General features: G+C 72.7%; 41 protein-coding genes, 1 tRNA gene, 1 other RNA gene and 1 pseudogene (1 of these 44 running past the window's edge). 12 read left to right on the top strand and 32 right to left on the bottom strand.

Annotation, left to right across the window (positions count from 1 at the left end; genetic code table 11):
- Nucleotides 1–204 precede the first annotated feature (204 nt).
- A tRNA-Cys gene (locus tag ACFZBD_RS31645) sits at nucleotides 205–276 on the top strand.
- 78 nt (nucleotides 277–354) lie between these two features.
- On the opposite strand, the gene ACFZBD_RS31650 is transcribed toward ACFZBD_RS31645, so the two are convergent.
- The 9 genes from ACFZBD_RS31650 to ACFZBD_RS31690 all read right to left on the bottom strand — a co-directional run bounded on the left by ACFZBD_RS31650 (nucleotide 355) and on the right by ACFZBD_RS31690 (nucleotide 11,245).
- On the bottom strand, nucleotides 355–2,667 hold the full coding sequence (locus ACFZBD_RS31650) for a molybdopterin cofactor-binding domain-containing protein (RefSeq protein ID WP_391146368.1): 2,313 nt from the start codon (nucleotides 2,665–2,667) through the stop codon (nucleotides 355–357).
- The gene (locus tag ACFZBD_RS31655; RefSeq protein ID WP_391146371.1) at nucleotides 2,664–4,025 is read right to left on the bottom strand and encodes a 2Fe-2S iron-sulfur cluster-binding protein; all 1,362 of its coding nucleotides are present in this window, start codon (nucleotides 4,023–4,025) and stop codon (nucleotides 2,664–2,666) included. Before ACFZBD_RS31655 ends, ACFZBD_RS31650 begins: the two co-directional genes overlap by 4 nt.
- The gene (locus tag ACFZBD_RS31660; protein ID WP_391146374.1) at nucleotides 4,022–4,897 is read right to left on the bottom strand and encodes an FAD binding domain-containing protein; all 876 of its coding nucleotides are present in this window, start codon (nucleotides 4,895–4,897) and stop codon (nucleotides 4,022–4,024) included. The genes ACFZBD_RS31655 and ACFZBD_RS31660 overlap by 4 nt, the downstream gene beginning before the upstream one ends.
- Before the next feature lie 225 nt (nucleotides 4,898–5,122).
- Nucleotides 5,123–6,829, bottom strand: coding sequence for a family 20 glycosylhydrolase (locus ACFZBD_RS31665; protein ID WP_391146377.1), 1,707 nt, complete (start codon nucleotides 6,827–6,829; stop codon nucleotides 5,123–5,125).
- A gap of 70 nt (nucleotides 6,830–6,899) precedes the next feature.
- Nucleotides 6,900–7,739, bottom strand: coding sequence for an ABC transporter permease subunit (locus ACFZBD_RS31670; RefSeq protein WP_391146380.1), 840 nt, complete (start codon nucleotides 7,737–7,739; stop codon nucleotides 6,900–6,902).
- Nucleotides 7,736–8,731 carry an ABC transporter permease subunit gene (locus tag ACFZBD_RS31675; RefSeq protein WP_391146382.1) on the bottom strand — a complete coding sequence of 332 codons (996 nt, stop codon included), beginning with the start codon at nucleotides 8,729–8,731 and terminating at the stop codon, nucleotides 7,736–7,738. The genes ACFZBD_RS31670 and ACFZBD_RS31675 overlap by 4 nt, the downstream gene beginning before the upstream one ends.
- 107 nt (nucleotides 8,732–8,838) lie before the next feature.
- Entirely contained in the window at nucleotides 8,839–10,146 is a 1,308-nt protein-coding gene (locus tag ACFZBD_RS31680) for an extracellular solute-binding protein (protein WP_391146384.1), read from the bottom strand.
- 209 nt (nucleotides 10,147–10,355) lie between these two features.
- Complete coding sequence (locus ACFZBD_RS31685) at nucleotides 10,356–10,655, bottom strand: DUF3039 domain-containing protein (protein WP_391146387.1); 300 nt, start codon at nucleotides 10,653–10,655, stop codon at nucleotides 10,356–10,358.
- A 29-nt stretch (nucleotides 10,656–10,684) separates the two neighbouring features.
- The gene (locus ACFZBD_RS31690; protein ID WP_391146389.1) at nucleotides 10,685–11,245 is read right to left on the bottom strand and encodes a YqgE/AlgH family protein; all 561 of its coding nucleotides are present in this window, start codon (nucleotides 11,243–11,245) and stop codon (nucleotides 10,685–10,687) included.
- A 253-nt stretch (nucleotides 11,246–11,498) separates the two neighbouring features.
- On the opposite strand from ACFZBD_RS31690, the gene murA reads away from it, so the two are divergent.
- A complete protein-coding gene (gene murA / locus ACFZBD_RS31695; RefSeq protein ID WP_391146391.1) occupies nucleotides 11,499–12,839 on the top strand; it encodes a UDP-N-acetylglucosamine 1-carboxyvinyltransferase in 1,341 nt (446 codons plus the stop codon).
- A gap of 124 nt (nucleotides 12,840–12,963) precedes the next feature.
- Here the strand turns inward: murA and ACFZBD_RS31700 are convergent, their stop codons facing one another.
- The 9 genes from ACFZBD_RS31700 to ACFZBD_RS31740 form a co-directional block, all read right to left on the bottom strand.
- Nucleotides 12,964–13,245, bottom strand: coding sequence for an HU family DNA-binding protein (locus tag ACFZBD_RS31700; RefSeq protein WP_017237029.1), 282 nt, complete (start codon nucleotides 13,243–13,245; stop codon nucleotides 12,964–12,966).
- A 484-nt stretch (nucleotides 13,246–13,729) separates the two neighbouring features.
- Entirely contained in the window at nucleotides 13,730–15,157 is a 1,428-nt protein-coding gene (locus ACFZBD_RS31705; protein WP_391146395.1) for a malic enzyme-like NAD(P)-binding protein, read from the bottom strand.
- A gap of 423 nt (nucleotides 15,158–15,580) precedes the next feature.
- Entirely contained in the window at nucleotides 15,581–17,950 is a 2,370-nt protein-coding gene (locus ACFZBD_RS31710) for a UvrD-helicase domain-containing protein (RefSeq protein ID WP_391146397.1), read from the bottom strand.
- Between the two features lie 74 nt (nucleotides 17,951–18,024).
- Nucleotides 18,025–18,948 carry an anti-sigma factor family protein gene (locus ACFZBD_RS31715; protein WP_391146400.1) on the bottom strand — a complete coding sequence of 308 codons (924 nt, stop codon included), beginning with the start codon at nucleotides 18,946–18,948 and terminating at the stop codon, nucleotides 18,025–18,027.
- Nucleotides 18,945–19,532: a sigma-70 family RNA polymerase sigma factor gene (locus ACFZBD_RS31720; protein ID WP_391146402.1), complete on the bottom strand. Its 588-nt coding sequence runs from the start codon at nucleotides 19,530–19,532 to the stop codon at nucleotides 18,945–18,947. Before ACFZBD_RS31720 ends, ACFZBD_RS31715 begins: the two co-directional genes overlap by 4 nt.
- A gap of 162 nt (nucleotides 19,533–19,694) precedes the next feature.
- Complete coding sequence (locus ACFZBD_RS31725) at nucleotides 19,695–20,255, bottom strand: ABATE domain-containing protein (RefSeq protein ID WP_391146405.1); 561 nt, start codon at nucleotides 20,253–20,255, stop codon at nucleotides 19,695–19,697.
- A gap of 219 nt (nucleotides 20,256–20,474) precedes the next feature.
- A complete protein-coding gene (locus ACFZBD_RS31730; protein WP_391146407.1) occupies nucleotides 20,475–21,635 on the bottom strand; it encodes a uroporphyrinogen-III synthase in 1,161 nt (386 codons plus the stop codon).
- A 75-nt stretch (nucleotides 21,636–21,710) separates the two neighbouring features.
- The gene (locus tag ACFZBD_RS31735; RefSeq protein WP_391146411.1) at nucleotides 21,711–23,066 is read right to left on the bottom strand and encodes an MFS transporter; all 1,356 of its coding nucleotides are present in this window, start codon (nucleotides 23,064–23,066) and stop codon (nucleotides 21,711–21,713) included.
- A gap of 119 nt (nucleotides 23,067–23,185) precedes the next feature.
- Nucleotides 23,186–24,190: a LysR family transcriptional regulator gene (locus ACFZBD_RS31740; RefSeq protein WP_391146414.1), complete on the bottom strand. Its 1,005-nt coding sequence runs from the start codon at nucleotides 24,188–24,190 to the stop codon at nucleotides 23,186–23,188.
- A 217-nt stretch (nucleotides 24,191–24,407) separates the two neighbouring features.
- Between ACFZBD_RS31740 and ACFZBD_RS31745 the strand changes: the two genes are divergently transcribed.
- On the top strand, nucleotides 24,408–25,724 hold the full coding sequence (locus ACFZBD_RS31745) for an MFS transporter (RefSeq protein ID WP_391146417.1): 1,317 nt from the start codon (nucleotides 24,408–24,410) through the stop codon (nucleotides 25,722–25,724).
- Nucleotides 25,725–25,808: 84 nt separating this feature from the next.
- Here ACFZBD_RS31745 and ssrA read toward each other — a convergent pair.
- From ssrA to ftsE, 5 genes are all read right to left on the bottom strand, one after another.
- Nucleotides 25,809–26,202, bottom strand: a transfer-messenger RNA (tmRNA) gene (gene ssrA / locus ACFZBD_RS31750).
- 100 nt (nucleotides 26,203–26,302) lie between these two features.
- Nucleotides 26,303–26,842, bottom strand: coding sequence for an SsrA-binding protein SmpB (smpB, locus tag ACFZBD_RS31755; RefSeq protein ID WP_391146420.1), 540 nt, complete (start codon nucleotides 26,840–26,842; stop codon nucleotides 26,303–26,305).
- A gap of 18 nt (nucleotides 26,843–26,860) precedes the next feature.
- Nucleotides 26,861–28,039, bottom strand: a complete 1,179-nt coding sequence (locus tag ACFZBD_RS31760; RefSeq protein ID WP_391146423.1) for a S41 family peptidase — start codon at nucleotides 28,037–28,039, stop codon at nucleotides 26,861–26,863.
- 78 nt (nucleotides 28,040–28,117) lie between these two features.
- Entirely contained in the window at nucleotides 28,118–29,035 is a 918-nt protein-coding gene (ftsX, locus tag ACFZBD_RS31765) for a permease-like cell division protein FtsX (RefSeq protein ID WP_391146426.1), read from the bottom strand.
- Nucleotides 29,036–29,056: 21 nt separating this feature from the next.
- On the bottom strand, nucleotides 29,057–29,746 hold the full coding sequence (ftsE, locus tag ACFZBD_RS31770; protein WP_260229593.1) for a cell division ATP-binding protein FtsE: 690 nt from the start codon (nucleotides 29,744–29,746) through the stop codon (nucleotides 29,057–29,059).
- A gap of 246 nt (nucleotides 29,747–29,992) precedes the next feature.
- Between ftsE and ACFZBD_RS31775 the strand changes: the two genes are divergently transcribed.
- On the top strand, nucleotides 29,993–30,178 hold the full coding sequence (locus ACFZBD_RS31775) for a hypothetical protein (protein WP_391146430.1): 186 nt from the start codon (nucleotides 29,993–29,995) through the stop codon (nucleotides 30,176–30,178).
- Nucleotides 30,179–30,328: 150 nt separating this feature from the next.
- Here ACFZBD_RS31775 and ACFZBD_RS31780 read toward each other — a convergent pair whose 3' ends face one another.
- From ACFZBD_RS31780 to ACFZBD_RS31795, 4 genes are all read right to left on the bottom strand, one after another.
- Nucleotides 30,329–31,264, bottom strand: a complete 936-nt coding sequence (locus ACFZBD_RS31780) for a hypothetical protein (protein ID WP_391146433.1) — start codon at nucleotides 31,262–31,264, stop codon at nucleotides 30,329–30,331.
- Nucleotides 31,265–31,652: 388 nt separating this feature from the next.
- The gene (prfB, locus tag ACFZBD_RS31785; RefSeq protein WP_391146436.1) at nucleotides 31,653–32,759 is read right to left on the bottom strand and encodes a peptide chain release factor 2; all 1,107 of its coding nucleotides are present in this window, start codon (nucleotides 32,757–32,759) and stop codon (nucleotides 31,653–31,655) included.
- 85 nt (nucleotides 32,760–32,844) lie between these two features.
- Nucleotides 32,845–34,092, bottom strand: a complete 1,248-nt coding sequence (locus ACFZBD_RS31790; RefSeq protein ID WP_391146439.1) for a protein kinase — start codon at nucleotides 34,090–34,092, stop codon at nucleotides 32,845–32,847.
- A 107-nt stretch (nucleotides 34,093–34,199) separates the two neighbouring features.
- Nucleotides 34,200–35,888 carry a protein kinase gene (locus tag ACFZBD_RS31795; RefSeq protein ID WP_391146442.1) on the bottom strand — a complete coding sequence of 563 codons (1,689 nt, stop codon included), beginning with the start codon at nucleotides 35,886–35,888 and terminating at the stop codon, nucleotides 34,200–34,202.
- A 430-nt stretch (nucleotides 35,889–36,318) separates the two neighbouring features.
- On the opposite strand from ACFZBD_RS31795, the gene ACFZBD_RS31800 reads away from it, so the two are divergent.
- From ACFZBD_RS31800 to ACFZBD_RS31825, 6 genes are all read left to right on the top strand, one after another.
- Nucleotides 36,319–40,104 (top strand): FHA domain-containing protein, encoded by a 3,786-nt coding sequence (locus tag ACFZBD_RS31800; protein WP_391146445.1) that lies wholly within the window; start codon nucleotides 36,319–36,321, stop codon nucleotides 40,102–40,104.
- Between the two features lie 191 nt (nucleotides 40,105–40,295).
- Nucleotides 40,296–41,672: an extracellular solute-binding protein gene (locus ACFZBD_RS31805; RefSeq protein ID WP_391146447.1), complete on the top strand. Its 1,377-nt coding sequence runs from the start codon at nucleotides 40,296–40,298 to the stop codon at nucleotides 41,670–41,672.
- Between the two features lie 9 nt (nucleotides 41,673–41,681).
- The gene (locus tag ACFZBD_RS31810) at nucleotides 41,682–43,028 is read left to right on the top strand and encodes an ABC transporter permease subunit (RefSeq protein WP_391146449.1); all 1,347 of its coding nucleotides are present in this window, start codon (nucleotides 41,682–41,684) and stop codon (nucleotides 43,026–43,028) included.
- Nucleotides 43,029–43,093: 65 nt separating this feature from the next.
- Nucleotides 43,094–43,897 (top strand): ABC transporter permease subunit, encoded by an 804-nt coding sequence (locus ACFZBD_RS31815; RefSeq protein WP_391146498.1) that lies wholly within the window; start codon nucleotides 43,094–43,096, stop codon nucleotides 43,895–43,897.
- 54 nt (nucleotides 43,898–43,951) lie between these two features.
- On the top strand, nucleotides 43,952–44,686 hold the full coding sequence (locus ACFZBD_RS31820) for an ATP-binding cassette domain-containing protein (RefSeq protein ID WP_391146451.1): 735 nt from the start codon (nucleotides 43,952–43,954) through the stop codon (nucleotides 44,684–44,686).
- Nucleotides 44,687–45,034: 348 nt separating this feature from the next.
- Nucleotides 45,035–46,177, top strand: a complete 1,143-nt coding sequence (locus ACFZBD_RS31825; RefSeq protein ID WP_391146501.1) for a glycosyltransferase 87 family protein — start codon at nucleotides 45,035–45,037, stop codon at nucleotides 46,175–46,177.
- A gap of 97 nt (nucleotides 46,178–46,274) precedes the next feature.
- On the opposite strand, the gene ACFZBD_RS31830 is transcribed toward ACFZBD_RS31825, so the two are convergent.
- On the bottom strand, nucleotides 46,275–51,239 hold the full coding sequence (locus ACFZBD_RS31830) for an NAD-glutamate dehydrogenase domain-containing protein (protein WP_391146454.1): 4,965 nt from the start codon (nucleotides 51,237–51,239) through the stop codon (nucleotides 46,275–46,277).
- A gap of 424 nt (nucleotides 51,240–51,663) precedes the next feature.
- On the opposite strand from ACFZBD_RS31830, the gene ACFZBD_RS31835 reads away from it, so the two are divergent.
- Nucleotides 51,664–52,236, top strand: coding sequence for a DJ-1/PfpI/YhbO family deglycase/protease (locus ACFZBD_RS31835; RefSeq protein ID WP_391146457.1), 573 nt, complete (start codon nucleotides 51,664–51,666; stop codon nucleotides 52,234–52,236).
- Nucleotides 52,237–52,334: 98 nt separating this feature from the next.
- Here ACFZBD_RS31835 and ACFZBD_RS31840 read toward each other — a convergent pair whose 3' ends face one another.
- The 3 genes from ACFZBD_RS31840 to ACFZBD_RS31850 all read right to left on the bottom strand — a co-directional run bounded on the left by ACFZBD_RS31840 (nucleotide 52,335) and on the right by ACFZBD_RS31850 (nucleotide 54,267).
- Nucleotides 52,335–52,472, bottom strand: coding sequence for a hypothetical protein (locus ACFZBD_RS31840; RefSeq protein ID WP_391146460.1), 138 nt, complete (start codon nucleotides 52,470–52,472; stop codon nucleotides 52,335–52,337).
- A 500-nt stretch (nucleotides 52,473–52,972) separates the two neighbouring features.
- Nucleotides 52,973–53,647 carry an HAD family hydrolase gene (locus ACFZBD_RS31845; RefSeq protein ID WP_391146463.1) on the bottom strand — a complete coding sequence of 225 codons (675 nt, stop codon included), beginning with the start codon at nucleotides 53,645–53,647 and terminating at the stop codon, nucleotides 52,973–52,975.
- A gap of 113 nt (nucleotides 53,648–53,760) precedes the next feature.
- Entirely contained in the window at nucleotides 53,761–54,267 is a 507-nt protein-coding gene (locus ACFZBD_RS31850) for a DUF6912 family protein (protein ID WP_391146464.1), read from the bottom strand.
- 386 nt (nucleotides 54,268–54,653) lie between these two features.
- Here ACFZBD_RS31850 and ACFZBD_RS31855 point away from each other — a divergent pair.
- Nucleotides 54,654–55,121, top strand: a pseudogene (locus tag ACFZBD_RS31855) (Rv3235 family protein); the annotation flags it as partial.
- Between the two features lie 223 nt (nucleotides 55,122–55,344).
- On the opposite strand, the gene secA reads toward ACFZBD_RS31855, so the two are convergent.
- A protein-coding gene (secA, locus tag ACFZBD_RS31860) for a preprotein translocase subunit SecA (protein WP_391146466.1) crosses the window boundary here: on the bottom strand, nucleotides 55,345–57,671 show its 3' portion. Its footprint extends 490 nt past the window's final position; the window shows 2,327 of its 2,817 coding nt (coding positions 491–2,817); the start codon falls outside the window, past its right edge; the stop codon is at nucleotides 55,345–55,347.

The raw sequence follows: 57,671 nt of genomic DNA on the forward strand, positions 1-57,671 counted from the left end.
TCGCAAGGCGGAGGGAGGAGAGCGCAGCGGGCTGCGCCGACGACCGACAACGCAGCGAGCGTGCGTGCCAGGCGTCCCCGGCCAGACGGGACTTTTGACACACGCCCCGGGACCGTGAACGGCGTATGGCAGTCGTGTTGCACGATGCCCGGTTCACTTGAGCGGCCCCGGCCCGCTCCGTACCGTCGTACTCGTGCTCAACCGGACCGTGTGCCCGAGTGGTTGAGGGACTCGCCTGCAAAGCGAGGTACGTGGGTTCAATTCCCGCCACGGTCTCCGATACGACGCCGGCGCCGCCCCCACGAGGAGGGCGGCGCCGGCGTCCGTCGTTGCGGCAGGGGCGCCGCCCCCGCGTCAGGAGTTGGGCACCGCGACCGCCGCCTGGGGGCGGATCGGGAGGCGGTTGACGGGGCGGCCGGTCGCCGCGCGGACCGCGGAGGCGACGGCCGCCGGGGAGGTGACCACGGGTACCGCGCTCGCCGCCTTCGCGCCGAAGGGGGCCACGACGTCGCGTTCCTCGACGAGCTTGACGATGCGGACGTCCGGGGCGTCCAGGGACGTCGGCAGGGCGTAGCCCGTGAGGTCGGGGTGGCGGACCAGGCCGCGGGCCGTGCGGAGGTTCTCCGTGAGGGCCGCGCCGACGCCCTGGGTGACGCCGGCCTCGATGCGGGTGGCGAGCTGGGCCGGGTTGAGGACGCGGCCGACGTCCTGGGCCACGGCCATCTCCACCACCCGGATCGAGCCGAGTTCGATGTCGACGTCCACCACCGCGCGGATCGCGCAGAAGGCGAGGCCCACGAAGGCGTCGCCCTGGCCCGACTCGTCCAGCGGCTCGGTCGGGTGGGGGCGGCACTGGGCCGTCGCCCAGAGTTCCTTGCCGTCCATCGCCTCGGTCACCGTCGTCGACAGCACGCCGTCGTACGAGGTGATCTTGCCGTCGGTGATCTGGAGCAGCTCCGTGGACATGCCGAACTTGTGGGCCAGCGGCTGCAGCAGCTGCGTCCTCACCATCTTCGCCGCCCGCTCGACCGCGCCGCCGGAGACCCAGGTGTGCCGGCCGTGCGTGGCCGGGCCCGCCGGGGGCTGATCCGTGTCGACGCCGGCGACGTGGACCTCGTCGATGCCCAGCGTCTCCTGCACGATCTGGCGGGCCAGGGTGGTGAAGCCGGAACCGGTGTCCACGGCCGAGCAGATCACCGTCGCGATGCCGTCGTGCACCTTCACGGTGGCCGTCGACACCTCGTCCGCGCCTTCCGCGCCGAGCATGTGCACCATGCCGACGGCGTAGCCGACGCCCCGCCGGACGGCGCCCGGCTCGCCCGCGCCCTCCGGGCCGCCGGGGAGCAGCCAGTCGTCCTCGGGGGTGTCAAGGGGCAGCGCGGGCAGCGGGAACTCGCGTACGGCGGCGAGGAGTTCGGCCACCGGGGCGGGGCAGGTCACGGTCTGGCCGGTCGGCAGGATGTCCCCCGTCGCGAGGACGTTCCGCAGGCGTACGTCGACCGGGTCGAGGCCCAGCTTCGCCGCCAGCTTGTCCATCTGCGCCTCGTACGCCGCGCAGACCTGCAGCGCGCCCTCGCCCCGCACATGGCCGGACGGCGGGTTGTTCGTACGGACCGCCCAGCCCTCGATGAAGGCGTGCGGCACGACGTACGGGCCGCAGGCGAAGGAGACCGCGGCGGCCAGGGACTCGGACGAGGCATCGGCGTAGGCGCCGGCGTCGAGGAGGATCTGCGCCTCCACCTTCACCAGCCGGCCCTCGGCGTCGGCGTGGTGGCGGTAGCGGAGCAGCGTCGGGTGGCGGTGGGCGTGGCCGAGGAAGGACTCCTCGCGGGTGGCGGTCAGTTTGACCGGGCAGCCGGTGCGCAGCGCCAACAGGCCGAGGGGGATCTGGAAGCCGGGGTCCTCGCGGTCGCCGGTGGCGCCCGGGACGCCGGTGACGACGACCTTCACCTGGTCGGGGGCGAGGCCGAAGCAGGCGGCCGCCAGGTCCCGGTCGGTGTGCGGGTCGGTGGAGGCGGTGTAGATCTCGACGCCGCCGTCGGGGCGGGGCACGGCGAGTCCCGCCTCGGCGCCGATGGGCGCGGGGTCTTGGCGGCCGATGCGGTAGAGCCCCTCGACCACCACCTCGCCGGCCGCCTCGGGGTCGCCGAAGCGCAGCGGGATGTGCCGGATCAGGTTGCCGTCGGGGTGCAGGGCGGGGGCGGCGAAGGCCTTCTCCGGGTCGGTGACCGGGTCGAGGATCTCGTACTCGACGGTGATGGCCGCCGCCGCGAGGCGGGCGGTGTCGGGGTGGTCGGCGGCCACGGCGGCGATCGCCTCGCCGTGGTGGCGGACCAGGTCGGAGGCGAAGACCGGGCGGTCGGCGACGGTCCGGCCGTACGTCGCCTCCCCCGGCACGTCGGCGTGGGTGACCACGGCCCGGACGCCGGGCATCTCGGCGGCGGCCGTCGTGTCGATGGAGACGATCCGGGCGTGCGGGTGCGGGGAGCGCAGCAGCGCGGCCCACAGCAGCCCCTCGGCCCACAGGTCGGAGGCGTACGGGAAGGTGCCCTCGGTCTTGGCCCGCGCGTCGGCGGGCGGGAGCGAGGCGCCCAGGCCGTGCGGCGGCAGCTCCTGCCGGGCGTCGTCGAGCGCGGTGCTGGTGGCGGTGGTCGCGTCGCTGCTCACGCCATGCCTCCGTCGTGCGGGTGGGGGATCTGGTGCGGGATGCGCGCCTCGTCGGCGTGGTCGGCGGCCGTGGCGGCCTCGCGCTCGGCGACGACCTCCTGGACGGCGTCGAGGACGCCGCGGTAGCCGGAGCAGCGGCAGAGGTTGCCGCAGAGCGCCTGGCGGGTCTCCAGCTCGGTGGGGGCGTGGTTGCCCTCGAGGAGGTCGTGGACGGTCATCGCCATGCCGGGGACGCAGAAGCCGCACTGGACGGCTCCGCACCGGGCCAGGGCCCGCTGCACGTCGGACGGTTCGCCGTCGGTGGCCAGGCCCTCGACCGTACGCACCTCACTGCCGGCGGCCGTCGCGGCGGGCACCAGGCAGGAGGCGACGAGCCGGCCGTCGACCTGGACGTTGCAGGCGCCGCACTCGCCCTGTGAGCAGCCGTCCTTGGCGCCGGCCAGTCCCAGGCGCTCGCGCAGGACGTAGAGCAGGGACTCGCCGATCCAGGAGTCGGTGACGGGGCGGTCGGCGCCGTTCACCCGCAGGACGTACGAGGTGTGCGGGTGCTCGTCGCTGTCGGCGCTGCTGCCGGTGGACACGGCGGGCGCGGCCGCCTCCACCGCCCCGAACGGCGCGTAGGCGCCCCCGGGTACCTCGTCGGACGCGGGTGCCTCGCCGGGGTCCTCGCTCTGCGCGGGGGCCTCGTCGGGCGCCGCGCCCTCCCCCGGCGCGAGGTGCTCGGGCGCCTCGGCAGCCTCACCCGGTGCGTGGTGCTCGGGTTCCCCGACGGCCTCACCCGTCGCGAAGCCCTCGAACGTCTCCTCCGGTGCGTATCCGGCGTCGGCGGCCTGCTCCGGCGACGCCGGGGCGTCCGGTGCGCCCGCCGTCTCCGGTACGAAGCCGGGCGCCGGTTCCTGGACGAAGCCGGCCTCCGCCCACGGCGCCGGCGCGCCGCCTGGCAGGGTCGCCGGGGCGCTGCTCGTGTACTGCGCCAGCATCGAGGCCGTGTACTCGCCAGACTCGTCCGGGCCGTCGGGCACCACCGGGATGCGCCACTGGCCGGTCGACGCCGACTGCGCCTCTGGCGAGGGTCCGGCGGCCTCGGGGAAGGTCCACTGGCCCGTCGCGTGCGGGTCGGGCGCCTGCGGGGGCTGCTGCACGGCCCACGAGCCGGTGGCCGCCGGGTCGGTCGCCGCCAGCGGGGTCAGCGGCGTGATCATCGGCGGTACGTAGCCGTGGCCGGGCGCCTCCAGCGGGACGCCGTCCAGCATGAACTCGGGCGGCAGTTGGACGAAGGCGGTGGCGTCGCCGTCGTACCCCTCGCTCTGCGGGATCGGCTCCCAGCCACCCGTCCGGTCATCGTGCTCGTCGCTCACGACAGCGCCCTCCCCAGTGCTCGTCGGGCCAGCGCGGCGACGGTGCGCCGCAGGTGCAGTACGGCCGGGGGCAGCTGCTCGTCGCCCTCCGGGTCCGGGATGCAGGCGGCGGCGACGTACTCGCCGAACGCCGCCAGCGCCTCCGGCGCGAGCCCCCGCGCCCCGTCCCAGTCCACCAGCGAGGCGATCCAGTGCTCGGCCTCCAGTGGCCGCAGCGGCATCGGCGCGATGGCGCCCACCGCGCAGCGCACCCCCCGGCGCGCCGGGTCGAGGACGACGGCGACGGAGGCGGTGGCGCGGGCCGGGCCGGTGCGGCCGGTGGCCTTGACGAAGACCTGGGGGGCGTGCAGCAGCGGTACGCGGACGAAGGCGACCAGCTCGCCGGGGGCCAGCAGGTCGCGGCCGGCCAGCAGGTGGGAGATCGGGATCTCGCGGGTGCCGAGCGGGCCCATGACGACCAGGTCGGCCTCTAGGGCGGCCAGCACGGGCAGGGAGTCGCCGGTGGGCGCGGCGGTGACGATGTTGCCGCCCAGGGTGCCCGCGTTGCGGATCTGGGGCGGGCCGGCGGCGCGGGCGGCCGCGGCGAGGGCGGGGATGAGCGCCGCGAAGTCGGGGCGGCCCATCCGGGCGTGGGTGAGGCCGGCGCCGAGGAGGGCGTGGCCGTCCTGGTACTGCCAGCCGCGGATTTCGTTGATCCGGCCGAGACCGACGAGTCCGGCGGGCCGCAGCCGGCCCTTGTTCACGGCGGCCATCAGGTCGGTGCCGCCCGCGACGGGCACGGCGGCCGGCATGGCGGTGAGCGCCGCCACGGCCTCGTCGAGCGAGGCGGGCAGCGTCACGGACTGCGCCGTCTGTGGTGCGTGCGTGGTCAACCCGCTGCCCCTTCCCGGTGTCCCCGGCGGTCCCCGACTCGTCCCCGGCTGTGACGCCTGTGTGGCCGTACCGTACGTGCTCACAGCCTGGACGTGGCAACTCTGGCACATCTTCCGGGCCGTCCGGCGCGAGGGTCCGCGAAGGCTGGTTCCGTCCAGGACGTCCCGCGAGCGGCGGTAACTTCCGTTTTGCCGCTCTTGGGTGACGTCGGGGAGCGAGGTGCCTCACACGATCGGGGGCGCTCCGTCGAGGGGGCGGCCCGCCACTCCCGGGCGCCGCTGCCAGGGCGCGGGGCCGGCGGGCGGCCGGTAGTCGACGCCGAGGGCGTCGAGGCGCCGGTAGTGGGCGGTCATCCGGCGTTCGAAATCGGCGAAGTCCCGTTCGGCGGGTGCGGGGAGCGTCGACCAGGCGACCTCGGCGAAGGCGGCGAGGCGCGGGAAGACCTGGTAGTCGACGCGGGACCGGTTCTCCATGACCTCGGTCCAGGCGTTCGCCTGGGCGCCGATGACCCGGGCGGCCGCCTCGGGCGAGAGGGCGGGGGGCACGGGATCGAAGCGGTAGACGTCCTCCAGGGTCCGTACGTAGCCGATGGGCATCGGTTCGTCCTCGCCCGGGGCCTGACGGTGGTCCAGGTACACCTGTTGCTCGGGGCACATGACGACGTCGTGGCCGGCCTCGGCGGCCGCGATCCCGCCGGCGTAGCCGCGCCAGGAGGAGACGGCGGCGCCGGGCGAGAGGCCCGGTCCTGGCCCTCCGGGCCCCGCCGCGCGGCCGAGGCTTCCGCCTTCCAGGATCTCGTCCCAGCCGATGAGGCGGCGGCCGCGGTCGGCGAGCCAGCGGTCGAAGTGGCGGACGAACCAGGCCTGCAGGGCGTCCTCGTCGGCCAGGCCCAACTCCTTGATCCGGGCCTGGGCGGTGGCCGACCGCCGCCACTGCTCCTTGGGGCACTCGTCGCCGCCCAGGTGGACGAAGGTGGACGGGAAGAGGTCGAGGACCTCCTCGAGGACGCCCTCGTAGAAGCGCAGGACGGTGTCGGTGGGGGCGAGGACGTTCGGGTTGACGCCCCAGGTGTCCCAGACGGTCAGGGCGGCGGTGTCGACGACGTCGGTGTTCCCCAGTTCGGGGTAGGCGGCGATGGCGGCCTGGGAGTGGCCGGGGACGTCGATCTCGGGGACGACGGTGATGTGCCGTTCGGCGGCGTAGGCGACGATCTCGCGGATGTCGTCGTGGGTGTAGTAGCCGCCGTGCGGGGTCTCGTTCCACAGCGGCGAGGCGCGGTGGCCCCACTTCGTCCGGGCCCGCCAGGCGCCGACCTCGGTGAGCCGGGGGTACCGCTCGATCTCCAGGCGCCATCCCTGGTCGTCGGTGAGGTGGAAGTGGAAGACGTTCAGCTTGTGCGCGGCGAGGAGGTCCAGCTGGCGCAGGACGTCGTCCTTGGGCATGAAGTGCCGTGCCACGTCGAGCATGAACCCGCGCCATCGCAGGCGCGGGGCGTCGGTGACGGTGAGCGGCGGGAGGTCCCAGCCGCGGTCGGTCGGGCGGACGGGCGCCTTGCGGTACGCGTCGGGGCCGAGCAGTTGACGGAGCGTCTGGGCCCCCCAGAACACGCCGGCGGGGCCGCCGCCCTCGATCAGGACGGTGACGTCCTCGACGGAGCCGTCGGTGGACAGCCGGTACGCCTCCGGGCCTTCGGCGCGCTCGATCTCGGCGCTGATCCGCAGCCGTACGGCGTGCGGCCCGTCGCCCGGGGCGAACGGCAGTCCGGTGGCCGCGCCGAGCGCGGACCGCAGCCACCGGGCGGCGCCCTCGGTCCCCGGCCCGGCGTCGAGCGTGGTGTCCGCGTCCAGCGCGAGGCGTCCGGGGGCGTCCCCCAGGGTCTCGACCGTCCTGGGCGCGGGGATGAGCGGCTCGTGGTGGTCGTCGTCACGCATGGCATCGGCCTTTCGGAACGGGGAGCGGGGGGGTGCTCGGGGTGCACGGCGAACGGGGGCGGGTGACTTGTCAGTCCTTCACCGCGCCGCCGAGACCCGAGACCAGGCGGCGCTGGACGAGTACGAAGAAGACGAGCACCGGGATCGTCATCACGGTCGAGCCGGCCATGATCCCGCCCCAGTCGTTCTCGTCGGGCTTGAAGAAGACCAGCAGCGCCATCGGCAGGGTGGACTGCGAGGTGTCGCTGATGAGGAACGACTTCGCGAACAGGAAGTCGTTCCAGGTGGAGATGAACGAGAAGACGCTCGTGGCCACAAGCCCCGGGAAGACCAGCGGGAAGAGGATCTGCCAGAGGAACCGGGTCCGGCTCGCGCCGTCGATCTGGGCCTGTTCCTCCAGCGCCTCCGGGACCGCCTTGACGAAGCCGCGCAGCATCCAGATCGCGAAGGGCAGCGAGAAGGCGATGTGCGGCAGGATCAGCGAGCCCAGGGTGTTGAGCTGGCCGAAGTCCCGCAGCAGGAAGAAGAGCGGGATCGTCAGCGCCTCGATCGGCACCATCTGGGCGATCAGGAACATGATCAGCAGGGTGGTCCGGAAGCGGAACCGGAAGCGGGTGACGGCGGTCGCCGCCAGGAAGGCGATGAGCGCGGAGACGAGGACGACGGTCCCGGCGACGATCAGCGAGTTGAGGAAGTAGCGGCCGAAATCCTGCTGTTCGAAGACCCGCCGGAAGGAGTCGAGGGACGGGGCCAGGGTCCACGGCCGCGGTTCGGCCGACTGGATCTCGCCGGCCGGCTTGAAGGCGGAGAGGACCATCCAGTACAGCGGGAAGGCGACCGCGGCCGCGACGAGGAGGGCGCACGCCTCGGCGGCGAGCCGCCCGGGGCGGCGGATACGGAACGCGCTCACAGCTCTTCTCCCTGACGGCGCAGCAGTCGGAGGTAGACCAGCGTCACGGCCAGCAGGATCAGCAGCATGACGACGCCGATCGCCGCGCCCAGGCTGTACTGGGACGAGGCGAACGCCTTCTGGTAGGCGTACACGTTGAGGACGAGGTTCTGCCCGGCGATGCCGCCGCCGCCCGTCATCACGTAGATCTGGGTGAAGACCTTGAAGTCCCAGATGATCGACTGGATCGTGACGACGACCAGGATGGGCCGGAGCATCGGCGCGGTGACCGAGCGCCAGATCCGCCACTGCGAGGCGCCGTCGAGGGCGGCGGCCTCCAGGACCTCGGACGGGATGGCCTTGATGCCCGCGTAGACCGTCACCATCACGAACGGGAACGAGCACCAGACGACCTCGAAGAGGACCAGCGCGAAGGCGCTGTATCGCCCGTACGTCCAGGAGAAGTCGCCGAGGCCGAGGACGCGGTTGACGGGTCCGAAGTCGGGGTCGAAGAGGAAGACCCAGACGGTGGAGCCGGTGACGGCGGGGGTGGCCCAGGCGCCGAGCGCGGCCAGCATGAGGGCGAGCCGGGGCACGGCCCGTACGCGGGTGAGGAGCACCGCGAGCGCGCAGCCGACGGCGAGCGTGGTGACGACGCAGGCGGCGGCGAACAGGACGGTGGCGAGGAGGACCTGCCGGAACTGGGGGTCGGAGAAGAGGGCGGTGTAGTTGCCGAACCCCTGGAAGGAGGTCGGCTCGCCGCCGCTGACCTGGGCCTGGGTGTACTCCAGGAAGGAGATCAGCCCCAGTTGGTAGATGGGGTAGAGCAGCAGCCCGCCGAGGACGACGAGCGCGGGCAGGAGGTAGAGCCAGGGCGTCCAGCCGGAGCCGTGCCGGCTTGGGGCGCCCCTCCCCCGCACCGCCGCCCGGGCCGCCGGGCCGTCGCCCTCGCGGGGGCCGGGGACGACGCCGGGGGCCGCGGCGGGGCCGCCCGCCGCGCCCGTCTTCGTCACACCCCCCTCGTCGACGCGGGCTCGCCTGCCGCCCGTCTCCGTACCGCCCCTCTCCGTATCGCCCGTCTCCGTGCCGCCCGTCTCCGTGCCTTTCGCGGACGCCATCGTCATCGGCCCGCTGCGGCGAAGGCGGCGTCCATCTTCTTCGCGGCGTCGTCGGAGGCGGTCTCCACGTCCTTGCGGCCGCTGACGACCTCCTGGAACATCGTCGGCAGCACCAGCGAGGCGTCGATCTGCCCCCAGCCCGCGGAGGCCGGGACGAACTTGGCGCCCGCGCCGAGGGTGTCGATGAAGGGCTTCACGAAGGGCTGCTTGCGCGCCGCCTCCGCCCGCACGTCGGTGTAGGTCGGCAGGAAGCCCATCGCGTCGAAGAGCCTGCCCTGGGTCTCCTTGCCGGCGAGGGACTTCATCAGGTCGACGGCGAGCGTGCGGTGCTCGCTGCTCTTCAGCACGCCGAGGTTGTTGCCGCCCGCGAACGCCGGGGCGATGGAGCCCGGGGTGACGCCCGGCAGGGGCACGACGGCGTACGCGCCCTTGACGGTCCCGGCCTCGACGGCGGCGTGGCTGAAGTCGCCGCCGATCGCCATGGCGGCCTTGCCGGAGGCGAAGGCGGTGACGGTGGCGTTGCCGCCCATCTGGGCGCACTTGGCGGCCGGGCAGTTGTCGTCGCCGAAGAGCGAGGTGTAGGCGGTGATGCCCTTGCGGGCGGCCTCGCCGTTGACGGCGGAGGTGTACGTCCCGCCGTTCTCCGTGGCGAGTTCGCCGCCGTGGGCCCACAGGAAGGGCATGGCGCCGTAGGTGTAGGCGCCGCCGACGGCGATGCCGTAGAGCCCGGGCTTCGCCTTGCGGATCTTCTTGGCGGTCGAGATCAGTTCGGCCTGGGACTTGGGGGCGGTGAGGCCGAGCTCCCGGAAGACGTCGGTGCGGTAGTAGAGGGCGCGGACGCCGACGAAGAGCGGGGCGCCGTAGACCTTGCCGTCCACCGTGACGGAGGCGGCGGCGGTGGGGTCGGTGTCCTTGGCCTCGGCCCAGGCGCCGAACTCGGCGCTGATGTCGGCCAGTCCGCCGTCCTTCACATAGCCGGCGGTGTCGGTGTTGCCGTACTCGATGAGGTCGGGGGCGGACTTCGGGTCGTTGAAGGCGGCCTTGATGCGCTGCGCCCGCGTGTCGACGGGGATGTACTCGACCTCCACGTCCGCGCCCTGGTGCCGCTTCTCGAAGGCCGCGACGGCCGCGTCGACGACCTGCTCCTTCGGCTTGTTGTTGACCTCCTGGAAGAGCCAGACGCGGAGGGTGCCGCTCTTCTCGTCCGTCGCGGCCTTGCCGTCGGAGGTCTGCGGGGCGCAGGCGGTGGCGGTGAGGCCGGCCAGGACGAGGGCGGTGACCGGGGCGGCGATACGGGCAGAAAGCTTCATACGGGGGCTCCCACCAATCGGCGTTGCAGCATGCGCAACGGGCGTTTCGTGCTGCACAACACGCGAGAGGTTAGGGGCGAGGAACGCGCGCCGACAAGTGGTCTCAACCACTCTGTGACCGGCGGAAGCACCCCGTGCAACGCGAAACGGCCCCCGGTCCGCGCACCGAAGTACGCGCACCGGGGGCCGTCCCCGCGGACGGGGGCGAGCTACTTGTCGCCGCCCTTGCCGCCCTTGCCACCCTTGTCCTTGTCCCCGCCGGGGCCCATGGACTCGTAGATCTCCTTGCACATCGGACAGACCGGGTACTTCTTGGGGTCGCGCCCCGGTACCCAGACCTTTCCGCACAGCGCCACCACGGGAGTGCCGTCGAGGGCGCTCGCCATGATCTTGTCCTTCTGGACGTAATGGGCGTAGCGCTCGTGGTCGCCGTCACCGTGGGACACCTGCGGCGTCGGCTCGACGAGGGTTCCCGTACCTGCCCCGCGCTCGGGCTCGAGAGTGCTCATGGCCACCAGGGTACTGAAAACCGCCGGGCTCAGTTCAGTGAGGGATCGTCCGGGTACGTCGCCACCATCGCCAGGTCGCCCCGCTGGCGGCGCAGGACCTCGCGCCACAGGCCCTCGGGGCGCGGGGAGGAGACGTCGCCCGGTTCGGATTCGACGACGTACCACGCGCCGTCGCCCAGTTCGACCTCCAGCTGACCCGGGCCCCAGCCGGCGTACCCGGCGAAGATCCGCAGCGCTCCCAGCGCGGGGCCCAGCAGCTCGGGCGGGGTCTCCAGGTCGACCAGGCCGATGGCGCCGTGCACCCGGCGCCAGCCGAGGGGGCCCTCGTCGCCGGGGATCACCGCGAGTCCGAGGGCCGCGTCGAGGGAGACGGGGCCGCCCTGGAAGACGACTCCGGGCTCGCCGGCCAGCTCGGCCCACGGCTGCAGGATGTCACCGACCGTGACGGGCGTGGGCCTGTTCAGGACAACGCCGAGGGAGCCCTCGTCGTCGTGGTCGAGGAGGAGCACCACCGCGCGGTCGAAATTCGGGTCGGCCAGGGCGGGGGTGGCGACGAGCAGCCGCCCTGTGAGCGAGGACACCTCGGTCATGCGACACATGATCCCGCATCTTCGCCGTTCGTGGGGGCACTCGGGACCGATGGACGGCGACGCAGTTCAGGACGGATGAGGGCGCGGTCCGGGAACACAACCGGACGGTGACACTCCGCAAGATCATATGAACAGAGGGTGTTGTGCCGAATTCATTACATCTGCCGGGCCCCTCCGGACTGCCGTCAAGGGGCCTCCGCCCCCTTACCCTTTTCCCTGGCCCCCTGCCCGACGACTCCGGAACGCGAGATTCATGACCGGCACAGACGATGTACTGCTTGTCCACGGCGGAACCCCGCTGGAGGGCGAGATCCGCGTCCGCGGCGCGAAGAACCTCGTGCCCAAGGCGATGGTCGCCGCTCTCCTCGGCAGCGGGCCGAGCCGGCTGCGCAACGTGCCCGACATCCGTGACGTCCGCGTGGTGCGCGGGCTGCTCCAGTTGCACGGTGTGACGGTCCGCCCCGGCGACGAGCCGGGCGAGCTCATCCTCGACCCGACGCACGTCGAATCCGCCAACGTGGCCGACATCGACGCCCACGCCGGTTCGTCGCGCATCCCGATCCTCTTCTGCGGCCCCCTGCTGCACCGCCTCGGCCACGCCTTCATCCCGGGCCTGGGCGGCTGCGACATCGGCGGCCGGCCGATCGACTTCCACTTCGACGTGCTGCGCCAGTTCGGCGCGACCATCGAGAAGCGGGCGGACGGTCAGTACCTGGAGGCCCCGCAGCGGCTGCGCGGCACCAAGATCCGGCTGCCGTACCCCTCGGTCGGCTCGACGGAGCAGGTGCTGCTCACGGCCGTGCTCGCGGAGGGCGTGACGGAGCTCTCCAACGCCGCCGTGGAGCCGGAGATCGAGGACCTGATCTGCGTCCTGCAGAAGATGGGCGCCATCATCTCGATGGACACCGACCGGACCATCCGGATCACCGGTGTCGACCGCCTCGACGGCTACACCCACCGGGCGCTCCCGGACCGCCTGGAGGCGGCCTCCTGGGCGTCGGCGGCGCTGGCGACCGAGGGCAACATCTACGTGCGCGGTGCCCAGCAGCGCTCGATGATGACGTTCCTGAACACCTACCGGAAGGTGGGTGGCGCGTTCGAGATCGACGACGAGGGCATCCGCTTCTGGCACCCGGGCGGCTCGCTGAACGCGATCGCCCTGGAGACGGACGTGCACCCCGGTTTCCAGACCGACTGGCAGCAGCCGCTGGTGGTGGCCCTGACGCAGGCCGCCGGCCTCTCCATCGTCCACGAGACGGTCTACGAGTCCCGGCTCGGCTTCACGTCGGCGCTGAACCAGATGGGCGCCCACATCCAGCTGTACCGCGAGTGCCTGGGCGGCTCGGACTGCCGCTTCGGCCAGCGCAACTTCCTCCATTCGGCGGTCGTGTCCGGCCCGACGAAGCTCCAGGGCGCGGACCTCGTCATCCCGGACCTGCGCGGCGGCTTCTCGTACCTGATCGCGGCCCTCGCGGCCCAGGGGACCTCCCGGGTCCACGGCATCGACCTGATCAACCGCGGCTACGAGAACTTCATGCAGAAGCTCGTGGAGCTGGGGGCCAAGGTCGAGCTGCCGGGCAGCGCGCTGGTGTAGCGCCCGCAGAGGGACGAACGGAAGGGCGGCCACCCCCTGACAGGGTGACCGCCCTTCCTGCTGCCCTGAGGCTGCTGGGGCCGTTCGTCCGCCACCCTGCGGCGGCGGACGAGGCCCTCGTGGCTTACTTGCCCTTGGCGGCTTCCTTGAGCTTCGAGCCCGCGGAGACCTTCACGCTGTAGCCGGCCGGAATGTTGATCGGGTCGCCGGTCTGCGGGTTGCGCGCGGTGCGAGCGGCACGGTGGGTGCGCTCGAAGGTCAGGAAGCCGGGGATGGTGACCTTCTCGTCGCCCTTGGCGACGACCTCGCCGACGGTCTCGGCAAGAGCGGCCAGCACGGCGTCGGCGTCCTTGCGGGTCACCTCGGCGCGGTCGGCCAGGGCGGCCACCAGCTCACTGCGGTTCATGTTGTTACTCCCGTGTTCTTCTTGCTGTTGAGGCGTGCCACGCGGCGGAGCCGCACATTGGGCACAGCGAAGCCGATGCTGCCAGGGCCCTCGGACAGTCCCCGGACCCGGGTCTGCTGACAGACCCTCGCGCCCGAATAGGCATCCTGCCCCCACCAGCGGCGGGAACGCCAATCCGGCACCCCCTGGGGTCACACGAAAAGCGCCACTGCCACCGGCATGGTGACGTTCCGTCGACTCTGCCGAGACTCTTTGGAGCCGAACAGCCACCCTAAAGGCGGGTTTACGACGCGGCGACTCGCGACGCGCCGTAACCCGGGCGGAGGTGTCCGCCGGGTCTCGGCGGGCGTACCGGCCGCCGTGGGGCCGTTGCCGGTCCCCGCCGCGGTCCGTGACGGCCGCCGTGGGGCCGCTGCGCGGGCCTGTCACGGCCTCGCGCGGCGGACCGGGCCCGCAGGGGAACCCCGGGGCCCGGCCGGCGTTCTCAGACGGCGCCGTCGCCGGGGCCGCCGGCCGCCTTGGCGGCGGTGCGGACGGCGCCCGCGACCGCGCCGGCGACCTTGTCGTTGAAGACCGAGGGGATGATGTAGTTCGCGTTCAGCTCGTCGTCGGTGACGACGTCGGCGAGGGCCGCGGCGGCGGCGAGCATCATGTCGGTGTTGACGGTGCGGGACTGCGCGTCCAGCAGCCCGCGGAACACGCCGGGGAAGACCAGCACGTTGTTGATCTGGTTGGGGAAGTCCGAACGGCCGGTGGCCACGACGGCCGCCGTCTGGCGGGCGATCGCCGGGTCGACCTCGGGGTCCGGGTTCGCGAGCGCGAACACGATGGAGTCCTTCGCCATGGCGGCGACGTCGTCCGCGCCGAGGACGTTCGGGGCCGAGACGCCGATGAAGACGTCCGCGCCGACGACGGCCTCCTTGAGGGTGCCGGTGACGCCCTCGGGGTTGGTGTTGTCGGCGATCCAGCGCAGCGGCGAGTCCGGGTGGGCCTCGACGAGGTCGGGCCGGCCGGCGTGCACGACGCCGTGGATGTCGGCGACGACGGCGTGCTTGACGCCCGCCGCGATGAGCAGCTTCAGGATGGCCGTACCGGCCGCGCCGGCGCCGGACATGACGACCCGTACGTCACCGATGCTCTTGCCCACCACGCGCAGGGCGTTGGTGAGGGAGGCGAGGACGACGATCGCGGTGCCGTGCTGGTCGTCGTGGAAGACGGGGATGTCGAGGGCCTCGCGCAGCCGTGCCTCGATCTCGAAGCAGCGGGGTGCGGAGATGTCCTCCAGGTTGATGCCGGCGAAGCCCGGTGCGATCGCCTTGACGATCTCGACGATGGCGTCGGTGTCCTGGGTGTCCAGGCAGAGCGGCCAGGCGTCGATGCCGGCGAAGCGCTTGAAGAGGGCCGCCTTGCCCTCCATGACGGGCAGCGCCGCCTTGGGGCCGATGTTGCCGAGGCCGAGGACGGCGGAGCCGTCCGTCACGACCGCGACGGAGTTGCGCTTGATGGTGAGGCGGCGGGCGTCCTCGGGGTTCTCGGCGATCGCCATGCAGACCCGGGCGACGCCGGGGGTGTAGATCATGGAGAGGTCGTCGCGGTTGCGGATGGGGTGCTTGGACGCCATCTCGATCTTGCCGCCGAGGTGCATCAGGAACGTACGGTCGGAGACCTTGCCGAGGGTGACGCCCTCGATGGTGCGCAGCTGGGCGACGATCTCGTCGGCGTGCGCGGTGGAGGTGGCGGCGATGGTGACGTCGATCCGGAGCTTCTCGTGGCCGGAGGCGGTCACGTCGAGGCCGGTGACCGAACCGCCGTGGGACTCCACGGCCGTGGTGAGCTGGGAGACCGCGGTTCCGCTCGCGGGAACCTCCAGCCGGACCGTCATCGAGTACGAGACGCTGGGCGCCGTTGCCATGGCCGAGTTCCTCTGCTTTCCCTGAGCTTCGTTGCTACGCCGCCCCGGCTGGTTGCCCGGCGGCGCCCTCCGATGGTCGCACCTACCTGCCGGTAGCAGGTAATGCGGTCATTTTGTTTTCGGAAAGTAGTTTCCACCATACGAGAAGCTTGGGGGAAACAGAAGAGGCCCCCGTCACCACAGGTGACAGGGGCCTCAACTTCGTACGTACGCACGAAGAGGTGTAAGTGGCACCGACCCGCCATGCTCGCCTCGCGGCAAGTGGTCCCTCTGAGGGACGAAGGTTGGGCCCGGGGGCTTGGATCGAGCCGGTGCCACGACCAAGGCTAACAAACCACCCTGGTAAGTGATTCCTCCCGCGCGGGTTGACTTGAAAACAACCCTTCGAGCACACGGTCGGTCACCGCCCGGGGAGGCCCGCGCTCACTCCCTGAGCAGGTCGGGGACGCCCGCCGCGTCCGGCACGTCCCGGTCTCCCGAGATCACCGTCAGCTGCTGGGTGGCCCGGGTCAGCGCCACGTAGAGCACCCGCAGCCCGGCCGGGGACTCGTCCGCGATCTCCGCGGGCGAGACGACCACCGTGGCGTCGTACTCCAGCCCCTTGGCCTCCAGGGAGCCCAGCGCCACCACCCGGTCGCCCAGGCCGGCCAGCCAGCGGGCGGCCTGCTCGCGCCGGTTCATGGCGACGACGACGCCGACCGTGCCGTCCACCCGGTCGAGCAGGCGCCGCGCCTCCTCCCGTACGGTCCCGGCCATCTCCGCCTTGTCCGCCACGGCCACGAAACGGGGCTCCACGCCGGTGGAGCGGACCGCGCGGGGCGACTCCTTGCCGGGCATGGCGAGGGCGAGGACCTTGGCGGCGAGATCGGCGATCTCGGCCGGGTTGCGGTAGTTCACGGTCAGCTCGAAGCGGCGGCGCGGACGGCTGCCGAGCGCCTCGTCCCGGGCCTCGGCGGCCTCGTCCGGCGTCGACCAGGACGACTGCGCCGGGTCGCCGACGACCGTCCAGGTGGCGTGCCGGCCGCGCCGGCCCACCATCCGCCACTGCATCGGGGTGAGGTCCTGCGCCTCGTCGACGATGACGTGCGCGTACTCGGTGCGCTCCGCCGCGAGCCGCTCGGCCCGCTCGCGCTGCGTCTCCTCGCGTACGGGCATCAGCTCCTCCAGGCCCGTCAGCTGGTCCAGCGGGTCGTACTCCCGCTTCCTGCGGGGCCGGGCCGGGGCGCCGAGGAGGGTGTGCAGCTCGTCGAGGAGGGCCACGTCGTGCACGGAGAGGCCGTCGCGGCGCAGGGACCGGGCGACGCGCCGGATCTCGCCCTGGTTGAGGACGCGGCGGGCCCAGCGGCTCAGGCGCTTCTCGTCGGCCATCGCCTCCAGGACCCGGCGGGGGGTCAGCTCGGGCCACCAGGCGTCGAGGAAGGCGAGGAAGGAGTCCTCGGTGGAGACGTCCTCGTCGAAGGAGGAGCGCAGCTCCGCCGCGAGTTCGGGGTCGCTGTGTCTACCGACGGCGCCGGACTTGGCGTACAGCGCGTCGAGCAGCAGGCGGCGGGCGCGGGGCCGCAGCAGGTTGACGGGCGCCGAGCCGCCGAGGACGTTGTGCCGGATCCGCTGGAGTTCGTCCGCCTCCAGTTCGAGGCGGCGGCCGAAGGCGACGACGCGCAGCCGGGTGGGGGTGGCGGCGGGGGCGGGGGCGGTGTCCTCCTCGTCCTCGCCGAACGAGAGCTGACCGGCCGGGTCCGCGGGCGCGGCCTTCGGCGCCGGGGACTCCAGGGCGCCGCGGGCGGCCTTGCGCAGGACGGCGAGCATGCGGGAGGAGCCCTTGACGCGGGCGACGGCCGGTTCGTCGTAGACGGTGGCCTCCACGCCGTCGACCAGCGAGCCGAGCGCGCGGATCGCGACCTGGCCCTCCTCGCCGAGGGAGGGCAGCACGCCTTCGGTGTACGAGACGAGCAGCGGGGTCGGGGAGACGATGAGGATGCCGCCCGCGTACCGCCGCCGGTCCTGGTAGAGCAGGTAGGCCGCCCGGTGCAGGGCGACCGCCGTCTTGCCGGTGCCCGGACCGCCCTCGACGTACGTCACGGAGGCGGCGGGCGCGCGGATGACCAGGTCCTGTTCGGCCTGGATCGAGGAGACGATGTCGCGCATGGTGTGGCTGCGGGCCTGGCCGAGCGCGGCCATCAGGGCACCGTCGCCGATCACGGGCAGCTCGCGCCCGTCGAGGGTCGCCGTCAGCTCGGGGCGCATCAGGTCGTCCTCGACGCCGAGGACCTTGCGGCCCTTGGAGCGGATGACCCGGCGGCGCACCACCCGGCCGGGGTCGACCGGGGTGGAGCGGTAGAACGGGGCGGCGGCGGGCGCGCGCCAGTCGATGACCAGCGGGGCGTAGTCGGAGTCGAGGACGCCGATCCGGCCGATGTGGAGCGTCTCGCCGATCTCGGCGGTGTTGTCCGGCCGCACGGCGTCCTCGGCCGGTTCGACCGAGGTGTACGCGCCGTCCGGGCCCTTCTTGCCGTCCTTGCCGTACAGCAGGTCGATCCGGCCGAAGAGGAAGTCCTCGAACTCGTTGTTGAGCCGGTTGAGGTGGATGCCGGCCCGGAAGACCTGGGCGTCCCGCTCGGCCAGTGCGCCGGGCGTGCCGACCTGGCCGCGCTGGGCGGCGTCCTTCATCAGGAACTCCGCCTCGTGGATCTTCTCCTCGAGGCGGCGGTAGACCTGGTCCAGATGTTGCTGCTCGACGCCGATCTCGCGGTCCCGGACCGTGTCGACCACACCGACGGCTTCCTGCGCGGCCACCGAGGCCCCCTTCTGACGTGCACTGCCCCCGCCGTGGGGCAGCCGTCGAGCTTATGCCACTCGGGGGCCGAATGTCAGGCGTCCACCTCCACCAGGCGCTCGCCGTCGAAGGTGCGGACCTCGAAGTGGTCGATGTCGTCGCGGTCCATGGCGGCTCCGCCGTGGACGTAGAGCGGGTTCCTGGCCGCTTCGGTCGGGGCGCCGGGGATGCCGTAACCCCAGGTGGGCACGGCCCAGGAGGTGACGACCTCCTCCTCGCCGCCGGTGGAGACGGCGATGAGGCGGCACTTCAGCGGGCCCTTGACGTTCTTGAGCTCCAGCACGGTGTGCGTGCCCCAGCCCTTCTTCTCCATGCCGACCGTGGCGCTGACCTTGCTGGTCGGGTCGGTGGCCCGGACCTTCTCCTCCATGTGGTTGAAGAAGGCGTCCTCGGCGGGGCTGGTGGGGTGCGGTTCGACCGCGCGGTTCTCGCGGCTTCCCTCGGAGGTGGCGACCACGGCGACGGCGGGCCCGCCGACGACGAGCACGGCGGCGGCCGCGACGAGGAAGAAGGTGCGGCGGCGGGAGCGGGCCCGCTTGGCGCCGACCTCGTCCATGAGCCGGTCCAGGAGCGCGGGGGCGGGGGCCGCGTCGAGGCCGACGGGGACGGCGCGCGGCCCGGGGGGCGCGGGCGGGCGCGGCGCGAAGGCGTCGAAGGCCTCGTCGGCGTACGGGTCGGAGCCGGCCGGTCCGGCGTAGGGGTCGCGGTCGCCGTACGGGTCGGCGCCCGTCGGTCCCGGGCGGGGTGCGCCGGGGCGAGCGCCGGTGGGGGCGGTGGGGGCGGTGGGCTGCGCGCCGGCGTCGGCCAGCATGGCCAGCATCGACTCCATCCCGGCGAACTCCTGCACGTGCGCGGCGCAGAGCCCGCACTCCGCCAGGTGAACCTCGAAGGCGGCGGTGTCGACGTCGTCCAGGATGCCGAGTACGTACGCACCCGCGGCGTCATGCGGCGGTGTCATGCCGATACCCCCCTCTCCTCCAGCGCGAGCTTCATCGAACGCAGTGCGTAGAACACCCGGGAGCGGACGGTTCCCGCGGGGATTCCGAGGGTTTCGGCCGCCTCGTTGACGGTACGCCCCTTGAAGTAGGTCTCGACCAATACTTCCCGGTGGGCAGGGGTCAAATCTTCGAGCGCGTCAGAGAGCGTCATCAGCCACAGCGCCTTGTCGATCTCGTCCTCCGCGGGCAGGACCTCGAGCGGTGCCGGGTCGACCTCCTGCGGCCGGGCCTGCCGGCTTCGGTGGCCGTCGATGACGATGCGCCGGGCGACCGTCACCAGCCAAGGTCGGACGGAGCCGGTCGCCCTGTTGAGCTGACCGGCGTTCTTCCAGGCACGGATGAGCGTCTCCTGTACGACGTCCTCGGCGCGCTGGCGGTCACCGGCGACGAGGCGCAGTACGTAGGCGAGCAAAGGTCCGGCATGTTCGCGGTAGAGAGCACGCATCAACTCCTCGTCAGGGACGGAGGATCGAAGACGTGACACCTCGCTGCGATGCCGGGCCCGATGCGGACGGTCATCGGCCACGGCCGCATCCTTGCGCACCTGAACCTCCCGGTCGAGACCTTGTTTGTCGTCCAGGGGTACGGAACCGGAGCGGGTTCTTCTCAACGCGCGGCGAAGTTTCTCTCCACGGCAGGTGAAAGCCCGTCCGGTGAGGCCGAGTTGCGGCCACGACCAGGCCGGGTCAGTGGGCGTCGCGCCGCGTCAGCGCGTGACGAGATTCTTCGCGCGGGCGCGGGCGGCCCGGTGCCGGGCGACCCGTTCGCGGTTGCCGCACAGCTCGCTGGAGCACCAGCGGCGGCGGTGTCCGCGGGAGGTGTCGAGGTAGCAGCGGCGGCAGTCGTCGCCCTCGCACTGGCGCAGCAGGGCGCGGGCGACGGGGTCGGTGAGCAGGTCGACGGCGTCCCGGGCGACGGCGGCGAGCAGCGCCCGGCACTCCGGCTCGTGGCTCAACACCCGGACGAGCAGCCCGGTCTCGGTGCGGACGGCGCGGGGCGCGGGCGGCGCGGAGGCGGCGGCGAGGCAGTTGAGCCGCTCCAGGGCGGGCCCGGGGCGCCGCCCTTCGAGCTGGGTGTGGACCAGGTCGTCCACGCAGTCGCGCAGTTCGCGGAACGGACCGAGCCAGTGCGGGTCCAGCGTGCTCAGCGGCGTGGCGGCCGGGACGAGCCCGGCGGCGTGCAGGAACCGGTCGAGCGTCTCGGGGCGGTCGAGCGGCTGGGCGGCGAGGTCCAGGCAGATCCGCCCGGAGTCGAACCGTACGGTCATGCCCCTGTCACCACCTTGCCGTCGAGAGCCGGTCCGGGCGCCCTCCCAGAGTGCCCACCCGCGCCGGGTCCCGCTAGAGGGTGTGGTGTCGGTCAGGCCGGAGACCGCCCCGGGCCCGGGCCCTACCCGTCCTACCCGTCCGCCTGAGTGCCGTCCGCCGCCGGATCCCGCCAGAGGGTGTGGTGTCGGTCAGGCCGGAGACCGCCCCGGACCCGGGCCCTACCCGTCCTGCCCGTCCGCCTGAGTGCCGTCCGCCGCCGGATCCGCCGCCGGGTCCAGCGCCAGCCGGTAGCCGCGCTTGACCACCGTCTGGATCAGCTTCGGTACGCCGAGGGCGGTCCGCAGCCGGGCCATCGCGGTCTCCACCGCGTGTTCGTCGCGGCCCGCGCCCGGCAGGGCGCGCAGCAGGTCGGCGCGGGAGACGACCCAGCCGGGGCGCCGCGCCAGGGTGTCCAGGAGCGCCATCCCCGCGGGCGGCACCGGCCGCAGGGCGCCGTCGACGAGGACCGCCTGGCCGCGGATCTCGACGCGGTGTCCGGCCACCGGCAGCGTGCGCGCCCGGGACGGCAGCTCCTGGCACAGCAGCTGCACCAGCGGCCCCAGCCGGAAGCGTTCGGGCTGGAGCGTCCCGACGCCGTGCCCCTGGAGCGGCAGGGCCGTCACCGGGCCCACGCAGACGGCGAGGACGTCCTGCCGCAGCGCGGCGAGGAGCTCCGGCAGCACCCCGCGGTCCTCCGCCCGGGTCAGCAGCGAGGCGGCGGCCGGCGCGCTGGTGAAGGTCACCGCGTCCAGGGCGCCGTTCAGCACGCCGTCCAGCAGCCGGTCCAGCGGCCCGATGTCCTCCGGCGGCATCCACCGGTAGACGGGGACGCCGACGACCTCCGCGCCGCCCGCCGTCAGGGCCTCCACGAACCCGGGCAGCGGCTCCCCGTGCAGCTGGAGCGCGATCCGCCGCCCGGCCACGCCCTCGTCCAGGAGCTGGTCGAGGACCTCGGCCATGGACTCGGACGACGGCGACCACGACTCGGTCAGGCCCGCGGCGCGCACCGCGCCCTTGACCTTGGGCCCGCGGGCCAGGACCTCGACGCCCCGCAGCCGGGCGAGGAGTTCGTCGCCGTACCCCCAGCCGTCCGCCGCCTCCACCCACCCCCGGAAGCCGATCGCCGTGGTGGCGACGACGACGTCGGGCGCGTGGTCGATGATCTCCTTGGTGGCCGCGAGGAGTTCGGTGTCGTCGGCGAGCGGCACGATCCTCAGTGCGGGGCCGTGGACGACGGCGGCGCCACGGCGGCGGAGGAGCGCGCTCAGCTCGTCCGCGCGCCGCGCCGCCGTGACCCCGACGGTGAACCCCGCGAGGGGACCCTGCTCATGCTCGTACATGACGACCGAGCCTGACGGTGATCCGTGACAGACTCGGTTCGCCCGTATTTCTTGGCCGTTACGGACCACTCCCGATCACACCTCGGCGTAACCGAGCCGCGGGTTCCTCTCCTCCGCCGCCTCCGCCGTGTCCGGTACGGCGGGGCGCCGGCGAAGGTATACCGCCCAGGTCACGGCGAGGGCCGCCGCGTAGAAGGCGAGGAAGGCCACGAAGGCCCAGGTGCCGGACCCCGTGGTCTGGAAGGACTGCCGGAAGGCGAGGTTGATCCCCAGCCCGCCGAGCGCGCCCACGGCCCCGATCAGACCCATCGCGGCCCCGGAGAGCCTGCGGCCGTACGCCTCGGCCTCCTCGCCCGCCAGGCCTTTGCGGTGCCCCTGGGCGAGGAAGATCGCGGGGATCATCTTGAAGGTGGAGCCGTTGCCGAGCCCGGAGAGGACGAAGAGGGCGATGAAGCCGACGAGGAAGACGGCGAGCGACTCGACGACGGAGGCGTAGATCACCACGACGGTGGCGGCCGCCATGGCGACGAAGTTCCACAGGGTGATGCGGGCGCCGCCGTGCTTGTCGGCGAGGGAGCCTCCGACGGGCCGGATCAGCGAGCCGAGCAGCGGGCCGATGAAGGTGAGCGAGGCCGCCTGCAGCGGCGTACGGCCGAACTGGGTCTGGAGGACCAGGCCGAAGGCGAAGCTGTAGCCGATGAAGGAGCCGAAGGTGCCGATGTAGAGGAAGGCCATGATCCAGGTGTGCCGGGCCGCGAGGGCTTCCTTGACCGCGCCGGTGTCGTTGCGCACCGGCGCCAGGTTGTCCATGAAGAGGGCGGAGCACACGGCCGCGATCACGATGAGCGGGAGGTAGACGCCGAGGACGATCCGGGGGTGCAGGGCGCCGGCGGTGCCGATGACGAGCAGCCCGACGAGCTGGACGACGGGGACGCCGATGTTGCCGCCGCCCGCGTTGAGCCCGAGCGCCCAGCCCTTCTTCCGCAGCGGGAAGAAGGCGTTGATGTTGGTCATGGAGGAAGCGAAGTTGCCGCCGCCGACGCCGGTGAGGGCCGCCACCAGGACGAAGGTGCCGTAGGAGGTGCCCGGCTCCATCACGGCGAAGGCGAAGCCGGTGGGCAGCAGGAGCATCAGCGCGCTGAAGACGGTCCAGTTCCGGCCGCCGAAGCGAGCGACGGCGAAGGTGTACGGGATCCGGATGAGCGCGCCGACGAAGGTGGCGGTCGCGATCAGGAAGAACTTCCCGGCCGGGTCGATGCCGTACGCGGGGCCCATGAAGAGGACCATGACCGACCACAGGCTCCATATGGAGAACCCGATGTGCTCGGAGAAGACGGAGTAGGCGAGATTGCGCCGGGCGATCCGCTCTCCCTGTTCGCGCCAGAAAGTCTCGTCCTCCGGCTCCCACCGTTCGATCCAGCGGCCGCCCATCACGTACCTCCACGGAGTCGGGTCCTGAGCGTCCAGATGCCCTGGACCTCTTTCCGGAGAGACTAGGGAGGCCTCGTTTCGGAGCGGTGGCGGGAGGTGACGGGGGCGGAACCTTGCTCTCACCCGCGGCGGGGCACGGATGTGAGCAGCTCGTCCTCCGGGAGCCAGGAGCCCGGCGGGCGGTCAAGCCAGCCCTCCCGCGCGCCGATCTCCGCCGCGGCCGCCCGCAGGGCGTCCAGACCCGGGTGCCGCAGCCCTGTGCGCCACACCAGGCTCACGGGCGACAGCGGCACCGGATCGACGAGGGGGCGCAGCACGCTCCCCGGGAAGGGCGGGAAATCGACCACCACGAGGGCGGGGATGCCGAGCTTGGCCAGGATCCGGCGGAACTCCTCCTTCCCCACGGCTCTCGGGACGCGCGGCGCCACCGCGATGCCCCGGCCCTCGAAGAGCCGCGCGGCCAGATCGGTCCACTCCCGGGTGAGGTCGTTGCCCGCCGCCGCGTAGACGCTCTCGCCCGCCAGGGCGGCCAGCGGGACGGCCGCCAGGGCCGCGAGCGGGTGGTCCTCGGGGAGCAGGACGGCCATCGCCTCGTACCGTACGAACTGCGAGGAGAGGCCGGCCCGTTCGGTGGGGCCGAGCCCGCCGTAGCGGCCGAAGGAGACGTCGAGGCTCCCGGCGAGGATCTGGGCCGCGGCTCCCGCGAGGCCGCCTTCGTAGCGGGCCATCAGCTCCTGCTCGGGGGCGAGTTCGCGGGCCCGTTCCAGGACGCGGCTGTGGGAGAGGGCGGTGGTGTTGAGGTCGACGAGCAGCGGCCGGTCCGCCGCCCGGAAGGCGTCGGCGAGCGCGTCGCAGGCCGCCAGCACCGCGCGCGCGTACGGCAGGAGCCGCTCCCCCTCCGCGGTGAGCGCGACCCTGCGGGTGGTACGGACGAACAGCTCGGCGCCGAGACCCCGTTCCAGCCGCCGGATGTCGCGGCTGAGCGCCTGCTGGGCGACGTAGAGGCGGGCGGCGGCGCGGGTGAAGTGGAGTTCGTCGGCGACGGCGACGAAGGCGCGCAGCAGCCGCGGCTCGACGTCGTGGCCGTAGCCGGACGGAGCGGGGAGGGGAACCGCGGAAGGCACCGGAGGAGCGACCGCGGACGGAGCCTGGGAGGCGACCGGGGACGGAGCCTGGGAAGCGACCGCGGGCGGAGCCTGGGAAGCGACCGGAGGAGCGACCGCGGACGGAGTCTGGGAAGGGACCGGGGAAGGAGCCACGCCGCATTCAACAACGCCGGCGCGTGAATGGCCACCGACCAGGTGTTGGACCGCCCGGGACCCGGGCCCCGAGGCTGGTCCCATGCCGCTCGACCTCATGCTCACCCCGTCCGGTCCCGCTCTCGCACCGCGCTACCGCGACCCCCACCCGCCCGCCGGTCCCCACCGGCCCCACCCGCCCGGCCGGCTCCGTCGCCCCCGTCCCGGCGGCGCGCCGAGCCCGTCCCGCCGCTCGGCCAACCCCTACGTCCGTCTCTTCGCGACCCCCGGCGCCCGCGCCTTCACCCTCGGCAATCTGATCGCCCGCCTGCCGATGGGGATGTTCGGCGTCAGCGCGGTGATCATGATCGCCGGGTCGTACGGCTCGTACGCGCTCGCCGGCGCGGTCACCGCCACGGGCCTGGCCGCCACCGCCCTCGTCGCGCCCTGGACGGCCCGGCTGGTGGACCGGTACGGCCAGGCCCGGGTCGCCGTCCCCGCGACGGCGCTGGCGACCCTCGGCTCGCTCGCGCTGCTGCTGTGCGTACGTCACCAGGCGCCGGCCTGGACCCTCTTCGCGGCGTACGCGGCGACCGCCACCACCCCCAACACGGGCGGCATGTCCCGGGCCCGCTGGGCCCACCTCCACCGGGACGACCCGGCGGCCCTGCACACCGCGAACGCCTTCGAGCAGGCCGTGGACGAGCTGTGCTTCGTACTGGGTCCGGTCCTGGCCGCGTTCCTGTGCGCCGGTCTCTTCCCGGAGGCGGGGACCCTGGCCGGCGCGGTCCTGCTCCTCACCGGCGTCCTGGTCTTCACGGCCCAGCGCGCCACGGAGCCACCCGCCACACCCCGCGCCCACGGCTCCGGCTCCCCGCTGCGCGCGCCCGGGATGGCCCCGCTGCTCGGCGTCTTCCTGGCGACGGGCGCGGTCTTCGGGGCGATGGAGGTGGTCACGCTGGCCCATGTGGACGGACCGCTCGCCGGGCCGGTGCTGGCGCTCCAGGCGGCCGGCTCGTGCGCGGCAGGCCTGGTCTACGGCCGCACGAGCCGCTCGGCCGGGCCGCGGACCTGTCTCGCCGCGATGGCCATGCTGATGACGCTGCCCTTCCTGGGCGCCGTGACGGGCTCCCTGACCGCCCTGGCGGGCGGGCTGCTGGTGGCGGGGATGGCGACCGCGCCGACCCTGCTGACGGGGATGACCCTGGTCCAGCGCCTGACCCCGGCGGGGCGCCTGAACGAGGGGATGACCCTGGCGGTGACCGCCCTCCTCGGCGGCATCGCGGCCGGCTCGGCCTCCGGCGGCTGGACCGTCGAGCACGCCCCGGCGACGGCGTACGGCTTCCTGGTGCCCACCGCGGCGGCCGCCCTGGCGCTGGCCCTGTCCGTCCTCCTGCGCGTGGGCACGCCCCGGACATGACGAAGGCCCGGTGACCATCGTGACGGTCACCGGGCCTTCGCCCACATGGGATGAGGTGTCCGGGCGGAGGACCGCTCGGACGCTCGGTGGAGATGGCGGGAATCGAACCCGCGTCCAACGGTGGCAAAACAGGGCTTCTCCGTGTGCAGTCCGCTAGGAGTTTCTCAGCCCCGGAGATCACGCGGACAAGTCTCCGACGGGCTCAGTCACTGTTTGATTTCCCTCAGGCCCCCGTGACCGGGGCTAGAGGTTTAGATCCCTAGATGACGCCAGGATCCGGGTCGGGACCATCCCCGGGCTGACGCTCCTCACAGAGGCTTCTGTTCGTTACCTAAAAATTAGGCAGCGAGGGCGAAGCGGGAGTTATCGCTCTTGGAGTTGGCGATTATTGGTTGCGACATATGGTTTACGAGATCATTGCCGCTTCCTCGACACGCTTCCCCTGATTCGGCATCCGCTGTCGAAACCGATCATCCCCATGTTGATTTTTCAAAGACGCACCCGCTGTGAGGTGCGAGGCCCATCGTACGGGAACAACGGGCGCCGTCGCCAGCGCATTACCGTGGACCCGGGGCGGGTCAGGCCTCGGCGGCCCGCTGGCGCCGCTTCGCCGCCGCGATCGCACGGCTGGTCTCCCGCGTGTCCTGCTTCTCGCGGAGCGTCTGCCGCTTGTCGAACTCCTTCTTGCCCTTGGCGAGCGCGATCTCGACCTTGACCCGGCCGTTGAGGAAGTACAGCGCGAGGGGCACGATCGTGTGACCCGTCTCCTGTGCCTTCGACTCCAGCTTGTCGATCTCCTCGCGGTGCAGCAGCAGCTTGCGCTTCCGCTTCGCCGCGTGGTTGGTCCAGCTGCCCTGGAAGTACTCGGGCACGTGGATGTTGTGCAGCCACGCCTCGTGGCCGTCGATCTGGACGAAGCCGTCGACGAGCGAGGCCCGGCCCATCCGCAGCGACTTCACCTCGGTGCCCATGAGCACCACACCGCACTCGTACGTGTCGATGATGTGGTAGTCGTGCCGCGCCTTCTTGTTCTGCGCGATGATCTTGCGCTCAGGACCCTTGTCGGCGTCCTTCTTCTTGGCAGGCTTGCCCTGCACGTTCACGAGTCCCTTTGCCATAGTGCGGCCATTTTCGCACTACGACCCCCCTCCGAGGCCACTCAATACCGTCCTCGCCCGCTCCTCGGCCCGCTCGCCGACCGCCAGGTCCGGGGTGATGCCCCGGCCGTCGACACCGTGACCGGCCGGGGTGCGGTAGTGGCCGACGGTCAGCTCGGCGACGGACCCGTCCGGCAGGGTGCTCGGCATCTGCACCGCGCCCTTGCCGAAGGTGCGCGAGCCGACGGTGACCGCCCGGCCGCGGTCCTTCAGCGCGCCGGTGAGCAGCTCGGCGGCGCTCATGGTGCCGCCGTCGATCAGCGCGACCACGGGCCGCGCGGTGTCCCCGCCGTTCTGCGCGTACACCGCGCGCTGCTCCCCGTCGACGTCGTACGTGGCGACCAGGCCGCCGTCGAGGAAGGCGGAGGCGGCGACGGCGGCCTCGGAGACCAGACCGCCGGCGTTCCCGCGCAGGTCGAGCAGGATCCCGGCGCCGGCCGGGGCGCGCCGCACCGCCTTCCGTACGCGCTCGCCCGTGCCCTTGGTGAAGGCGACCACCTTGATCAGCACGGTCCCGTCGTCGAGGCGGCGCACGGTGACGTCCTCGCCGGCGAGCCTGGCCCTGCGGAGGGTCTCGGTCCAGGCGGAGCGGCCGCGTTCGACGCCGAGGGCGACGGCGGATCCTGGGACGCCGGCGCCGCGCAGCAGCGAGACGACCTCGGAGACCGGAAGGCCGCCGACGGGGCGCCCGTCGAGGGTGACGAGACGGTCGCCCGGCCGCAACCCGGCCCGGGCGGCGGGCCCGCCGGGGTGGACGCGGCTGATCTCCACGCGTCCCTCCCCCGCCTTGCGGGCGGAGAGGCCGACACCGGTGTACGAGCCGTCGAGGGCCTGCTCGAACTCCTCGTACTCCGCCGGGCCGTACACCGCGCCCCAGCGGTCGCCGCTGCGGCTGACGAACTCCTCGGCGGCCTGCTTGCCGGACTTGCCGTCGGCCATCGCCTCGGCGGCCACCCGGTTGAGGGCGCCCCGGTCGACGGTCTCCCGCGCGGGGGCGACCCCGGCGGGCTTCGCGGCCTCCGGCGCCTGCCGGGGCAGCGCGCCGGTGACGGCGGCGGTGGCGAGCACTCCGGCGAAGACGAACGTCAAAGCGGCCCCACGGAGCGCTCCGCGGGGCCGGAGACAGTGGTCGGGACGGAGCCCGGGGCCGACCGGCATGTCGCCCACTCTAGGACAAGCGAAAGGCGCCGTACGGTGGTTGACCGTACGGCGCCCGGGGCACTCAGGCGGCTCTTCTCACACCTTGAGGTACTTGCGCAGCGCCACGAAGGCCGCAAGGGCCGGCATCAGCAGGCCGATCGCGATGACGAGCGGCAGCTTGGCGAGGACGGCGTCCCAGCCGATGAAGTTGACGAGCTGCATCTTGTCGGCGAGGGCGATGCCGTGGTCGATGAGGAAGTACCGGCCGACCAGCAGCATGATGCAGGCGACGGCGCCGCCCAGGAGGCCGGCGAACGCGGCCTCCATGATGAACGGCATCTGGATGTAGAAGCTTGAGGCGCCGACCAGCCGCATGATGCCGGTCTCCCTGCGGCGGCTGAAGGCGGAGACGCGCACCGTGTTGACGATGAGCATCAGCGCGATGACCAGCATCAGCCCCATGACACCGAGCGCGGCGATGTTCATGCCGTTCATCAGGTCGAAGAGGTTCTGCAGGATGTTGCGCTGGTCCTGGACGGACTCCACCCCGTCCCGCCCGGCGAAGGCGGTGGCGACGACCTTGTACTTCTCCGGGTCGTCCAGCTTGACCCGGAACGACTCCTGCATCTGGTCGGGCGTGATGACGGAGGCGATCGCCGTGTCGCTGTACTGCTCCTTGTAGTGCTTGAAGGCCTCGTCGGTCGACTCGTGGTGCACGGTCTCGACGATGTCCATCTTCTTCAGGTCGGCCTCGATCTGCTCCTTCTGCTGCGCGGTCACCGCACCCTTGGCGCACTTGGGGGAGGTGGCCGCGTCGTTCTTGTTGCAGAGGAAGATGGAGACGTTGACCTTGTCGTACCAGTAGTCCTTCATCGTGCTGACCTGCTCGCGCATGAGCAGCGCGCCGCCGAAGAGGGCGAGCGAGAGGGCCACGGAGACGATGACGGCGAAGGTCATCGTGAGATTGCGCCGGAGACCGACGCCGATCTCGGAGAGCACGAACTGAGCGCGCATGGTGATCTGTCCCCTACCTGCTCAGTGCTGGTATCCGTAGACGCCGCGCGCCTGGTCGCGGACGAGACGGCCCTTCTCGAGCTCGATGACGCGCTTGCGCATCTGGTCGACGATGTTCTGGTCGTGGGTCGCCATGACGACGGTGGTCCCTGTCCTGTTGATGCGGTCGAGCAGCTTCATGATGCCGACGGAGGTCTGCGGGTCGAGGTTGCCGGTGGGCTCGTCGGCGATCAGCAGCATGGGCCGGTTGACGAAGGCCCGGGCGATGGCGACGCGCTGCTGCTCACCGCCGGAGAGCTCGCCGGGCATCCGGTCCTCCTTGCCGCCGAGGCCCACCAGGTCGAGGACCTGGGGCACGGCCTTGCGGATCTCGCCGCGCGGCTTGCCGATGACCTCCTGGGCGAAGGCCACGTTCTCGGCCACGGTCTTGTTGGGCAGCAGCCGGAAGTCCTGGAAGACGGTTCCGAGCTGGCGCCGCATCTGGGGCACCTTCCAGTTGGACAGCCGGGCGAGGTCCTTGCCGAGGACGTGCACCTGGCCGTGGCTGCAGCGCTCCTCGCGCAGGATCAGCCGGAGGAAAGTCGACTTTCCGGAGCCGGAGGAACCGACGAGGAAGACGAACTCCCCCTTCTCGATCTCCAGGGATACATCCCGGAGCGCGGGGCGGTTCTGCTTCGGATAGGACTTGGAGACGTTGTCGAATCGGATCACGGATGCACCACGGTCGGCCGGGAGTAGGTGTGCGCGACCTTACGCGACCCGGGATGGCCCGCGCAGTCGCGGTCCCGGCTTGTGCGGTATATCCTTTTCGCCCTTCCGGGCGGAACGCAGGCGATCCGGGTGCAATCCGACGGGGCGCGCCGAAACGCCTCGGAGCTGGCACAGTGGTAGGGGGAACGCACGGGTGCCGCTCGGCGTTGACCGTGGTGAGGATCCCCGTGCGGGAGAGGAGAGCGCATGACCTACGACCGACTGGTGTGCGCCAACTGCGCGGCCCCCGTCACGGAGGGCCGCTGTCCCGTCTGCCGCGCGAACCGGGAGCGCCTGGACCCGTCGACGGGTCTGACCCCGGGGATGCTGCTGGCACTGGTGATCGCCCTGGTGGCGATGGCGGCGCTGCTCGCGGCGCTGCAGACCGCGTAGCACTCCGCATACGAGCCGGACACGGGAGAGGGCCGGGGGTTCGCCCCCCGGCCCTCTTTCGTCACGCGTGCGGCCTCACGGCCCCACCGTTCCGCCCGATCCGCTCACACCGGCCGGATTCCGGCCGGTGCGAGCCGGCGATCGATCCGTTCAGACGGCGGCACGCCCGCCGCCGACGAGGCGGGGGAGCATCCGGAAGCCGATGCCACCGGCGATCATCGTCGCGGCGCCGATGATCAGGAACGAGGTCTCGGCGGCGCCGGTCTCCGCCAGCTCCTCCTTGGCCTTGCCCTGCTCGACCGGCTGCGAGCCGGCGTTGTTGGTGCCCGGGTTGTTGTCGACGCACTCGGCACCGTCGAGGTCGACGGTGCAGGTGTTGCCGTCGCCACCGGTGGTGCCGCCGTCGGTGGAACCGCCCGTGGAGCCGCCCGTGGAGGACGACGAACCACCGTTGCCGCTGGTGCCACCGGTCGTCGGCTGCTCGCCGCCGCCCGTGGTCGGCGTGCCGCCGTTGCCGCCGGTGGTCGGCTGACCACCGTTGCCGCCCGTGGTCGGCTGCTCGCCACCACCGGTCGTCGGCTGACCGCCATTGCCGCCCGTGGTCGGCTGCTCGCCGCCACCGGTCGTCGGCTGACCGCCATTGCCACCGGTGGTCGGCTGCTCGCCGCCACCGGTCGTCGGCTGACCGCCATTGCCACCGGTGGTCGGCTGCTCGCCACCACCCGTGGTCGGCTGCTCGCCGCCGCCGGTCGTGGGCTGCTCGCCACCACCGGTCGTGGGCTGCTCACCGCCGCCCGTGGTCGGCTGCTCACCGCCACCGGTCGTGGGCTGCTCACCGCCGCCCGTGGTCGGCTGCTCGCCACCACCGGTCGTCGGCTCGCCGCCGCCACCGGTCGTCTCCTCGCAGACTCCGCCCACTTCCTCGCACGGGTCGTCGGAGTCGACCTGGACCGAGGCGCTGAGGCCGCCGATCTCGACTCCGACACCGACTGCCTGCGCGGCACCGGCCGCGGTCAGGGACGCACCGGCGACGACAACCGTCCCGGCGGCTATCCGCGCGAGGCGAACCCGCGTCTTCTTCGTCATATGCCTGCTACCCCCAGTAGCTCAATCTCGTCATGGGGCCGCGTTCGGGGCCACGGGCATCGGGAGCGGGATGATCACTCAACCGGTCCCCGTTCACACGCGCCCCAGAAATACGCATGCCGCGGGTCACCCTTGCGAGTTTCCGCATACGCGTCAAGGTCGTTGCGCGTGCGATGCCCGAAAGATCATCAGTTGACCGTCATGCGGGGATGCAACTGTGACGTAAACGCGGAACTTCCGCCTCTCCCAGGCCAGTTCTTATGTCGACAAAGCGGCTCGTCGGCATCGTTTCCGCTTGCGCCCGCGAATCGGCCGTACGCCGACGAAAGCACCGGGCCCCTCGCGGCGGTGTGCGCGAGGGGCCCGGTGCGGTGAAAGCCGAAGGGGGTTACTTCTCCTGCTGCTTGCGCCAGCGGATGCCCGCCTCGAGGAAGCCGTCGATCTCGCCGTCCAGGACGGACTGCGGGTTGCCGACCTCGAAGTCCGTCCGGAGGTCCTTGACCATCTGGTACGGGTGGAGGACGTACGAACGCATCTGGTTGCCCCAGGAGCTGCCGCCGTCGCCCTTCAGGGCGTCCATCTTGGCGCGCTCCTCCTGGCGCTGACGCTCCAGCAGCTTGGCCTGGAGGACGTTCATGGCGCTCGCCTTGTTCTGGATCTGGGAGCGCTCGTTCTGGCAGGAGACCACGATGCCGGTCGGGAGGTGCGTGATGCGCACCGCCGAGTCGGTCGTGTTGACGCCCTGGCCGCCGGGGCCCGACGCGCGGTAGACGTCGACGCGCAGCTCGGACTCGTCGATCTCCACGTGGTCGGACGACTCCACGACCGGGAGGATCTCGACGCCCGCGAACGAGGTCTGGCGGCGGCCCTGGTTGTCGAAGGGCGAGATGCGCACCAGGCGGTGCGTGCCCTGCTCGACGGAGAGGGTGCCGTAGGCGTACGGCGCCTTGACGACGAAGGTGGTCGACTTGATGCCGGCCTCTTCGGCGTACGAGGTTTCGTAGACCTCCGTGCCGTAGCCGTGGCGCTCGGCCCAGCGCAGGTACATCCGCTGGAGCTGCTCGGCGAAGTCGGCGGCGTCCACGCCGCCGGCCTCGGCGCGGATGTTGACGAGCGCCTCGCGCTCGTCGTACTCGCCGGACAGGAGCGTACGGACTTCCATCTCGTCCAGCGCCTTGCGGACGGAGACCAGCTCGGTCTCGGCCTCGGCGCGGGTGTCGGCGTCGTCCATCTCCTCGGCGAGCTCGAAGAGCACCGCGAGGTCGTCGATCCGGCCGCGCAGGGCCTCCGCCTTGCGGACCTCGGCCTGGAGGTGCGAAAGCTTGCTGGTGATCTTCTGCGCCGCCTCCGGGTCGTCCCACAGGGACGGGGCCGCGGCCTGCTCTTCGAGCACGGCGATGTCGGCCCTCATCTGTGCGAGGTCCAGGACGGCCTCGATCGACCCCATGGTCGAGGAGAGGGACTTCAGCTCTTCTGATACATCGACGACTGCCACGCGTCCAGCGTAACGGCTCCCCACCGCTCCCCGACCCGCCGCCCGCCTCGGAACACCGCGACCCCGGCAGGATCGGCAGGGGCCCCTACGGGCTCGTGGAGGTCTTGGAGTCCTGGGGCGGGGCGTCGGAGTCGCCGGTGGTCGCCAGGTAGCCGCCGGCGGCCAGGGCGCCGGTGACCAGGACCGCGGCGATGGAGAGGGTGAGCCGGCGCTTGCGGGCCGCGCCCGCCTTGTGGCGGGCCGAGCCGGGCCGGCGGGCTCCCGCGGGGCGGGGGGCGCGGGCGGTGCCCAGCGGGCCGCCGGAGAGTTCGTCGGGGGCTGGCACGCGCATGGAGGTGTGCGTGTCGCGGTTGGAGTCGGGGGTGGCGCCCGGGACGAGCGGGACGGCGGCGCGGCGGGGGGCGGGCCCGCCGGCCGCGGCGGATGTCCCGGAGCCCGTCGCGTACGGCTCCTCCTCCGGTTCGCCGGACGGCTCCGCGTCCGGCTCGTCCACGTCGAGCGGCGGGATGCCGGCGAGCAGCGGCAGGACGTCGCGCAGCCGGGCGCCCAGCTCCGAGGCGCGCAGCCGGGAGGCGGGGGCCTTCGCCAGGCACTGGACGATCAGCTGCCACAGCTCCTCGGGGATTCCGGGCAGCGGGACGACGGTCTCGGTGACGTGCCGTCGGAGCACGGCGCCGGGGTGGCCGCCGCCGAAGGGGGTGAACCCGGCGAGGAGTTCGTACAGCACGGTGGCGAGGGCGTAGATGTCGACGGCGGCGCGCGGCGGCAGGCCTTCGACGATCTCGGGGGCGAGGTAGTCGGGCGTGCCGATGATCCGGGTGGCCTTGGTGCGGCCGGGGGTGTCGATGAGCTTGGCGACGCCGAAGTCGGTGAGGAGCGCGGGATGGGCGCCGCCGGGGCCGAGCGGGCCCTCCATGTCGAGGAGGATGTTCTCCGGCTTGACGTCCCGGTGGACGACGCCGGCGGCGTGCGCGGCGGCGAGCCCGTCGGCGACGTCGGCGATGATCGAGACGGCCGCCTCGGGGGCGAGCCGCCGCTCGCGGTCGAGGCGGGTGCGGAGGTCGGTGCCGCGGACCAGGTCCATGACGAGCGCGAGGTCGTTGCCGTCGACGACGAGGTCGCGGACGGCGACCACGCGCGGGTGGTCGAGGCCGAGCAGGGCGGTGCGCTCCTGGACGAAGCGTCCGACGAGCTCCTGGTCGGAGGCCAGGTCCTCGCGCAGCAGCTTGATGGCGACGGGGCCCTCGGGGCCCTCGCCGAGCCACACCGTGCCGGCGCTGCCCCGCCCGAGGATCTGATGGGCTGTGTAGCGGCTGCCGATTTTCCGTGCCAAGACTGCTCCCTCAGCGGCTGGCGGTCGCGACAAAGTTACGCGTCCCCGGGCGCTGGTCGTCACTTCCGAGGGGAAATCACCCCTCGGAAGTCGATAAATCGGCAGTACTACTGTCCCGTACCGCCGGTAGTGGTCCCGCCGGTGGTCCCGGTGTCGGTGCCGCTGCCGAGGTCGGAGACCCAGGTGGAGACGGACGAGATCATGTCGCCGATCGCCTCCCAGTAGCCCTTGCCCTCGGCGACCCAGCTCTGGAGCGGGGTCAGCTCCCAGACGAGCCAGCCGGCGACGACGAACAGCACGATCGTGAACAGGCAGCCCTTGAGGCAGCCCAGGCCCGGGATCCGCATCGGGTTGGCGCTGCGCTGACGCGGCGGGCGGGGCTCGCGCGGAGCCGGCGCCTGCGGCGGGGGCTGCGGCGGCCGGTACTGCTGCTGCGGCCGCTGCTGCTGGGGCTGGGGCGCGTACTGCTGCTGCTGGGGCTGCGGGGCGTACTGCTGGGGCTGCTGCTGCCGCTGCGGCGGACGCTGCTGGTACTGCTGAGGCTGCTGCTGGTACTGCGGGGGCTGAGGCTGCTGCTGGGGCCGGCGCTGGGGGCGTCGGCGCAGCGGGTCCTCGCTCGGGTCCAGGTACTGCACCTGGGTCTGTTCGTTGCGGTCCCGCGCCGCGCGGAGCTGGCTCTGCCAGGGGTGCGGCTCGTCGCTCTGCGCTCCCTGCGGGGGCTGGGCGGGGACGGGCGGCAGGACCGTGGTCGGGTCGGCGCCGGCCCCCGGGCCGCCGGTCGGCATGACGCTGGTCGCGGCGGCGGGGTCGTACTGGTGGGCTCCGCCGCTGGGCAGCACCTGGGTCGGGTCGGCCGCGCCGGGCGTCTCCGGGACGTGCGCGGGCGCCGGGTCGGGGCCGAGCAGGGCGCCGACGCCCTCGGCCGCCTCGATCTGCGCGGGCGCGGCGTGCACGCCGATGCCGGACGCGACCGTGCGCAGCGCGCGGGCCAGGTTCTCGGCGCTGGGCCGGCGGTCCGGGTTCTTGCTCAGGCAGCGCTCTATCACCGTCCACAGCGGGCCGGGGACGGTCGCCGGGCGGTGCGGGTCCTCGCTGAGGTGCCGGTGCAGGACCTCCAGGGCCGTGCCGCCCGCGAACGGGGGCCGGCCGGTGACCAGCTCGTAGAGGAGGATGCCCGCGCCGTAGATGTCGACGGCGGAGGTCTGCGGGCGGCCCTCGGCGGACTCCGGCGCGACGTACGCGGGCGTGCCGACGAACTCGTGCGTCCGGGTCAGGCCCGGGGAGTCGGCGAGGCGGGCGATGCCGAAGTCGGTGAGCATCGGATGCATCCCGCCGTCCCGCTCGGCGAGCAGGACGTTGGCGGGCTTGAGGTCGCGGTGGACGACGCCGTCGGCGTGGCTGGCGGCGAGGGCGTCGGCGATCTGCGCGGTGAGCAGGGCCGCGGCGACCGGGGTGAGCGGGCCGTTCTCGCGGATGTACCGGTGCAGGTCCGGGCCCTCGACGAGGTCCATGACCAGGGCGAGGACATCGCCCTCGACGACGAGGTCGCGGGTCCGCACGATGTTGGGGTGGGTGAGCCGGAGCAGCACGGACCGCTCGCGCAGGAAGCGCATCACGATGTCCGCGTCGTTGGCCAGCTCCTCCTTGAGGACCTTGATCGCCACGGTCTCTCCGGGCTGGCCCGGCACGGCGGCCTCGGCGCCCGCCGTCTCCCGCTGGCGGGCTCGCCAGACGGTGCCCGTGGCGCCGCGGCCGAGCGGCTCCTCGAGCAGGTACTTGCTGCCGATTGGCCGCACGTCACGCGCTCCCTGCTGATCGTGGTCCTGGACCCCCCGGAGTCCCTGTCATCTGTTGTGACCCGTCCGGGGGTCCAACCCACTTTAGTGCCGCCGAACGGGTCAGCGGTCGATCGCGAGACGGCCGATTCCGGCACCGGACTTGTCCGAAAACAAGACGCATATGGCGCACCCGAGGTTGCGGGAAGTGCCGGGAGACGTGCCCAACCAGGCACTTTTACGTCCACAGCCGACCATTCAAGATCACTTCGAGGCGACCCGCGGGCGGGTTGTCAGTGGCAGGTGCGAGGATGCACACAGCACGTCGCATCGAGGGGTCGGGAGCCCCGCGCCGTGCCGACCTGTACCGGACGACGCGTCCGTGCGGGTGGGGGAGGTCACAGGGCGGCTCCCCTGCCGGCACCACGCGCAGAAGGGACCGCTGACGGCGATGCAGATCCGGCTGACCGTCCTCGCGCCGCACGCCGGCCACGGCGCCGGGCGCGCCTGCGACATGCTCGTCACCGCCCCCGCGGGGACGGCTCTGGCCGCCGTGGCCTCCCAGCTCGCCGCGGCCGTCTCCGGCCCGGACACCTCCACCTCCGGCACCACCGTGCTCTACGCCGGCCGGGAGCGGCTCGACACCCGGCGCTGCGCCCTCGGCGAGCCCCCGCTGGTCGACGGCGCGGTGCTCACCCTCCAGGTTCCCGGCGAGGACGACCGGGTCGCCGAGGGCGCCCCGGCCCGGCTCCACGTGGTCGCGGGGCCGGACGCCGGAGGGGTCCACCTCCTGCACGGCGGCCCGATCAGGGTCGGCCGCTCCCTGGACGCGGACGTGCCGCTCGACGACCCGGATGTCTCCCGGGTCCACTGCACGGTGACGGTCGGCGACGACGGCCGGATCACCGTCGCCGACCTCGGCTCCACCAACGGCACGACGCTGGACGGCTCCCCCGTCGGCCCCCGCCCGGTCCGTCTGGCCCCCGGTGCCCTCCTGCGCCTGGGCGAGTCGGCCCTGCGCCTCGCGGACCGCGGCGACTGCGGTACGGACTCCCTGCCGACGACCCCGGACGGCGAGGGCCATCTGCGGGTGGGAACGGCCGCCGGGGACGGCGGACCCTCCGAAATCGGCGGCCTCTCCGGGGGCGACCCGGCCGGGAGCGGCCCGGTCCACGGCCGGAGCGCGGGCTCCTCGGCCCTCGACGCGGGCCCCCAGGGGGCCTGCGGCGCCGCCGGCCCGTACCCGACCCCCGGCCTCCACGGCGCCGACGCCCGGGCCGCCGACGTCCCGGGCCCCCGGCCCTCGCCGGGCCCGGGCGGCGCCCCGGAGCACGACGGGCTCCGCCACCACCCCGCCCCCTTCCGCGCGGACGACGCCACGCACGCGGGCTCCCTCGGCCACGCGCGCGCCGAAGAGGACGGGGACGACGAGGGCGAGGCCCACAGCAGGACCCGCCGTCAGACCGCCCCGCCGGCACGGGGCAAGCGCGGCATAGGAGCGTGGGCGCGCCGGCTGACCGGGGGGAAGGGCGAGGCGGCGCCTTCGGAGACGGGCGTCGCCGCCGGCGCCTCCGGCCTGTTCGCGGCGGGCCCGTCCGCGGGCGGTCCTGCCCCGGCCGCCGACACCTGGCCGGATCCGGCCGCCGTGCTGCTGACCGCGCTCGGCCCGGGCCCCCGCCTCTGGGAGCGCGGCCCCGGCCACCCGGAATCGCTGGTCGTCCGGCTCGGCACGACCGACCGCGCCGAGCTCTCCGGCGTGCCCGTCACCGTCGGCCTGCGGGAGGCCGGCTCGCTCGGCCTCGCCGGGCCCGGGGACCGGCTCGCGGGCCTCGCCCGCTCGGTCGTCGCCCAGCTCGCCGCCCTGCACTCCCCCGCCGAGCTGGAGATCGTGCTGATCAGCGCGGACCGCGGCCGTTCCCTTGAGGAGCGGCGCCGGGCCTGGGGCTGGCTCGGCTGGCTCCCCCATCTGCGGCCCGCCCACGGCCAGGACTGCCGGCTGCTCCTCGCGTACGACCGCGAACAGGCCGAGGCGCGTACGGCCGAGCTGACCCGCAGGCTCGACGACGGTCCGCTCGGTCCCGGGTGGCCGAGCGCCGACCGCGCCGCCGTCGCCGAGGCCGCGGCCCGGCACGAGGGCCCGTCCACGGTCGTGATCGTGGACGGGGACCCGGGGTCGGCGGCCCTGCGCGAGACGACCGCGCGGCTCGCCGGAGCGGGCGCCGCCGCCGGGATCCATCTGATCTGTCTGGCCGAGGCGCCGGCCGCCTCCCCGGTCTCGCCGGTGGCAGCGACGTACGAAAGCGCGTGCGCGGCCTCCCTCGCCTTCCGCGAGTGCGGGGCGGTGGCCTTGCTGAGCGGTGACGTGGCGACGGCGCTGCGGCTGTTGCGTACGGCGGGGGGCCGGGCCGCCGGGCACGGCACGGTGGGCGTGGTGGACGCCGTCTCGGTCGCCTGGGCGGAGCGCTTCGGCCGCGCCCTGGCCCCGCTGCGCACGGAGGGAGCGGCCGCGCCGCGCGGCCGGGCGGCCGCGGCCCTGCCCCGGTCCGCGCGGCTGCTCGACGAGCTGGGCCTGGCCCGGGCCACCCCCGCGTCGCTGCTGGCCCGCTGGGCGTCGGCGGCGGACGGGACGGTCGTGCTGGGCGCGGGGCCGCGCGGGCCGGTCTCGGTCGATCTGACCGCGGAGGGCCCGCACCTGCTGATCGAGGGACCGGCGGGCAGCGGGCGCACGGAGCTGCTGCGGTCGATCGCCGCCTCCCTCGCGGCCGGCGGGCGGCCCGACCGCCTGGGCCTGCTCCTGGTGGACGGCGGGGGCGGCGAGCGGGGCGAGGGCCTGGCGGTCTGCGGCGAGCTGCCGCATGTCACGGAGCATCTGGTCGCCTCCGACCCGGTCCGGATGCGCGCGTTCGCGCAGGCGCTGGGTGCCGAGCTGAAGCGCCGCGCCGAGCTGCTGGGCGACGGGCACTTCGCCGACCGCCGGACGGCCGGGCGGCGCGCGTCCGCGGACCGTCCGGCCGGGCAGCGGACGCCGAGCCCGGCGGAGGCCGTGGCGCAGGCCGGTCGGGCGACCGCCCGTATCCCGGACCCCCGCGTCTCCTCCGGGCGGACCGACCGCCCGCACGCCGAGGCCCCGGCCGCCGACCGCCTGAGCGGCCGTACGGTCCGCACGGGTCCCGAGGGCCTGACGTACCACCCCAGCGTCCGCCCCCCGCGCACGGACGCACCCTCGACACCACCCGGCCGCCCGGCCCCCGCGGACCTCCCGGCCACCCCGAGCGGCCGGGTCACCTGCCGAACCCCAGACGAGCTCCCCGCCACCCCGAGCGGCCGAGCCTCCGACGGCCTCCCGGCCACGCCGAGCGGCCGCGTCACCCGCCAGACCCCCGACGGCTTCCTCACCGACCAGCCCAGCACCCGTCCCACCCGTCCCGCCCGCCGCGCCCCCGACGACCTCCCGGCCACGCCGAGCGGCCGCGTCGGCCGCCCGACCTCCGACGACCTTCCCGCCACCGCCGGTGGCCGGGGCGCTCCCCTGGCCGGTGGGGACGGCGCGCTCGGCGACCGGCCCAGTGGCCGGCTGCCGCTGCGGGGCGGGGCCGATCTCGCCGACCGGGCCGGTGGGCGGGTCCCGCGTCCGGCCCGGGAGGCCGAGGTGCTCGGTGAAGGGCCCGCCCCGGAAGCGTCCGGGTCCGGCGCCGAGTCCGGCGCGCTGCCCCGGCTCGTCGTCCTCGTGGACGACTTCGACGCACTCGTGGCGCCCGCGCTCGGCGCCCCGGGACGGCCCGCCGCCGGTTCCGTCGTACGCGCCCTGGAAGCCGTCGTCCGTGGCGGCGCCCGGCTCGGGGTGCACCTCATCGCGGCCTCGGCCCGCCCGGACCGGACGGCGGACACGGAGCTGGCCCACGGCGCCCGGCTGCGGATCGTGCTCGACGCTCCCCCGGCGGTCCCGGGCCCCGACGAGCCCGTGCCCGGCCGGGGGCGGCTCGGTCACCCGGACGGCCGGGTGACCCCGTTCCAGGCGGGCCGCGTCTCCGGCCGGATCCCGCGCACGGCGACGCTCCGGCCGACCGTGGTCCCCCTGGAGTGGGAGCGGATGGGCGACCCGCCCACCCGCAGACCCGTGCGCGAGCTGGGCAACGGCCCGACCGATCTGGCCCTCCTCGCGAGCGCCCTCGACCGCGCGGCCCGCTCCGTCGACGCCACCCCCGTGGCTCCCCTGGCCCCGGCCGTCCACCCCTGACCCGCGCCCCGCCCACCGGGCGCGAGCCCGTCCCGCGCGAGCCGCTCCCGTACGAGCGCGTCCGTCACGAGCCCATCACGATCCCCGCCCGGGCACGGGAGGCGGTATTGCGGGGGCCGATCACCGGGCGTAGACCTGTCGGCACTGGCACGAGCACGGGACGAGCACGCGCACAGGGAGACGGGGCAGTCATGCGTACACCTCTTCGTACACGCAAAGCCGCGACGACGATCACCGCCGTCACCGCGTTCACCGCACTCGCCCTCGCCGGCTGCGGCGGCGAGAGCGGCAAGGACTCCGGCCCGCCCGCCGGGCCCACCAGCACCGCGGACCCGGGCGGGGAGTCGGTCTCCCTGCCCTCCCTCAAGGGGGAGAAGATCCAGGTCGCCGCCGTCTGGACGGGCCCCGAGCAGGAGAACTTCACCAAGGTCCTGAAGGAGTTCGAGAAGCGCACCGGCGCCACCGTCACCTTCGTGCCCGCGCAGGACCCGATCGTGAACTTCCTCGGTACGAAGATCGCCGGCGGCGCCCCGCCGGACGTGGCGATGCTCCCCCAGGTCGGCGCGATCAAGCAGGCCGCCGCCCAGAAGTGGATCAAGCCGGTCGGCCCGGAGGCCAAGGCCCAGCTCGCCAAGAACTACTCCCAGGGCTGGCAGGACCTCGGCGCGGTCGACGGCACGCAGTACGGCGTCTACTTCAAGGCCGCGAACAAGTCCCTGATCTGGTACAACAACGCGGCCTTCGAGAACGCCGGCGCCTCCGAGCCCGCGACCTGGAAGGAGTTCCTCGCGACCGCGGAGACCATCTCGGCCTCCGGCGTCACCCCCGTCTCGGTGGGCGGCGCGGACGGCTGGACCCTCACGGACTGGTTCGAGAACATCTATCTCTCCCAGGCGGGCCCGGAGAAGTACGACCAACTGGCGCAGCACACGATCAAGTGGACGGACCCGTCCGTCACCCAGGCCCTGACGACCCTCGCCCAGCTGTTCGGCAAGCCGGGTCTGATCGCGGGCGGCGCGGACGGCGCCCTGCAGACGGAGTTCCCGGCCTCGGTCACCCAGACGTTCACGGGCGGCGACCAGCCGAAGGGCGCGATGGTGTTCGAGGGAGACTTCGCCGCCATCAACATCGCGCAGACGGACGCGGAGATCGGCACGGACGCGAAGGTGTTCCCGTTCCCGGCGGTGGGCGCGGAGTCCCCGGTCGTGACGGCCGGCGACGCGGCGGTGGCGCTGAAGGACACCAAGGGCGCCCAAGCGCTGCTGACCTTCCTCGCCTCTCCGGACGCGGCGCGGATCTGGGCGGGCGCCGGCGGCTTCCTCTCCCCCAACAAGGCCCTGGACCCGGCCGCGTATCCGAACGACGTCCAGCGGGAGATCGCCAAGGCGCTGATCGAGGCCGGTGACGACTTCCGCTTCGACATGTCGGACCAGATGCCCCAGTCGTTCGGCGGAACGCCCGGCAAGGGCGAGTGGAAGGCGCTCCAGGACTTCCTCAAGAACCCGAAGGACATCGCGGGGACCCAGGCACGACTGGAGGCCGACGCGGCCAAGGCGTACCGGAGCTGATCGGCCGTCATGGCTTCGGTGCCGCGCACGGCGGGGCACGGCACGCCCCGCACACCGCACAAGAGCGTCACCGGCACCCGTAAGGCAGTGGCGGCGGGGTTCCTCCTCCCCGCCCTGCTGCTGCTCGGTGCGCTCGTCGTCTACCCGATCGGGTACTCCGTCCAGCGGTCGTTCTTCGACAAGTCCGGGGAGTCCTTCGCCGGCCTCGGCAACTACGTCGAACTCTTCACCGACGACACGATCCTCACGGCGGTCAGGAACAACGCGATCTGGGTGGTCTTCGCCCCGGCCGTGGCGACCGCGCTCGGGCTGATCTTCGCGGTGCTGACCGAGCGGGTGCGCTGGGGCACGGCGTTCAAGCTGATCGTCTTCATGCCGATGGCGATCTCGATGCTCGCCGCCGGGATCATCTTCCGGCTCGTCTACGAACAGGATCCGGACCGCGGGGTCGCCAACGCCGTCTGGGTGGGCGTGCACGACACCTTCGCCGAGTCGTCCGTCTTCCCCCGGGCCCGTCCCCTGCCGGTTCATCCGCTGGAGGCGGCGGGCGGCGGGGCGTTCGTGACGAAGAGCCCCGTCCGCGCGGGCGAGGCGGTTCGGCTCCCGCTGATCGGTGTCCCGCCGGCGCAGATGCCGCCGGACGCGCGCCCGGCGCGCCCCGCCGAGCCCGCGCCGGCGGACGGCGGGATCAGCGGCACGGCGTGGCTGGACTTCACCCGGGGCGGGGGCGGGAAGCCGAACGTCGTCGATCCGCAGGAGCTCGGTCTCCAGGGGTTGCGGATCGAGGCGGTGAAGGACGGCCGGGTGGTCGCGAGCACCACGGCCGGCGCCGACGGGCGGTTCGCCCTCCCGGCCGCCGCCGACGGCGCCGTCCTGCGACTGCCGGCGGGCAACTTCCGGGAGCAGTACAACGGCGTCGAGTGGCTCGGCCCCTCGCTCGTCACCCCTGCCGTCATCGGCAGTTACGTGTGGATGTGGGCCGGGTTCGCGATGATGCTGATCGCCGCGGGGCTCGCGAGCGTCCCGCGTGAACTCCTCGAAGCGGCCCGCGTCGACGGGGCGAACGAATGGCAGGTCTTCCGCCGCATCACCGTGCCGCTCCTGGCGCCGGTCCTCGCCGTGGTCGTGGTCACCCTGATGATCAACGTTCTGAAGGTCTTCGACCTGGTGTTCATCATCGCCCCGGGTTCGGCGCAGGACGACGCGAACGTCCTCGCGCTCCAGCTGTACCGGTCGTCGTTCGGCACGGACGCGGATCTCGGGGTGGGCTCCGCCATCGCGGTCCTGTTGCTCCTGCTGGTGATCCCGGTGATGGCGTTCAACATCCGCCGCATGCGAAGGGAGACCCGCCGGTGACCGCGTCGGATCGAGACGGGGGCGTCCTGGGCGCACGGCTCGCCGCCCGGACCGCCGGGGGTGCGATGCGGGTCTTCCTGGTCCTCGTCGGGCTCTTCTGGCTCATGCCCACGGTCGGCCTGCTGCTGTCGTCGCTGCGCGGTCCGTCCGACATCAGCGAGAGCGGCTGGTGGAAGGTCTTCACCACCCCGGCGCAGCTCACGACGGAGAACTACGCCGACCTCCTGGCCAACGAGACGATCACGGGCTCGCTCGTCTCCACGGTCCTGATCACCGTCCCGGCGACGGTCCTCGTGGTCGTGATCGGCTCGCTCGCCGGGTACGCCTTCGCCTGGCTGGACTTCCCGGGCCGGGACTGGTGGTTCCTGGTGGTGGTCGGGCTCCTAGTGGTGCCGGTCCAGGTCGCGCTCGTGCCGGTCTCGAAGCTCTTCGGCACGATCGGGATCTTCGAGACGACGCTCGGGGTCGTCCTCTTCCACACGGCGTTCGGGCTGCCGTTCGCGATCTTCCTGCTGCGGAACTTCTTCGCGGAGATCCCCAAGGAGCTGCTGGAAGCGGCCCGTCTCGACGGGGCGGGTGAGCTGCGACTCTTCACCCGGGTGGTGCTGCCGCTGGGCGGGCCGGCGATCGCCTCCCTGGGGATCTTCCAGTTCCTGTGGGTGTGGAACGACATGCTGGTGGCGCTGATCTTCGCGGACTCCGACTCGCCGCCGATCACGGTGGCGCTGCAGCAGCAGGTGCGGCAGTTCGGGAACAACATCGACGTGCTGGCACCGGGCGCGTTCGTGTCGATGGTGATCCCGCTGGCGGTCTTCTTCGCCTTCCAGCGCCAGTTCGTCTCGGGCGTGATGGCGGGAGCGGTGAAGTAGCGGGCGGGGGGGCGCCGGGGAGCCAGCCCCGAACGCGGTGAGCCCGACAGGCGAGTGATCCGAAGGGCGCGCCGGGGGAACAGCCCCGAACGCGCGGAGCCCCCGAGGAACGAGGGGGCGAGCACGTACGGGGCTGTGAGCCCGGCTCGAAGCGCCCGGAGGGGAACCGAGCCCCGAAAAAAGAGGGGCGAGGCGATTGGCCTGATCGGTTCGAACGGATCCGGGAAATCCACCCTCCTCAAGGCGGTGGCGGGCCTGCTGCCCGTCTCCGAGGGCACGATCTACACCCAGGGCCGTCCCTCCCTCCTCGGTGTCGACGCGGCGCTGATGAGCGATCTGACCGGGGAGCGCAACGTGATCCTCGGCGGGCTCGCCATGGGGATGAGCCGCGCCGAGATCGACGCCCGCTACGCCGGGATCGTGGAGTTCTCCGGGATCGACGAGAACGGCGACTTCGTCTCGCTCCCCATGCGGACGTACTCCTCCGGCATGGGCGCCCGCCTCCGCTTCTCCATCGCGGCGGCCAGGAGCCACGACGTCCTGCTCATCGACGAGGCGCTGGCGACCGGCGACGCGCGGTTCCGCCGCCGCAGCCGGCAGCGGATCGAGGAGCTGCGGGCCGAGGCGGGGACCGTCTTCCTGGTCAGCCACTCCCTCTCGACCGTCACCGAGACCTGCGACCGGGCGCTGTGGCTGGAGGCGGGGGCGCTGCGCCGGGACGGACCGGCGGCGGAGGTGGTGGCCGCGTACGAGGAGTTCACCAGGACGGGGGGACAAAAGGGGAGATAACCCACCGAAGCGCCATAGAGTGCAGTTCCGATGACGACGCATCGAGAGTCCACCCCAGCGCCCCCGCCCGGCAGCGCCACCGGCGACCCGGGTCCGGCCCCCGCGCCCGTCGACGGGGCCGGGGGCGGGCCCGCCTCCGGCACCACGACCGCGACCGGGACCAGCCCCGTGATCGGCCCCGCGACCGACCGGGACAGGCGGCCGGCACGGTCCGGGTGCGCACCCCCGCCCCCCGGGCTCACCGGCTCGCCCTTCGAGTCGGAGACGTTCACGGCGGCCACCTTCGTCGCGGTCGGCCGCGGCCCGTGGATCGCCCTGGCCGTCCTCTGGCTCGTCACCCGCGCCGGCATGCTCCTGCTCCTGCTGCGCGACAGCCTCGGCGTCGGCGGCGTGGGCCGCGAGGTGTACGTCCTCTACCAGCACTGGTACGGGCAGTTCGCCCGGGGCACCTTCCCGGTGGACGACTCCACCTGGCAGTACCCGCCGGGCGCCGGGCTCGTCATCATGTCGCCCGGCGTGCTGCCCTGGCTGACGTACTTCCAGGCCTTCGTCGGCCTCACCCTCCTCGCCGACGCCGCCGTGGCCCTCGCCCTCGCCCGCGCCGACAGCCACCGCCTCACCCACGGCGCCTGGGTCTGGGTCTGCGGCCTGCCCCTGCTCCTCCACCTCCCCCTCGCGCGGTACGACGTGCAGGTCACCGCCGTCGCGGTCCTCGCCCTCCTCGCGATGAAGTCCCGGTTCGCCGCCGGCCGGGTCCTCGGCGGCGCGCTCGCCGCCGTCGGCGCGCTGGTCAAGGTGTGGCCGGTGCTCACGCTGATCGGCACTCCCCGGGGCCGTACCACCCGCGAGACCTGGATCGCCGCCGCGACCACCGCCGCCGCGCTGCTCGCCACCCTGGCGTTCTGCTTCTCCGACTCCCTCGGCTTTCTGCGCCAGCAGGGCGGCCGGGGCGTGCAGATCGAGTCGCTCGGCGGCACCGCCCTGGCGCTGGGCCGGGCGGCGGGTGTCTGGCCGGGGACGGTGGAGTACCGCTTCGGGGCGTTCGAGTACGTCGGCCCGTACGTCTCCAGCATCGGCCGGCTCGCCCTGCTCCTGACGGTTCTGGCCTTCGTCTGGCTGCTGCTGTGGCGGCTGCGGGCCCGCACCTGGACGGTGGCGACGCCGCTGGACGCGGCCCTGGCGGCGGTGCTGCTCTTCACCGTCACCAGCAGGGTGATCAGCCCCCAGTACATGGTCTGGCTGCTCGGCCTGGTCGCCGTCTGCCTCACCTGCCGGGAGACCGTGATGCGCCCGGTGGCGCTGCTCCTGCTGCCGGCCGCGGCGCTCAGCTCGCTTGCCTACCCCGTCCTGTACGACGAGGTGGTGACGGGCACCGAGCGGGGCGTGGCCGTCATGGTGGCCCGCAACGCTCTGCTGCTCCTGGCGGCGCTGGTGGCCGCACGGCGGCTGTGGACCGCGTCGGTCGCCGTCCGCCAGGACGACGACGTGTGAGACCGGCCGGCCCCCCACCACGGGGCGCCCCACCGCGCGACGAAGGGCCCCGCCGGAAACCCGACGGGGCCCTTCGTCACGTCCGGCGGCGCCGGTCTCAGCTGTGCGTGCGCAGCAGCTGGCGCATCGTCCGCATGGCCACCGACAGGTTGGCCAGGTCGAACGTCTCCGAGCCCTGGATCTCCTCCAGCGTCGACCGCGCACGGCCGAGGATCGCCGCGTTCCGCTCCTCCCAGGCCTTGAACCGGTCCTCCGGCGTCGAGGTGCCGTTGCCCGCCGCCAGCACGTCGGCCGTGAGGGCGGCGTGCGCGGCGAAGAGGTCCTCGCGGATGGAGGCGCGGGCCATCGACTGCCAGCGGTCCTCACGCGGCAGCTCGATGATCCGGTCCATGAGCTGGGTGATCCGCAGCCGGTCGGCCAGGTCGTAGTAGACCTCGGCGACCGCCATCGGGTCCTTGTCCGTACGGTCCGCGATCGCGACGATGTCGAGCGTCGGGAAGGCGGAGGAGAATCCGGCGACCCGCAGGGCCAGCTCCTCCGGGACGCCCTCGCCGGTCAGCTCCTGGAGGATCGACTGGTACCACTCCAGGTCCGCGCCGCGCAGCAGCTGCGGCAGCTCGCCCCAGACCTGCTCGACGCGCTCGCCGAAGAAGCCGATGGTCTCGGCGAGCCGCAGCGGCTGCGGCCGGTTGCCCAGCAGCCAGCGCGTGCCGCGCTCGACCAGACGACGGGAGTGGAGCCGCATCCGGGTCTGGACGTCGGCCGGGACGCGGTTGTCGAGGGCCTCGACGGCGTCCCAGACCTCGCCGAGCCGGAAGATGGAGCGGGCGGCGGTCTGCGCGCGGACGATCTCCTCGATCGACGCGCCGGTCTCCTCGCGGAGGCGGTGCAGGAAGGTCGAGCCACCGCTGTTGACGGTGTCGTTGACCAGGATCGTGGTGATGATCTCCCGGCGCAGCGCGTGGGCGTCGATCGCCTCGGGGAACTTCTCACGCAGCAGCGTCGGGAAGTACTCGTGGAGCAGTTCGCGCAGGTAGACGTCGTCGGGCAGCTCGGTGTGGATCAGCTCGTCGGCCACCGTGATCTTGGTGTACGCGAGGAGGACGGCGAGCTCCGGCTGGCTCAGGCCGCGCTCGGTGTTGAGCAGTTCGCGGATCTGCCGGTCCTGCGGCAGGAACTCCAGCGCGCGGTCGAGGTGCCCGTCGCGGCCCAGCCGGCGCATGAAGCGCTGGTGGGCGTGGAGCAGGGACGGCGACTGGGCGACGGCGTTGGCCAGGGCCACGTTCTGCGCGTAGTTGTTGCGCAGGACGAGCGCGCCGACCTCGTCGGTCATCTCCGCGAGGATGGCGTTGCGCTGCTTGACGGTCATGTCGCCTTCGGTGACGAGACCGTTGAGCAGGATCTTGATGTTGACCTCGTGGTCGGAGGTGTCCACACCGGCGCTGTTGTCGATGGCGTCGGTGTTGACCTTGCCGCCCTCGCCCTCGGGGCCGCCCTTGCGGGCGAACTCGATGCGGCCGAGCTGGGTCAGACCGAGGTTGCCGCCCTCGCCGACGACCTTGACCCGCAGGTCCTCGCCGTTGACGCGGATGGCGTCGTTGGCCTTGTCGCCGACGTCGGCGTGGGTCTCGGCGGACGACTTGACGTACGTACCGATGCCGCCGTTCCACAGCAGGTCGACGGGGGCGTGGAGGATCGCCCGCATCAGCTCGGCCGGGGTCATCTTGGTGACGCCGGCCTCGATGCCGAGGGCCGCGCGGGTCTGCGCGTTGACCGGGATCGACTTGGCGGACCGGGGGTGGATCCCGCCGCCCGCGGAGAGGGCGTTCGTGTCGTACTCGGCCCAGGAGCTGCGCGGCAGCTCGAAGAGGCGGCGCCGCTCGGCGTACGAGACGGCCGCGTCCGGGTTCGGGTCGATGAAGATGTGCCGGTGGTCGAAGGCGGCGACGAGCCGGATGTGCTCGGAGAGCAGCATGCCGTTGCCGAAGACGTCGCCGGACATGTCGCCGACGCCGACGACGGTGAAGTCCTCGGTCTGGGTGTCGTGGCCCAGCTCGCGGAAGTGCCGCTTGACGGACTCCCAGGCGCCGCGGGCGGTGATGCCCATGCCCTTGTGGTCGTAGCCGGCCGAGCCGCCGGAGGCGAAGGCGTCGCCGAGCCAGAAGCCGTAGGAGACGGCGACCTCGTTGGCGATGTCGGAGAAGGTCGCGGTGCCCTTGTCGGCGGCGACGACGAGGTAGGTGTCGTCCTCGTCGTGGCGGACCACGTCGACCGGCGGGACGACCTCGCCGGCGACGAGGTTGTCGGTGATGTCCAGGAGCGCCGAGATGAAGGTCTTGTAGCTCGCGATGCCCTCGGCCAGCCAGGCGTCACGGTCCACGGACGGGTCCGGGAGCTGCTTGGCGACGAAGCCGCCCTTGGCGCCGACGGGCACGATGACGGTGTTCTTGACCATCTGCGCCTTGACCAGGCCGAGGATCTCCGTACGGAAGTCCTCGCGCCGGTCGGACCAGCGCAGACCACCGCGGGCGACCTTGCCGAAGCGCAGGTGGACGCCCTCGACGCGCGGGGAGTACACCCAGATCTCGAACGCCGGGCGGGGGGCGGGAAGGTCGGGGATCGCCTGCGGGTCGAACTTCATCGACACGTACGCGTGCGGCCTGCCGTCCTCGGCCTTCTGGAAGAAGTTGGTGCGCAGGGTGGCCTTGATGACGGTGAGGAAGGAGCGGAGGATCCGGTCCTCGTCGAGGGAGGCGACCTGGTCGAGGGCGCCGTCCAGCTCCTCCAGGAGCCCGTCGGTCAGCTCGGTGCCGGCGCGCTGGCGCTCCGGGGCCATCCGGGCCTCGAAGAGGGAGACGAGCAGCCGGGTGGTGTGGACGTTGTCGCGGAGGGTGTCCTCCATGTAGTCCTGGCTGAACATCGCGCCGGCCTGGCGGAGGTACTTCGCGTAGGCGCGCAGCACCATCGCCTGGCGCCAGTTCAGGCCGGCGGAGAGCACCAGCGCGTTGAAGCCGTCGTTCTCGGCCTCGCCGGTCCAGGTGGCGGCGAACGCCTCCTGGAACCGCTCGCGGGCGTCGTCGGCGAGGTGGTCGCCGTTGGAGGACGGCATCCGCAGGCCGAAGTCGTAGACCCAGGCGTGGGTGCGGTCGGCGCAGCGCAGCTCGTACGGGCGCTCGTCGACGACCTCGACGCCGAGCCGGTTGAGGACCGGCAGGACGGCGGAGAGGGAGACCTGGGGGCCCGACTTGTAGATCTTGAAGCGGCGCTCGCCGGGGCCGGCGCCGACCGGCTCGTACAGCGAGAGCGCGAAGTCCTTGCCGCTGCGGCCGAGCTCCTCCAGGCGGACCAGGTCGGCGACGGCGGCGCGCGGCGAGTGGTCGGCCTTGTAGCCCTCGGGGAAGGCGTTGCCGTAGCGGCGCAGCAGCTCGGCGGCGCGCTCCTCGCCGAGCTCGGCGTTGAGGGCCTCGCCGAAGCCGTCGGCCCAGGAGCGGGCGGCCTCGACGAGCCGTGCCTCGATGCGGTCGGCGTCGGCGTCGGTCAGCTTGGCGAGTTCGGTGCCGGGCTCGACGCGGACGACGAAGTGGAGGCGGGAGAGGATCGACTCGGTGTTCCAGGCGGTGAAGTCGACGCTGGTGCCGTCGAGCTCCTCCTTGAGGATGTCGATGATCCGCAGCCGGACGCCGGTGGTGTAGCGGTCGCGCGGCAGGTAGACGAGGGCGGAGTAGTAGCGCCCGTACTCGTCCTGGCGGAGGTAGAGCCGCAGACGTCGCCGCTCCTGGAGGTACAGGACGCTGGTGACGATGGACCGGAGCTGGTCGACCGGGGTCTGGAACAGCTCGTCGCGCGGGTAGGTCTCCAGGATCTGGAGCAGGTCGCGGCCGTCGTGGCTGTTGGGCGAGAAGCCGGCGCCGACCAGGACCTCCTGCACCTTGCGGCTGACCACCGGCACGCGGCGCACGGACTCGGTGTAGGCGGCGGAGGAGAAGAGGCCGAGGAAGCGGCGCTCGCCGATGACGTTGCCCTCGGCGTCGAACTTCTTCACGCCGACGTAGTCGAGGTAGGAGGGGCGGTGCACGGTGGAGCGGCTGTTGGCCTTGGTGAGGATCAGCAGCTTGTGCTCGCGCGCCTTGGCGCGGGCGTCGGCGGGGAGCCGGCTGAAGGAGGGCGAGACCGGGTGGGCGTGGTGGTCGTCCTTGCCGCTGTGGTGCGGGTCGGAGCGCAGGATGCCGAGGCCGGTGCCGGGGACGGCGGACAGGGCGTCGCCGTCGACGAGCTCGTACTCGCGGTAGCCGAGGAAGGTGAAGTGGTCGGCGGCGAGCCAGCGGAGCAGTTCGCGGGCCTCCTCGACCTCGGTGGGGCGCAGGTCGGAGGCCATGGGCTCGGCGGGGAGGCCGTCGGCGATGCGCATCGCGGCGTCGCGCATCTTCTCCCAGTCCTCGACCGTCTCGCGGACGTCGGACAGGACGCGCAGCAGGTCGGCGGTGATCTGCTTGAGGTCGGCGCGGTCGGTCTCCCGGTCGATCTCGACGTGGATCCAGGACTCGACGAGCGCGTCGTGCGGGAGCTCGGCCTTCGCCGCCCCGCCGTTCTCGGCGGTCAGCACCTCGATGAGCTTGCCGGTGAGGTCGCGGCGGACGAGGACCTGCGGGTGGATCACGACGTGGATGCCGCGGCCCTGGCGGGAGAGCTCGTTGGTCACGGAGTCCACGAGGAACGGCATGTCGTCGGTGACGACCTCGACGACGGAGTGGCTGCAGGTCCAGCCGTTCTCCTCGACCGTCGGGGTGTGGACGCGGACGTTGGCGGTGCCCTGGGGGCGGTTCTCGGCCAGCCGGTAGTGCGAGAGCGCGGCGCCGAAGACGTCCACCGGGTCGCGGTCGGCGAGGTCCTCGGGCGCGGTGTGCCGGTAGTAGCGCTGGAGGTAGTCGAGGAGAGTGTCCCGGTCGGGCCTCTCCCCGTGCTCGGGCCCCGTCGGAAGTCGCCCCCCGACCGGGCTGTTCTCAGCTACGCGGGCGGCCCTCTCGAGGAGCTCGGCCTTGGCTTCGTCCAGCTTGGTCTGCATGTCCTCTGGCTCCTGTCGCGCGCCGTTGCGTGACGTAGGTGAAAGAAAGGACACAACGCCACGACGCGGGGTTTCCGGTCGAAGTCGACGTTATGCCGTGATGAGAGATGTCCGGACCGGATTCGGCCACAGTGCGCGGCGGGCTCGGACGGGAAGGACCGGCGAACGCCCTGTCGGCCCGGCCGCTGTCGCGGACCGGGCGGAGGCCGGGGGCTTCGCTGCCCCCTCGGCGTATCGCGCTGATCACGGCAAAAGCCTATCGCTCCCTACCCCCGGCCCGTCATGAGCCGTATGTGTACAAAAGAGGGGGTGGAAGTTTGCCGTTATGGACAGCGACGCATGTCCTCTTGGCAGAGCTCCGCGACGCGAGCAGTCTGGCGGCGGCACTTCTGAGCGTCGGACACCACCACCGGATCCGGGAGTCGTGATGGCGAAGATCTTGATCGTGACGGGGGACGCGGCGGAATCCCTGGAGGTGATGTACCCGTATCAGCGGCTGCTCGAAGAAGGGTACGAGGTCCACATCGCGGCGCCGGCGCGGAAGCAGCTGCGGTTCGTCGTGCACGACTTCGAGCCCGGCTTCGACACGTACACCGAGAAGCCCGGCTACACCTGGCCCGCCGACCTGGCCTTCTCGGAGGTGGATCCGGGCGACTACGTGGCGGTGGTGATCCCGGGCGGCCGGGCGCCGGAGTACCTCCGCAACGATCCGGAGCTGCGGAAGATCCTGAAGTCCTTCTTCGACGCGGACAAGCCGGTGGCCCAGATCTGCCACGGCCCGCTCCTGACGGCCGCGATCGGCGGCCTGGAGGGCCGCAGGGTGACGGCTTACCCGGCCCTGGAACTCGACATGCAGGCGGCGGGTGCCGGCTTCCAGGACACGGCCGCGGTCGTCGACGGCACCCTGGTCTCCTCCCGCGCCTGGCCGGACCACCCGACCTGGATGCGCGAGTTCCTCAAGGTCCTCCGCGCCCAGGGACTGACCGGCCGGGACTGACCGGCCGGGCCGGGAGGGAGCGGGGGACGCACCGCGCGTACGGGTGGCACGGACGGGGCCTGCCGGGGGCACCGGCGAACCCCGCCCGCGCCGCGTGCTCACCGCCGGACGTGCACGGTCACCCGCAGCCCTTCCCGGCCGGCCACGGCCACACCGACCGCGCCCACGGCCACGGCCACCTCACCGTGCCCGGCCAGCGCGAGCACGACCGCGACGACCCCCGCCAGCAGACCCACGCAGGCCGTGAACCACGCCAGAGCACGGCTGCCACGTCGGGGCCGGTCTGAGATACCGTCGACAGAAGCCAAGGGAACCACTCTCCTCGCAACAGGGGGGACCCCTTCGGCAGGCGAGGGAGATCCGGAGAGGCCAGCCGCCAAGCAAGGGCCTTTCCGGGTCTCCCTTCGCCGCGTTCGGGGGCCGTGGGATGCGGGGTGCATCCGTGAAGGGAACATAGGCCCGAGGAAAGAGAAGACCGGGCCGTTATCAGCCACTTCCGGTCAACCAGCCTTCGTCGTACGTGCGTTGCGCCGCCTGACCGGACGTCAGCATGCATCTGAAGCCTATCGGGCCCCACCCCCCACCCGTCATGAGCTGGATGTGTACAAAACCGAGGGGCCGATTTTGACGTTCTGTACGGCGACGAGCGCCGGTTTGGAAAAACAGGGGACTTGACGCCGGGCTGCAGACCCTCCCGAGCGAGTGAACGGGGCACGCCAAAGGCGAAAAAGGCCCCCTAGACCAGCTCCTCCGCCACCTCCACCGCCTCCGTGAGCGAGTCGACGACCGGCACTCCGACGGATTCCAGGCTGGCGCGGCTGTGCGACCCCCCGGTGTACAGCACGGCCTTGGCGCCGACGTGCGCCGCCGCCAGGGCGTCGTCCGCCGCGTCGCCGATGACGACGATCCGCTCCGGCTCGACGCCCTCCAGCGCGGCGAGGTGGCGCACCATCTGGGCGGCCTTGCCGACCGTCGACGCGCCGGTCCGCCCGTCGACGCGCACGAACCGAGCCTCGATCCCGTGCCGCCGGACCAGCGGCACCAGCTCCGCGTGCGGGGCGAGCGAGAGCAGGGACTGGGTGAACCCCGACGCCTGTCGCGCGGCGAGCAGCTCCGCCGCCCCGGCCGTCAGACCGCAGCCGTCGGCCCGCTGCCAGTAATGCCGGTGGAAGATGCCGTCCATCAGCGCCCACTCGGTCTCGGTGGGCAGCCGCCCCATCAGCCGCTCGTAGAACTTCGGCACCGGCACCGTGTACAGGTCCCGGTAGCGCGCGAGCGTGATCGGCGGGAGCCCCAGCTCGGCGAAGGCCGCGTTCGTGGCCCCGATGACGGCCTGGATGTCGTCGAGCAGCGTGCCGTTCCAGTCCCAGACCAGATGCTTGCCGCGCCGCTGCGTCCCGTGCTTCCCCATGCGAAGACGGTACCGGCCCCCTCGGACAACCGCCCCGGGCCGGCCGGGCACGACCTGCGTACGGGCGCCGGCCGGTCGGGCCCGACGTGCGTACGGCCGCCGGCCGCTCCGCGTCAGCCCAGCAGGCCCGGGATCTCCTGGACGCCGAACCAGAGCAGCTCGTGGTCCTCCGCCCCGTCCACCGTGAACTGCGCGTCGTCGTCACCCTGATCCGCCGCGCCCAGCGCGTCGGCGGCGGCCGAGACGTCCGCCTCGGCGTCGTCCGCGTCGGCGTGCACCGCCGCCGCCTTCGTCAGCGGTACGGCTCCGGCGATCCGGACCTCGCCGAGCGAGCCGGTGTCCAGGCCCCGGTCGGGGTCGACGGCGGCGTCCTGGTCCGCCACGTCGACGGCCACGACGATCCGGCGGCGGGCGGCCGAGGGGTCCACGGCGAGCATGCGCAGGGAGGCGGCCGCCGCCCGGCTGAGCGCGGCGTACTCCAGCTCCTCGATGTCGTCGGAGACGTACCACTCGCGCAGCGCGGGGGTGACGGCGTAGGCGGTCAGCGGGCTCGGGCCCAGCTCGCCCGCCTTGTGCGCCTGTGCGAGACCGGCAAGGGTCAGGGGGACGTACACGCGCATGGCTGGCCGCTTTCGTAGTCGGAAACGCCCTCAGGATACGTGCGGAGTCCCCCTTCGGGGCCTGGGGGCCGCCCGCCCGGCGGTCGTCGGCCGCCGCTCCGCGGCCCCCGCGCCCACCGGCTCCGGACGCCCTCGACTCACCCGGATAGGTGAATCGAGGGCGCGGGCCCACGCACCTCCGGGGCGCCTTGCGAGGGCCGTGACCGCCCCCGTACAAGATCCCCAACAGAAGTTACCGCCCGGTAGACCAGCGGGCGCGAGGGACGGGGACGCCCATGGACACGACCGCCACCACGACGGCCCGCGCGCCGCGCACCACGGTGCCCGCCGCCCCGGAGCGGGACTCGGTCCCGGCGACGGACCGGGACGGGACCCCGGGCCCGCTCGTGGGGCCGAGGACCGGTGCGGCGCCCTCCGGCACGGCCACCCGCCCCCGTACGCCCCGCCCCCGCTCCGCCCCGCGCGGCCCCGCCGGCACGGGCCCGAGGGGGTCCGCCGGGACCCGCCCCGCCGGCCCGTCCCGCCCCCGTACGGCGCCGCCCGCCCTCCCGCCGCACACCGTGTTCGCCGAGCGCCTCCTCGCGGTCCTCACCGGCGACCGGCCCGTCCACTGGATGCTGGGCCGGACGGTGGGCGTGGCGTACGAGCAGCTGGTCCGGCTCGCTCCGGGTACGCCCTTGCGGTCCGGCGGCGCCCGCCCCGTGCTCCGGCGCTGCTCCGTCCACCAGCCCCGCCCGGGGGCCGTCGAGGCGTTCGCGAGCATCGCCACCGGCGACCGGGTCCGCGCCCTGGCGTTCCGCCTGGAGCGCGGCGCGGACGGCCGCTGGCGCTGCGCCGCCGTGGAGGTGGACGGTCTGACGGGCGGCGGCCTTCCCGCCGCCCTTCCCGACCGCCTCCCCGACCCCGTTCCCGAGGGGGCCGCTGCCCGTGTCCCCGCCCAGGCGTCCCGGCGCCCCTGACGCCCGCCACGGCCCCGCACGGCCCGCCACACGGCCCGCCCGGGACCGCCCCGGGCACGACGAAGGGGCCGGTCACCTCACCAGGTGCCCGGCCCCTTCTCCGTACCGTCGCGTACCGCTACTTCTTGCGGCGACGCCCGCCGCTGCTCTTCTGCGCCTTGCGGCGCTCCGCGCGGGTCATGCCGTCACCCGAGGCCGAAGCGCCCTCGGAGATGAAGTCGCCCTCGACGACCGACCCGTCCCCGTCCACCTTCGGCGCGGAGAAGTGCAGCCGGTCCGGCCGCTGCGGGGCGTCGAGCCCCTTGGCGCGGATCTCCGGCCGCCCGGCGCCCGCGGGCACCGCGTCCTGCTTGTCCAGCGAGGTCTTCCCGGCCGCGTCTTGCACCGGGACCTCCTCGACCTGCTGCTCGACCTGGACCTCCAGGTTGAACAGGTAACCGACGGACTCCTCCTTGATGCCCTCCATCATGGCGGTGAACATGTCGAAGCCCTCGCGCTGGTACTCGACCAGCGGGTCCTTCTGGGCCATCGCGCGCAGGCCGATGCCCTCCTGGAGGTAGTCCATCTCGTAGAGGTGCTCGCGCCACTTGCGGTCGAGCACGGAGAGGACCACGCGGCGCTCCAGCTCACGCATGATCTCCGAGCCGAGCGACTTCTCCCGGGCCTCGTACTGCTCGTGGATGTCGTCCTTGACGGACTCGGCGATGAACTCGGCGGTGATGCCCGCGCGGTCGCCGGCCGCCTCCTCCAGCTCCTCGACGGTGACCTTCACCGGGTAGAGCTGCTTGAAGGCGTTCCACAGCCGGTCGAGGTCCCACTCCTCCGCGAAGCCGTCGGCGGTCTCCTGGCGGATGTAGTCGTCGATCGTGTCGTTCATGAAGTGCTGGATCTGCTCGTGCAGGTCCTCGCCCTCCAGGACGCGGCGACGCTCGCCGTAGATGACCTCGCGCTGGCGGTTGAGGACCTCGTCGTACTTCAGGACGTTCTTGCGCGTCTCGAAGTTCTGGGTCTCCACCTGCGACTGCGCGGAGGCGATCGCGCGCGTGACCATCTTGTTCTCGATCGGCACGTCGTCCGGCACGTTGGCCATGGCCATGACGCGCTCGACCATCTGCGCCTTGAACAGACGCATCAGGTCGTCGCCGAGGGAGAGGTAGAACCGGGACTCGCCCGGGTCGCCCTGACGGCCGGAACGACCCCGCAGCTGGTTGTCGATACGGCGGGACTCGTGGCGCTCGGTGCCCAGGACGTAGAGCCCGCCGAGCGACTTGACCTCCTCGAACTCCGCCTTCACGGCCTTCTCGGCCCGCTCCAGCGCGCCGGGCAGGGCCGCGGCCCACTCCTCGACGTGCTCGACCGGGTCCAGGCCGGCCTGGCGCAGCTCGGCCTCGGCGAGGTCGTCCGGGTTGCCGCCGAGCTTGATGTCGGTGCCTCGGCCGGCCATGTTCGTGGCGACCGTGACGGCGCCCTTGCGGCCGGCCTGGGCGACGATCGTCGCCTCACGGTCGTGCTGCTTGGCGTTGAGCACCTCGTGCTGGATGCCCCGCTTCGAGAGCTGCTGCGAGAGGTACTCGGACTTCTCGACCGACGTCGTGCCGACGAGGATCGGCTGGCCCTTCTCGTGCTTCTCCGCGATGTCGTCGACGACGGCGGCGAACTTCGCGACCTCGGTGCGGTAGATCAGGTCGGACTGGTCCTTGCGGACCATCGGCCTGTTCGTCGGGATCGGGACGACGCCGAGCTTGTAGATCTGGTGGAACTCCGCCGCCTCGGTCATGGCCGTACCGGTCATGCCCGAGAGCTTGTCGTAGAGGCGGAAGAAGTTCTGGAGGGTGATCGTGGCGAGGGTCTGGTTCTCGTCCTTGATGTCCACCCCCTCCTTGGCCTCGATCGCCTGGTGCATGCCCTCGTTGTAGCGGCGGCCGGCGAGGATACGGCCGGTGTGCTCGTCGACGATCATGACTTCGCCGTCGATGACGACGTAGTCCTTGTCCTTCTTGAACAGTTCCTTGGCCTTGATGGCGTTGTTCAGATAACCGACGAGCGGGGTGTTCACCGACTCGTAGAGGTTGTCGATGCCCAGCCAGTCCTCGACCTTGGCGACGCCGGACTCGTGGATGCCGACGGTGCGCTTCTTCTCGTCGACTTCGTAGTCGCCGGTCTCCTCGATGCCCTTGAGCGGGTTGCCGGCCTCGCCGCGGGTGAGGCGGGTGACCAGCTTGGCGAAGTCGCCGTACCACTTCGTGGCCTGGTCGGCCGGGCCGGAGATGATCAGCGGCGTACGGGCCTCGTCGACCAGGATGGAGTCGACCTCGTCGACACAGGCGAAGTTGTGGCCGCGCTGGACGAGCTCGTCCTTGGACCACGCCATGTTGTCGCGCAGGTAGTCGAAGCCGAATTCGTTGTTCGTGCCGTACGTGATGTCGCAGGCGTACTGCTCTCGGC

The sequence above is a fragment of the Streptomyces sp. NPDC008121 genome (genome assembly GCF_042957155.1).
In the GTDB taxonomy this organism is placed as follows: domain Bacteria; phylum Actinomycetota; class Actinomycetes; order Streptomycetales; family Streptomycetaceae; genus Streptomyces.

Coding starts and splice junctions, on each gene's coding strand:
- ACFZBD_RS31665 (WP_391146377.1), bottom strand. CDS start 6,829: ATGCGTGACGACGACCACCACGAGCCGCTCATCCCCGCGCCCAGGACG.
- ACFZBD_RS31680 (WP_391146384.1), bottom strand. CDS start 10,146: ATGAAGCTTTCTGCCCGTATCGCCGCCCCGGTCACCGCCCTCGTCCTG.
- ACFZBD_RS31685 (WP_391146387.1), bottom strand. CDS start 10,655: ATGAGCACTCTCGAGCCCGAGCGCGGGGCAGGTACGGGAACCCTCGTC.
- ACFZBD_RS31690 (WP_391146389.1), bottom strand. CDS start 11,245: ATGACCGAGGTGTCCTCGCTCACAGGGCGGCTGCTCGTCGCCACCCCC.
- murA (WP_391146391.1), top strand. CDS start 11,499: ATGACCGGCACAGACGATGTACTGCTTGTCCACGGCGGAACCCCGCTG.
- ACFZBD_RS31700 (WP_017237029.1), bottom strand. CDS start 13,245: ATGAACCGCAGTGAGCTGGTGGCCGCCCTGGCCGACCGCGCCGAGGTG.
- ACFZBD_RS31705 (WP_391146395.1), bottom strand. CDS start 15,157: ATGGCAACGGCGCCCAGCGTCTCGTACTCGATGACGGTCCGGCTGGAG.
- ACFZBD_RS31715 (WP_391146400.1), bottom strand. CDS start 18,948: ATGACACCGCCGCATGACGCCGCGGGTGCGTACGTACTCGGCATCCTG.
- ACFZBD_RS31725 (WP_391146405.1), bottom strand. CDS start 20,255: ATGACCGTACGGTTCGACTCCGGGCGGATCTGCCTGGACCTCGCCGCC.
- ACFZBD_RS31730 (WP_391146407.1), bottom strand. CDS start 21,635: ATGTACGAGCATGAGCAGGGTCCCCTCGCGGGGTTCACCGTCGGGGTC.
- ACFZBD_RS31735 (WP_391146411.1), bottom strand. CDS start 23,066: ATGGGCGGCCGCTGGATCGAACGGTGGGAGCCGGAGGACGAGACTTTC.
- ACFZBD_RS31745 (WP_391146417.1), top strand. CDS start 24,408: ATGCCGCTCGACCTCATGCTCACCCCGTCCGGTCCCGCTCTCGCACCG.
- smpB (WP_391146420.1), bottom strand. CDS start 26,842: ATGGCAAAGGGACTCGTGAACGTGCAGGGCAAGCCTGCCAAGAAGAAG.
- ACFZBD_RS31760 (WP_391146423.1), bottom strand. CDS start 28,039: ATGCCGGTCGGCCCCGGGCTCCGTCCCGACCACTGTCTCCGGCCCCGC.
- ftsX (WP_391146426.1), bottom strand. CDS start 29,035: ATGCGCGCTCAGTTCGTGCTCTCCGAGATCGGCGTCGGTCTCCGGCGC.
- ACFZBD_RS31775 (WP_391146430.1), top strand. CDS start 29,993: ATGACCTACGACCGACTGGTGTGCGCCAACTGCGCGGCCCCCGTCACG.
- ACFZBD_RS31780 (WP_391146433.1), bottom strand. CDS start 31,264: ATGACGAAGAAGACGCGGGTTCGCCTCGCGCGGATAGCCGCCGGGACG.
- ACFZBD_RS31800 (WP_391146445.1), top strand. CDS start 36,319: ATGCAGATCCGGCTGACCGTCCTCGCGCCGCACGCCGGCCACGGCGCC.
- ACFZBD_RS31805 (WP_391146447.1), top strand. CDS start 40,296: ATGCGTACACCTCTTCGTACACGCAAAGCCGCGACGACGATCACCGCC.
- ACFZBD_RS31810 (WP_391146449.1), top strand. CDS start 41,682: ATGGCTTCGGTGCCGCGCACGGCGGGGCACGGCACGCCCCGCACACCG.
- ACFZBD_RS31815 (WP_391146498.1), top strand. CDS start 43,094: ATGCGGGTCTTCCTGGTCCTCGTCGGGCTCTTCTGGCTCATGCCCACG.
- ACFZBD_RS31825 (WP_391146501.1), top strand. CDS start 45,035: ATGCTCCTGCTCCTGCTGCGCGACAGCCTCGGCGTCGGCGGCGTGGGC.
- ACFZBD_RS31830 (WP_391146454.1), bottom strand. CDS start 51,239: ATGCAGACCAAGCTGGACGAAGCCAAGGCCGAGCTCCTCGAGAGGGCC.
- ACFZBD_RS31845 (WP_391146463.1), bottom strand. CDS start 53,647: ATGGGGAAGCACGGGACGCAGCGGCGCGGCAAGCATCTGGTCTGGGAC.
- ACFZBD_RS31850 (WP_391146464.1), bottom strand. CDS start 54,267: ATGCGCGTGTACGTCCCCCTGACCCTTGCCGGTCTCGCACAGGCGCAC.